Raw genomic sequence first — 56,722 nt, forward strand, 5'->3', positions numbered from 1 at the left:
CTGTGACCAGCGGGTACGTCGCCCTCGATGGGTGATCCGTGTCGAAGGAGGGTCCATGATCATTCTCGGAATTGTCTTGTTGATCGTCGGCTTCTTGACTGGCATCTCGATCCTGTGGACGATCGGCATCATTCTCGTGGTGATCGGGGTCGTTCTGTTCGCGCTCGGCGCCGCCGGACATGCTGTCGGTGGTCGGCGGCACTACTACTGACGCTGCGGCGCCGGCCCCTCGGTCACCGCGGAACTCACGTCCATTGCGCATCTGACATGTCACGGTTGTGCTCTGGGCTCCGTCATTTTTCCTGTTGGGCACCATCGTCACCTGGCAACTGATCATCACCACCGTCACCACCATCGTCACATTCCTCCTCGTGGCGTTGCTCCAAAACACCCAGAAACGCTCCGACGACGCCGTTCAGCACAAACTCAATGCCATCGCAGACGGCCTCGCCGACCTGATGAAGCAGCTCTCGAAAGAGCACCTCGAACTCGGCAAAGACCTCAAAGAAACTACGCATGGCCGGTGGACTCGAAGATCACGAAAGTGCGTCCTGAGCCATCTTGTCCACCGTATGCGTCCGCTTCGCCTGCAGAACCTATGATTCAGTGCCGGATCAGGCCGAACTCATGGGCACACGATCGAATCGGGAGCACATCACACCATCATCCGAAAGCAGTCGAGTGAGTCCTTCGAGTTACCGCGGACCGGGGCGAGCTTCCTTGTCCGTCCTGTTTCGTGCCCATCGTCCCTCAATTGGTGACTTCGCCGATTTCGCGGCGCAGGGACTCGAGAGACCGGCTGAGCAATCGTGAGACATGCATCTGGGAAAGGCCGACCTTCTCGGCGATTTCCGATTGAGTCAGTTCCCCGAAGAACCGGTACACGAGGATTGTCCGTTCGCGTTCAGGCAGAGCGAGGAGCGCAGGCCGGAGGGTTTCGTGGTTGTCGATTCCGTCGAGCGCGGCGTCGTACTCGCCGAGCGTGTCTCCGATTGACGCCCCGTCGGGCGCAGTGACGGCGTCTAGCGATGCGGAATGATAGGAATCTCCGGCCGCCGCGATGTTCACGATGTCGGCCGGTTCGACACCCAGATCTGCCGCGAGCTCGGGGATCGTGGGCTCGCGACCGAGAGTCTGGGTGAGCGTGGCTCGCGACCTTTTGAGGCTTAGGTAATTCTCCTGGAGTGAGCGTGGAACTCGGACATCCCAACCCCGGTCACGAAAGTGCCTGCGCACCTCACCCATCATCGTCGGGACGGCAAAGGACAGAAAATCTTTACCTTTCGCAAGGTCGAAGCGATTGACTGCATTGACCAGACCCAGACTGGCGACTTGGACGAGATCCTCGTGTGACTGGCCTCGTCCTCGATACCGCCGGGCAATGTGATCGGCGAGGGGCAGACAGATTTCGATGATTTCGGTGCGAAGCCGTTCGAAATCGAGATCGTCGGCGGGCAGGGCGGCAAGGCGCACGAACAGAGCGGTGACCTGCGTGTACTCGTTGTCCTCGAGGCCGGGCGGGGTCACGAACCCGCCTGCAACGCCTTGGTGAGTGTGATCGTGGCCATCCAGTTTTTCTCTGGAAGGGTGGGCGGGACCTGCTCGAGGACTACGCCGTCGGCCAGAGTGTCAAGGACGTGCCATATGAAGGAGGAGGTGCTCGTGGTGATCTGACCCGTCGTTGTCGTCGAGAGGATTACCTGCACAGTGGCGACGTTTCCGTCGAATGTGCACGTCAAGGTGCTGAAGGGGAGAGCACGGGAGATGAGAATGGTTGCAGCTTCGTCTGCCGCGAGGACCAGGTCTGACAACCTGCTCAGCGAGAGTGCATAGTGGGCGGCCACGGTCCGGATCAGTGATCGCAGTACTGGGAGTTGGTCAGGTGATGCGGAGACGGACAGTGAAGGTGTCGTTGCGGCCGGTGAAAGGATGGCCCGCTCGAAGGACGTCACGTGAGTGTGCTCCTGTACCTGAGGGGTGCAGGCTGCTCCTGGTGAGAGCCACGGTCGCACACCCGCATAGCCTGACAAACCGTTCAACTGCCCAGCCGTTTTCAACTACGCAGTGGATCGGCGGTCAAACATCGAGCTTAACGCTGTTGACGGTTCTGCAACAGCACTCGATCGAAGTGAGCGTATAGCGCCGGGGAATGGAAATCCCCAGCAACCCGTACGAGGAGCCACGATCTATAGCGGTGCGGCTTCCTGGCTATGGATACCGCCCGTTTCGAATCCTGCACATCCGCCAGTCGACCTCCCCGGACGACACTGACCACCGGAAACGAAGGGCAATTGGCACCACATCAGAAGCATCAATCTTGCATCTGATGCAACCCGTCTCCCTGGCCCAGATATGACGAAGCCGCCGGCACCGAAGGTGTCCAGTGGCTTTTCAGGATCGGTGCCCGTCTTGCGCTTATCGGCAAGCGGCCGCTCGAAGCGGCATTTCTTTCGGTGATACCCCGGCAGAACCGAACACCGACAGGTCAGGCGATCACCGCTGTCCGCGCCGGATGCGCCGCAGCAATCGACGCCGAACGCTGGCTGCTCGACAGCGGCGGCATCACCGCCAACACGTTCCACTCGGCCGGCCATACCGTAGACGCCGTCTGACTCTTACACCCAGCGAAAGGAACTTTGAGCGTGCTCTCGATTCGCGGGCGGTGATCGATCAGGCGAAGGGGGTGTTGATGGCGGTGCACGGTGTCGATGCGGATGGGGCGTTCGCGATGTTGGTCGAGACGTCCCGACGTACCAACACGAAAGTCAGGGTCGTCGCGGAGGAATTGTTAGCGAGTGTGCGCATCACCTAGAGATGACGAGACCCCGCGAACGCGGCGATGGTGAGTTCTCCCGCCTATCGACGGCACGCCGCTTCGTGCCGTCGCAGCGTTCTGACCGGTCGATCGGAAGCCCTATGTATGTTCGTCGTCGGCTGAAATGATCGTCTGACGTGCAACGTCCAGTAAATCCCGCGACTGATGACGTGCTGAAGCCTGGAGTTCGGAAAGCGCGGTCTGGGGGTCTGTATTGCGGCGGATCATCAAGATTCCGACTGCGCGTTCGATGTCGGCACGTGAGGCGATTCCTCGGCGCAGGGCGTTGGCGGCATGTTCGAGTCGATGGTCTGTTGCGATGGCGTCGAGCCCCGCTCCCAGATATTCGGCGATGACGACGACGAGATCGCGGTCCCGGTCCGTCTCTGCCACGGCTGAATGCGAGTACAGGTTCAGTGACCCGACCGGCTCGTTGTAGTTGAACAGTGGTATCGCGAGAAAACCTTCCAATCCGGCGTTGCGCGCAGCAATGCCGAGAGTGGGCCACCGTGTGCCTAACTGCTCGACCGACATTCGGACCGACCGACCCGTGCGCGATGCTGACAGGCAGGGTCCGTCACCGAGGAGATATTGCGTGCGATCGAATTCTTCTACACGTTCATCGGTAGGGGCGACGGTGAACGGTTCGCTGTCCAGGGATGCCGTGACACCGGCGTGATCAACACCGACAACCAGATCGACGGCGGCGATCGTGCATCGAATCATCAACTCCACGACTCGATCCGGGGAATCAGCCGGTATGGAGAGAGATTGTTCGAGGCGATCGATGAGTCGCGGCTCGCGACCCTGTGCTCGCGCGAAGGCGGCCGACGGTCGCGCGCGCGGATGAGAACTGTCGAAGTTCATGATTTCTTGCCCGATCCGCGCGGTGGAAGTGGTCCACCAATGAAAAGTGGCACCGACGCGGCCGACTCGGCCGCGCGCCTGAGAAGTACCTCTATTCGGTAATCTCGACTTTACGCCGGATCGGAGTGACCAGGCGCCGTGTGTGCCCCGTGAAGGCGACTGAGGAGGTGCGTCCTGTGAATGCAGATCCGAGAGGAAGTCAGGACACACCCGAATTTCCCGACGAATCCGAAAGTGAGAGAGGGCGCCGCGCATCAGTCGAGTTGCCGATGACCGCGAAACTGTGTCGACAGTGTTTGAGGCTGGCGGAAGTTCAAGGGGCGGCGATCACAGTGCTCAGCAGCTCTTCGTCGAGGGAATTGATGTACGCGACGGACTCGGTGGCACAACATCTCGACGAACTACAGTTCACCGGCGGTGACGGTCCGTGCGTTGATGCATTCACAACTGAGCGACCGATGTTCTGCAACGACACTTCCAGTGATTCCGCCAATGACATCTGGCCGGGGTTTGCCAGCGAGGCAGACAAAGCCGGTGTCGGATCGGTGTTCGCCTTTCCGCTCAGGGGCGGAGGTGATGTCTTCGGTGTGCTCGAACTGTACCGTCTCGATCCCATTGGCCTCGACGACGAGCAGATCGAATTGGCGACTGCGAGTGCCGCTGCGATTTCGATGGCGATTCTTGCCGAACTTCCTGTCACCGGTGATCTGGATGCCGGGATGCTCGTCAATGCATTTCATCGACCCGAGGTGAACCAGGCAGTCGGGATGATCGCGATCCAACTTCGTGTCTCGGTCGAAGAGTCACTTTCTCGGCTTCGAGCCGCCGCGTACTCCTCGGGGAGGCCGATCTGGGAGATCGCCACAGATGTCGTGAATAGGCGGATCCGATTCACACACGGTGGTGAGGACGGATGACACCTGATTCGGAAAGATCGCGCAACGTGTCTGCAGTACTTGACGATGGGAGCCCAGGATGAACACCCCCGCAATACAATTGAGCATTGCCGAGGTGACTCATCTTCTCACCACCGACTTCGATTCCCTGCGTGTACTCGAGACGATCGTTGAGCGATCGAGACAGAATCTGAGCGGTGTGTGGTGCGCCCTCGTCGTGCGAAACGGGGAGCAAGGTTATCTCGATGTGTTGGTGGAGTCGGCAAATGCCGAGTTCGTTCCCGACCGGACTCTTGCCATATCGGGTCCGGCTGCGCTGAGCGCTGAGAGCGGAGCGGTTGTGATGGTCGACAGCTTCAAAGACGTGGGGGAGCGGTGGCGGAAATTCGGTCGCTCAGGACTCGAACAAGGACTGGGCGGGTGCCGCTGCTTTCCGATGAGGTTGGGTCGGACATCGCTCGGATCACTCGTGGTCTTCACTCACGATTCGTGGCACAGCGCTGAGCGTAGTAATGCATACGGGCAGTCGATGGCAGATTTGGCCGCTCTGACTCTGTCCACGGACAGTCGTCAGGATCGTCATTCGCAGGTGGTGACGGCGGTCAAGAAGCTGATCGCGGTCCGCGGCGACGTGGAACAGGCAGTCGGCATGATCGCCGAACTCGACGGTATTTCGATCGAACTCGCAACTGCACGGTTGGCGGAGAACGCGCGGCGACGAGGGATCAGCGCCGGGGCGTACTCGTCGTTGGTGTTGGCGAACCCGGATGCCCGGTGAGGCAGAGCCTCCTGCGTGGTACGAGCATGAAGTGATCCTTACCGGGAGGTTTTCGTATCGTATGCACTCTCGGATCCGGTCGTGCAGTCGTTCCCGAAAGAGCTGTTAGACAACGTATTCGGATACAGAGATGCCTCGGGTCGGCAGGGCGGTCGTTGCCCGGTTGGTGTAGTGCACCAGGCGGACAGGGAATTTCAGCGTTCGTCGTCGAGCGGGGCGGGTGTCGATTGTTCGAGCAGATCTCCCTCGGGCGTCGGCCATGGGGTGTCGAGTTCAGTGGTGAGGGCTTCGAGGTCGACGGCATCCACTGCATTCGGGTCGGCTGGGATGGTTTGTTCGAGGTAGTCGGTGTCGGGTGTCGCGTCGAGGGCTGAGCGAATGCGGTTGTCTTCCATGGCGGTGGTCCTTTCTCTGTCGGGCGATCACGGACGTTTCTCTGTGTCGTGTGTGTTTTTCCGGCGTAGGTGGGCGTTGTCTGCGCGTAGCCGGGTGTTGTCGCGGCGTAGTAGGGCGGTGCTGTCTTCGAGTTCGAGGACTCGTTTGATGCCGACGAGGTTGATGCCGTCGGCGATGAGTTCTGTGATGCGGCCCAGACGGGTGAGGTCCTCGTCGTTGTAGCGGCGGGTACCGCCGCGGGTGCGGGCGGGGGTGATCAGGCCGTACTGTTCGTAGAGTCGCAGTGTGCCGGCGGTGAATCCGGAGAGCTCCGATGTCACCGAGATCGCGTACAGGCCAGGGGGTTCGGCGATAGCGGGGTTGCGCGCCATGATGGTCCTCCCATCAAAGAAATTTCGATATCTGCGGGAAAGCTCTTGATTCGATGTGTGTTTGATGATATACCAAATCTACAGCATCTACTGTAGAAGTTCGGTGGATGCGGTGGTGGTAGTCAGTGAACGGTTCCAGTGACTTTTCCTGGAGGTGACCGAAAATGTTGATGCGCACCGATCCTTTCCGTGACCTTGACCGCCTGACCCGACAGCTGTTGGGTACTGCGTCGCAGCCGGCGGTGATGCCGATGGATGCATGGCAGGAAGGTGAGCAGTTCGTCGTCGAGTTCGATCTTCCCGGCATGGACCCGGATTCACTCGACCTCGATGTGGACCGCAATGTGTTGACGGTGCACGCCGAGCGGCCGGTTCGCGCCAGCGAGGCGGAGATGATTGCGGCTGAGCGCCCGCGCGGGGTATTCAGTCGTCAACTGTTCCTGGGCGAGAACCTCGACACCGACAATATCGAGGCCGGCTACGACGCGGGCGTACTGAGGTTGACGATCCCGCTCGCGGAGCGGGCCAAGCCCCGCAAGATCGAGATCAGCAGCGCCGGGAACAGCAACGGGAGCAGCAAGGAGGTGGGCCACAAGCAGGAGAGCAAGCAGCTCGATGCGTGAACAGCACGCCGGAACAGTCCGCAGTCCACAACAGCAGGTTTCGAGAGGGTGCAGCGACAATGACTGGGGTCGATGACGTCGAGATCGACCGCATCGCCGAGGATGAGCGTGAAGTAGCCGGCAGGGGTCGGCGCGGCGACTCGGAGTGGGAGAGGCTGGGTATCCGCCTCTGGCACGAACTGGAATATGCTGCCGTGGTGGAGGATTCGGATCGGATTCTCGCCGATGCGCTCACTCCGGCGGCGTGGGTGTTGCTCACCCGGATTGCCGGCTGCACCCTCGACCCCGGCTTGGTGGCCCCGCCGATCATGATGTCCCGGTATACGTATCGGGTTCCGGTGATGCGGCCTCGGGCGACCCAACGCTCCCCTCCACAGGGTTAGGGGCGTGGGCGGGCTTCTCGTTGCCCGGCCCTCGACGGCGCAGCGGGGGACCCTCGGGTGTGAGGACTTGCGGGCAGGGTCCGCGGGTTCTTGCGCGGTGGTTGCCGAGACGCTCACACACTGTGACGTCTTTTGCGAGTACCGAGCAGCAGCGGGTACAGGCCTTGGACGGTAGAAAGTGCGAGAAGTGTGACCGGATCGGCAATCACCTTTTCCGGCGCGCAGCGTGAACGCATACCGTGCAGAGTTTCGTCCGAACACAATGTCTACGAGTTATTTTCGGTCTACCAGCTTCTTTCGACAGACGGCGAGGTTGCGTGATGGAACGGTACAGGTTCACGTTCGCGGACGGATCGACCGCCGAGGAGTTCTTCGATTCGGACAACGAGGCGATCGTGGCGGCGACGGCGGCCAACGGCGGTAGTAGTGGGGGATTGCATGTCCAGCGCTACGACCACCTCGGGGCGTTGTTGCCCACGAAACTGCCTCCCGGCGGGCACCGCGGCACATGGTGCCCGAAGATCGGCATGCCGAGCCCGGCGCTGGTGGCGGAGTCGACGGTCGATCCGACGTCGAAGCTGTGAAGGGTTTACAGGACCGTAGGCGGGGTAACAGGTGGTCAGAGGACATGAAGGAGTACTCGCATGGATGTCGATGACCTCGATGTGGTGGTGTGGCCGGAATCCGAGGAACGTGAAGCGTGGTGGCGTCAGGTCGTCACAGGGGGCAGCGCGGGTGCCGCGACGTCGACGATGACACCGAATCGGAGTATCGAGGACGCCTCTTCTCGGATTCTGCACGCTGCGTAGATTCGTCGAGAGCGCAATCCCACCCGCCATGGGCGGTGGCGTGTGTCCGCCGGTGGGGGTCGATAGTTCCCCGTCTGGAATCTATCGACGCCGTTGGCGGAGTGCAGTTGTGCGTCCTTCCCGTCGGCAAGGGCGTGCAGGGTCCGTCTGGTCGTTACTGACGAACGATCAGACGGACCTACCCGGCTCATGTCGTGTGGTCTGACGCCGTTCGGCCGAACCGCTTCTAATCTTCAATCCTCAATGTGTGAAGGACCTTTCAGATGAACGTTCAGACTTCGAGATCGAACTCGTGGCCGACTGTGCACAGCGGTTCGATGAGTACTGCCGAGATCAAGGCTCGTATCGAGTCGATGTACGCCGACCGAGGCGCTCTCGTTCCGAAAGGCACCGGAACAAAGTCCTGAGTATCGGCTGGGACCGAGTTGGGAGCGGCAGTAGGTCGATCCGTGGCCGAGCCCCGGGAGTTCGCGGGTCAGGGTGCGGTGGGGAAACCGTAGCGGCGGCGCATGTGGGCGACGTCGTCGTCGGTGCACGCGGTGGCGGCGATCCATCGGCAGGCCTGCTGAGAGTCGGCGTGCGTCCCGGGCTCGGCTCTCACCGGCGATGCCGAGGTAGGGGCAGTGTTCTGCGGGTGCTGCGTACGAGGATGTTATCCAATCGCAGCTGCTGATTATCCGCGAGGCGAATTTTGTCGTAGAGCACAGTGTGCGGAGTTCCGGTCAGCGAGGTGTGACCGGTTGCGGGCGACCTTTTCGGGGGTTTCGCTGGGTGTGGGCGATTCGCCGGCTGCTGGTGACGGCAGCCGACGAATCGGGCGTATCCCGTTGGCTCGCGTCGTGTGGGATGCGCGCGGGCCGTTACCGGTTGGTGCTTGCCGGGAAGGGCCCTGTTCGGCGACTCGTTGCCTGGGCAGCGTTCCGCCGTCAGGGCGGATTACCCGGCAAGGCGGATGGTGAAACCGGTGCAGCGTCAGGACTGATGCGCGTACACGTCAGTTCTGTCGGCGGCCGCGGATTCTCCCGGGAGTGGGGGGCGGTGTTCGTTGACGATTGCCGATGCGCCGCGTGGACGTCGTCTGTGCGGGGTATGGCCATGGACAGGGGAAAGTCGGCGGGAATAGAGAAGGAGAGAGGGCCATGAGTGGGCTGGAATCCGGTGCGGCGACGGGTACACGGGACAAGGACTACAACTTGATCTGGTTCGTCGAAGCGTCGTTGAGTAATGCGTTGCGTATGCAGACCTACATCGACGATGCCGAGCGTGACGGGGACGGCGAAGTGGCCGATCTGTTCCGTAAAGCCCAGAGCGAGAGCCCCAAGGGTGCGGAGATCGGGAAGAAGTTGCTTCTCGACAGGCTCGCCCAGACTGCCGTATGAGTCTGGTTCACCGTGCGTTGGGACTGACTGACCCCACACGGTTGCCAGAGGGGAGATCGTGATGATCAATGTTGCAGTGCTGGTGATCGTGTTGTGTATAGGGTTGGCTGTCGTTGCGCGCCTGGACTTCCGGGAGCGCTGATCGGCTGGGTGTGGCGGATCCGAACTTCCGGTATGCGGTGGTGACGGTCGGGTCTTCGGGGGATGCAGCATCGCACTCGACTCGCAGCCGAACAACCTTTCGCCGGTTGAGGGATGCCTGTCGCAGCGTTCGGGGATAGGAGGCGCGGCGGTGCGTCGCCCGTTTCGGTGCGGTTGGCGACACCAAAAAGTGTTGGAGTGCGGTTTGTTCGGGTCAGGTGTCCACCGTCGTGAGTGACAGAGTGCGGGTGAGGGCCTGTGTGCGACTCACCGAACCGTTCGCCGCGTGGGGTAGTTACCGAGGGGCCGGCGGGCTGAAACATCGGCGGTGGTGTATTCGGATGCGTGATGCGTCAGCATCCGCGGTCTAATGGTGGTTGCGTGGGTGCTGTGGTTCGTCGGGTTGTTTCTCGGGGCGGCCGAGATGCAGTTGGTGTGCGAAGAGAAGTGGGTAGCAGCACCACAATGTGATTGCCAGAAGTACGGCGCAGCCGCCGGCGATCAGGCCTGTGCTTTTGTTGACGACTACATCGAAAGTCAGGGTGAGAACGCCAGTCAGTGCGCCGCCGAGTAGGAGAAGGCCGGTGACGGCGAATCGTTGACCCTGCTCGACGAGGACGGGGAGGGCGTGACGCCTGAAGAGTAGGCGGTGCATGGCGACAGGTGATACGAGCACGATCGTCGCTGCCGTAGACATTGCCAGCGTGATCAGATACAAGTCCTTCTCGAAAGCTTGTAGATCCGAGAAGCGTTGTTGGAAGGGCAATGTCAGGAGGAAGCCGGTGAGGATCTGCATGCCGGTCTGGACTACCCGGAGCTCTTGGAGGATGTGGGACCAGTTGCGGTCGAGACGTTGGGTGGGTGTCTCGTGGCGGACGCGATAGTTCCATTCTGAATCGGCGCGTGGCGGTGCAGTGGCCTCGGGACGCGGTTCGGGGCGTGGGCGTTGCGGCCGGGCTCCGTCGCCGGTTGGTGCGTGTCCGGTGCTCATCTGGGTGAGCTACCCGCTCAGTGCGTGCGGAAAACAGGCTTCCCCGTGCCACGCGCAGGGCTGGGCACCTGCCACGTGAAGGGTAGGCAGTGATTCCTGTGGTGAGTTGTTCGTTGGGATCGTCGTGTGGTTGAGGTAGCGGGTTTTCGCAAGCTGCCCGTATGGGGGCGTTGCTCTGGTAGTCCTATGGGAGAGCCCCCAGGTGATGGGTGTGCGCAGAGCCGAAGGAAGTCATCATGACGCTGCCTTCGCAGGACCCAATTCGTATGGTCCAGACCCGCATCAGCCTTACGGGCAATCGCCTCAACAGCCCTACGGTTCAGCAGCCAATGTGCCCGACTCCCTGACTTGATTACGGGATCACCGACCTGGGGTACGCCGATACGAAACAACGAGTTCGGGAGGCGCTCAACGGATGAAGGATGTCAGAAAGGCGATGACGGAGACAGAGTTGGTCGAGGAGCTGCATCGACTCGAGAATCTCACGAAACGAAACCGATGTGAGCAGATCCGGCTAGAGATCGTGCACGACGAATTGGTCGGTCGCCAGACCGACTATCGCCGAATGGCCAACAACCATTAGTACGGAGTTCGATAATCCGAAAGTACTAGCGCACAGACTATTTCATTTGTCGGCGGCGTACAGCTTTGCCTGATTACCCGAAAGGATTCAGGCAATGCATACCGATTGTGCGGTTTATAATGGAAGGTGCGGGGCGGATAACTGGCCGCGCATCGAAAGAGGGTCATCTGAGTTGTGTGCTCAACGCAGATGGCGTTTCACTGCCCCGGCTCTGATGTGCAGAGCCGGGGTTACGGTTGCGGCACTGTCGAGCCGCCACAGCTGACCGTCCCTGCCGAGTGGTCCGTTCGGGGGCAGATCTGTTGCAGCTCGACAGAATCCCAGCCGTATCGTTCACCGATAACTTATATTATGTCATTCTATATATGAAAGTCGATGCACTGCAATGAAATACATCCACGGTGAACGTAAATCGTCAGTATCGAGTGTTGGCGCTACCAGAGTGAGAGCGGACGTCCCGCAGCCTCGGCCGCAGCGATATGCTCTTCGATGACATCGCTTCTTACGTGCTGTTCGATCCCGGTACGGATCGCGGTGGCGATGGCGCGAGTGCGACCCGCGGGTCCTCGAACGTCGGCGAGTGGGCTCGCGATGTTGCGTCGTCCTCGCTGACCCCAGGGAAGAAACGGCAGGCGACCAAAATGAAGGGCGACGGCGTATCCATGACCGAGATCGCCGAAGTGCTGAACACCGCCCGCAGTACTCTGTGCCGAAACCTGTAGCGGGAAACAACAGTCACGTTGCAATCGATCGGGCTACGACAATCGCCACCGCGATCCGCTCGGTGCCATCCCAAACCTGATACAAGCCAAACCCGGATATCGGACTTTCAAGCGCGAAGTCGCGTGAGCAATCAGTCGCTGCTCCTCTTCCGCATCCATACCCAAATCCTTCTCCGTCCAGGACAGAACCTCAATGGATCAGCGGTCACGAGCTACTGAGGCGGGGTTTGCGTAACGACGGAATTGGCTATCATTTCTTTGCTGCGGCGATTCTGAGTGGTCAGTTCAGTCGCGCACGGCCTGCCTTCCGGCTGTCGACTCGCCGGGGGTGGGCCCTTCCTCTGTACATCGAAATCGGACCCTGATCTCACCCTGAGGGCGGGGTCACCTTCGTTCGTTTGGTGGATTTCTGTCCAATTTGCGAGTTTGCCTGATGCTTGCCGAATACGTTCGATGAGTCGGATTCGATCGAGGGGTCGGAACCGACATGTAGTTGGTCATTCGTGTTGTGTGCTCAGCACGGGTGGCGTTCGATGGGAACCGGTCACAACTTGGCCAGGCCGGGTCCCCAACCTAGCGCCGGTCTGACCTGATCCCAGCCGTTGTATGGGGCACTGAGGATCCAGCCCTCGGTGGCGTACGGGTTCATCCACTTCGGGTGATGTCCGCTGGCGGTGTTGTCGCGACGATGGGGCGAAGAGTTCGCATTCTGAAGGTAAGGGATGGAGTCGGCCTGTGATTCATTCGTGCACATTGCCAATCTTGAACTCCGACCTGCGTTCTTGAATTCCGGCCTACGTTTTGTGTTCTCGATTCGGAACCGCCGACCGTCTCTTGAGGAGTCCTGATGCCCGCTGATTTCGCCGACCGCACCGATTTCGACAATGCCGGCCGTGGACTGGTTGCAACCCTCGAGCCCGCGCAGGTTCGCGCCGGCGACGGTCGGATTGTGTACGACGCAGCAGGATTCGCCCAGGCGACATCAGGAGATTGTCCTGACACAGTGAACCCCAGCTTGTGGCGTCAAGCGCAGCTGACTGCGATCCACGGATTATTCGAGGTCACCGGCGGCATTTACCAGATCCGCGGTTACGACCTGTCCAACATGACTCTCGTGGAGGGCGACACCGGCGTGATCGTGATCGATCCGCTCGTCTCCGCCGAATGCGCATCGGCCGGTCTGGCACTGTATCGAGAGCACCGTGGCGACCGCCCGGTCACCGCAGTCATCTATACCCATTCACACATAGACCACTTCGGTGGGGTGCTCGGCGTTGTCGATGCTGACACGACGGTGCCGATCATCGCTCCTGAACATTTCCTCGAACACGCGGTCTCCGAGAACGTCTATGCGGGCGGAGCGATGTTGCGGCGCGGGATGTTCCACACCGGCATCGTGCTTCCGGTAGGGGCGGACGGAACACTGGGCGCGGGCCTGGGGCCCAGTACGTCGACTGGAACCGTCGGACTCCTTGCACCGACCTTGGACATCACGCACACCGGCCAGGAAGAAACATTCGACGGCGTGCGCATGATTTTCCAAGTCACTCCCGGTACCGAGGCTCCCTCGGAAATGAACTTCTTTTTCCCCGACCACCGTGCATTGTGCCTGGCGGAGAACGCAACTCACAATTTGCATAACCTCCTGACGTTGCGTGGTGCGGAGGTGCGCGACGCCCGTAACTGGTCGCGCTACCTTGCCGAGGCAATCGAGATGTTCGGCTACGATTCAGACGTCGCCTTCGCCTCGCATCATTGGCCTACCTGGGGCACCGACAATCTGATCGGATACTTGACCGAGCAGCGTGATCTCTACGCCTACCTCCACGATCAGACGTTGCGCCAGCTCAATCAAGGTCTCGTCGGCAGCGAGATCGCCGAAGACTTCGAAATGCCGCCGGCCCTCGACGCGGCGTGGCACACCCATGGGTACTACGGATCAGTCAGCCACAATGTGAAAGCGATCTACCAGCGCTACCTCGGGTGGTACGACGGCAACCCCGCGCACCTCTGGCAGCACCCGCCGGAAGGAGCCGGTGCACGCTACGTCCGCGCGATCGGAGGCATCGAGGCGGCCGTCGCGCGGGCCCGCGAGTTCGCCGATGAAGGGGACTTACGCTTTGCCGCTGAGCTGGCAAGCCACGCGGTGTTCGCCGATCCGGGCCATGCCGGCGCGAAAGCGGTTCTGGCCGAAGCGTTGACACGTCTTGGTTACGGTTCCGAGTGCGCAACGTGGCGAAACAACTATCTCGTCGGGGCCAGCGAAGTCGATGGTCCGCCGCACCCCGCTGAAGTCAGCGCCGCCGGGATGGCGTCCGCGCTCACCATCACCCAAGTCTTCGACAGTGTTGCCATCCGGATCAACGGTCCGAAGGCGTGGGACACGACAGCGACGATCCGCTGGCACTTCACCGACGTCGACCAGTCGTATCGAATGGAGCTTTCGAATGGCGTACTGATCCATTACCCCACGGGGCGGTCCGATCCGGCTGATCTCGTAGTGACACTGACGAAGTCGCAGCTGCTCGGTCTGCTGTCCGGCTCTGGTAGCGACGGTATCGCGATGGACGGGGACGCTACGACGATCAGCAGAATTGTTGCCCTGACCGACCGACCAGATCCTGCATTCCCGATCGTCACGCCATAACGCACGAACATTACGAGCCGGATTTCTTTTGGCGAATACGCCAACCACCCCGCTTACTATCTCGCCTACCGAACTGCTTTGGGCGCGCCGCGAAGTACGGGCCCCGAATCGGCGTGGCTCGCGAGAGCTATCGCAGGAACGTGGTGCTAGCGGCGTGCATCAGCCATGCCCTCGCCACCGAAATCACAGCGACACCTGCTGGCGGCGGTCAGCGCATCCGTGGGCGTCGATTCTGCGGGTCGCTCGATGTCCACAACAGTTCCGATTGCGGGCAACGGCTTAGCCGAAGTAACTTTCGGTGACTAGACGGCTCCCGAATGGGTAGACATCAGTACGGGGATAACGCAACACCATGTCCAGCTCGGCGCTAGTGCGGCATTCGAGGCCCAAAGGAAGGCAAAATAGCCACTCCAGCCGTCGAATTAGCATTCGAAAACCCGGCGTAGATGACGCTCTGGCGCCAAATGAGCAGGGGCATAGCGACTGTCGATCACGGTCTTCATCCGCGCCGTCGCGAGGATTTCTATTTTGAGGTGAGAGTTGACGGCATGCATCAAAATCGTCCGGCGCGTTTCGACGGCGTGTTTGCGCTGTCAGCGGGAAGCCTCTCCGGTGTGGTTGTCGGCGCCATGAGTAGCAGCCTTTGGGAGGGGATCTCCACCGGTTCCGCGATTGCCGCAGCCTTTGTACTGGCACGCCTGCTCATACGGAGTTTACCCTGGCCATCGTTGACAGCGGGGGCGTAATCTTCGACCGTTCATCGGTACCGTTTGTCGGATTGGGAGGGATGCAAGCCGAAATCGGGTGGCTCACCCTCGCGCACGAAGTGACCGCCCGCGAAGCTGTCGCCCATGCTCGCCGTCGCGACCCGCCGCGCCTAGGACGCCGGACAGATCGCACCCTCACGGGTGAATCGGGTTTACGGCCGAGTCGAGCGCGCCGCCGCACTGCACGGAATCCGATTCCGATGGTGAACGCGCCGAGGGCAGAGACGATGGTGGATCCGCAGATGTTCACCGGATGCGTTCTCGCGGGATGCCCGAATATCGTGGCCGAGGACGGAGAAATCTGCTCGCAGTGCCGCCGCATCTTCGGCGACATGATCAGGCCCGTATCCGAGCGAGAGTGCACCGAGACCACCGAACCCCACGGCCCGCCGCGACCGGAGCGCAGTTGTTGACCCGACGCAATCAACGGTGCTGGTTGTGCGAGCAACGCCGCACCTGTACCCGGGTCGGTGGGCAGTGGGAGTGCTGCGACTGCACGCGGCCGGTGGAAAGGTGACGCCTGCCCGGCGGCCGGCCACCTTCGGTGTCCCCCGACATGAACTCCGCTGCGCTCCGTTCTGTGAAAAGCATTGATTTGTTTTCACTTCTGGCCTTCCGATTCTCGTCGGCGGTGACCTGCGCGCAACCCCTGGCGGCGCAAGCGCCGGCCGATGGCTCCGAGAAATTTTTGTCACTCGCACGCTCCCGCCAAAATTTTCTCGGCCCAGGGGTGGCACTCCGGCCCCCTCATGCCGACGCGATTCTCCTTTGCCAGAAGGCGAAAAAAATTGGCGGGGCACGAGGCCTGGTCACTGTCACAGCAAGGGGAACGACATGCAGAACATCCGTTTGAGGACCGCCACCGACGTTTTGGCCGCAATCCCGGCATTGCTCGGATTCGTCCCCGTCAATTCCGTCGTGATGATCGCTCTCACCGGATCACCGGCCACCGTCGCGTTCGTTGCGCGCACCGATGTCGTCGGCGCCGATGCGGCAGTTGACTACAGCACTGCACTCGAGCAAGCCGCAGCCACGTCGGTTATCTGGGTTGTCGTCGGCGCCGGTCCGGTGGCAGCCGCCGGACTCGATCAGATCGAGGCAGCTCAGCGCGAGCTCGACAGCAGGGGAATCCGCAGCGTCCGCACCCTTTTCTCGGAGTCTCTTGAGGTCGGAGCGAGGCGGTTCGACACCAACGGCGAGGTGCCTGATTAGCAATGCATGTCCTGCGTCTCATGCCATTAGTTGCCCTTTCGTGGGTTCGCTTCGGCCATGGGCCGGGCATCTTCGTTTCGTCCGTGTTGGCTGACTGGGTTAGGTGACCATTCAGAAGTCGTTTGTCCGAAATGTCGTCCCCATCGGGGACGCTTCAACCCCGAGCTTTCAGCGCCGCCCGCGCCGCATTGAACCCACCCATCCCGTGGACCCCGCCGCCCGGCGGAGTCGCGGACGAGCAGAGGTACACGCCCGGAACCCCGGTGGCATAGGGGTCGAGCCCGAACCGGGGGCGCGCGATGATCTGCCGCGCAGTGTTCGCCCCCGCGGAGATGTCGCCGCCCACATAGTTGGGGTTGTACGCCTGCATCTGCGGCACATTGCGCACGTGGACGCCCACGATCCGGTCCCGGAACCCCGGCGCAAACCGCTCGATCTGACGCGTGACTACATCGGTCGCGTCGCCCGGATAGCCATGCGGCACATGCGCATACGCCCACACGGGATGGATGTCTCCGACGGAACGGGAAGGGTCGGCCAAGAACTGCTGGCCCAACAGAATGAAGGGCTTGTCCGGCATCTGACCCCGAACGGTCTGACGTTCGACAGCAGCAGTTTGCGAAATCGTCCCGGACAGGTGCAGGGTGCCGGCCTTGCGGGCATGCGGATTCGTCCACGGCACGACGCTTCCGTCGGAGTCACCGCGCACGGCGTAGTCGACCTTGTAGGCGGCGGTGCCGTAGCGGAATTTGCGGTAGGCCCGGGCAATGCGATCAGGCTGCCGGCCGTCGAGCAGGCGCCCGGCCGCATCGGGTGCGATGTCGAGCATGACGATGTCGTAGTCGGCGATCTGGGAGTAGTTGGTGACCCAGTTCCCGGTTTCGATGGTGCCACCGAGGCTGCGCAGAATCGAGGCGAGCGCGGCTGCAATTGACCCCGAACCACCTTGTGCCACAGGCCAACCGTGAGCATGGGCTCCAGCAGTGAGCATCGAGCCGACAGCGCTGGACAGGGGAAGGGTGAGCGTCCCGAACATGTGCGCCGCGACGCCACCGAAGAGCGCCCGCGCTTGTGGCGTCTTGAACATCCGCGCGAAACCCGTCGCGGGAAGCAGAGCGCCCGTCCCGAAACGCGCGAGCATCAGCGGGTGCTTCGGAACGTGCACGATCGGCTTGAAGACGTCCTGCACCAACTCGTCGAAGTTCTCGGAGAGGTATCCGAAGACGTCGAGCCACCTCTTACCGTCGACACCCAGTCCCTCAGCGGTCCGGTTGATGTCGCGCCACAGAACCCCGGCGGTGCCGTCGTCGAGTGGATGGACCAGTTGGATCTCGGGCCACAGCCACGTCAGGCCGTGCTTGGCGAGCCCGAATTCGCGGTCGAGTTCCTTGAAGTAGGGAGACGCCAAAGCTGTGGGATGGAAGGCGGAGCAATCGTCGTGGACGAGTCCGTCGACTATGTATTCGCTACTGCGGGTGCCACCGCCGATCTTGTCCGCACCCTCGATGACATGGACGTCGATTCCTGCGCGGGCGAGTTCGATCGCCGCCGCGAGACCGTTGGGGCCACTGCCCACCACTACTGCTGTTGTCATTTGCGCTTCGCCACCCGTCTTCTCAGGTGTGAGCCTACGGAAATTACAGCGATGGCATTCTGCGAGCAAACAATTCAGGCCTAGACCTTGGTTGATCGATCAACTTTTGTTACAGTTCGAGGCGCACTGGCCGCAGCTGATTCTTATCGCTGCGGCCAGTTGTTGCATTCATCGCCCATCGCGCCTGTTTCCTGCGGATTCGGTATCCTGTGAATCGGAACTTCTCTGCACAGACGCAGCTCCGAAATCTGTCGAGGGGCCTTCTGGCTCCCTGCATCGCCGCAGTTCAGAGCAATTATAGGGCTACCTTAGTTGCGCCCGTGCCGGGGTTCTGAATTATCGTTTTCGTTACACGGTTGACTCACAAAAGTTTCAACCGACCGAAGACTCACGTCGCCGGGTGCCAGAACGCACACCATCGCGTCTGCGCAGGGCGGCTACTTCGGTGGTACCGAACACATCGTCGTGTCGGTGCTTTGAAGGACTTGCATTGCAAGTTGATGGCCATCAGCGCTGCTGGTCGTCGGTGCATCTTTATGGCATACGAAGGCTGGGTATGAAGCAACTTCCAGGCCCCCAGGGCCTCTATCACCCGTCCAATGAGCACGACTCCTGTGGAGTCGCATTTGTTGTCGACATGCATGGTCGCCGCAGCAGGGACATCGTCGAAAAGGCGATCACCGCTCTGGTCAACCTCGAGCATCGCGGCGCTGCCGGATCAGAACCCAACACGGGTGACGGTGCGGGCATTCTGCTGCAGGTTCCCGACAAGTTCTTCCGAGCTGTCGTGGACTTCGCGCTGCCCGCCGAAGGCGCGTACGCAACCGGTATCGCATTCCTCCCGCAGGGCGACGCCGATGCACACGAGGCTGCTGCTGCAGTCGAGAAGATCGTCGTCGAAGAGGGCCTGAAGGTTCTCGGTTGGCGCGAGGTCGGAACCGACGACTCCTCGCTGGGCGCACTGGCGCGCGACGCGATGCCGACGTTCCGTCAGATCTTCATCGGCTCCGAGGGTGACAAGTGCACCGGCATGGATCTCGAGCGTCGTGCATACGTGGTGCGTAAGCGCACCGAGCACGAACTCGGCTCCGAAGGCGCCGGCAAGGGTGGCCCGGGTAGCGAGACCGTGTACTTCCCCAGCCTGTCCGGCCAGACGTTCGTCTACAAGGGCATGCTCACCACCCCGCAGCTCAAGGGTTTCTACCTCGATCTGCAGGACGATCGTGTCGAGAGCGCACTCGGCCTGGTCCACTCGCGCTTCTCCACCAACAGGTTCCCGTCGTGGCCGCTGGCGCACCCGTTCCGCCGGGTCGCTCACAACGGTGAGATCAACACCGTCACCGGTAACGAGAACTGGATGCGCGCTCGCGAGTCCCTCATCGACAGCGACGTCTTCGGTGGCCGCGAGAACCTGGACAAGATCTTCCCGATTTGCACCCAGGGCGCCAGTGACACCGCTCGTTTCGACGAGGTGCTCGAGATGCTGCACCTCGCCGGCCGCAGCCTGCCGCACGCAGTTCTCATGATGATCCCGGAAGCCTGGGAGAAGCACGAGAGCATGGACCCCGCTCGTCGGGCGTTCTACGAGTACCACTCGGCTCTCATGGAGCCCTGGGACGGACCGGCGTCGGTGTGCTTCACCGACGGCACCGTCATCGGCGCCGTGCTGGACCGCAACGGTCTGCGTCCGTCGCGTCTGTGGATCACCGAAGACGGCCTCGTCGTCATGGCGTCGGAGGTCGGCGTCCTGCCGATCGATCCGTCCACCGTGGTCCGCAAGGTCCGCCTCCAGCCCGGCCGCATGTTCCTCGTGGACACCGCGCAGGGCCGGGTCATCAGCGACGAGGAACTGAAGAACGAACTGGCTGCCGAGCACCCGTACCAGCAGTGGATCGACGAAGGTCTGATCCACATGGACGACCTGCCGGACCGTCCGTACACGTACATGTCGCACGAGCGCGTCGTGCTGCGTCAGCAGCTCTTCGGTTTCACCAACGAAGAGGTCAACCTGCTGGTCAAGCCGATGGCTCTCTCCGGTGCCGAGGCACTGGGCTCGATGGGTACCGACACTCCGATCGCCGTGCTCTCGTCACGCCCCCGGATGCTGTTCGACTACTTCTCGCAGCTCTTCGCTCAGGTCACCAACCCGCCTCTCGACGCGATCCGTGAAGAGGTCGTCACCAGCCTCGGCGCGACCATCGGCCCCGAGGGTGACCTGCTGCACCCGAATGCGGACTCCTGCAAGCAGATTGCGCTCCCGCAGCCGATCCTGCACAACGACGACCTGTCGAAGCTCGTTCACGTCAACGACGACGGCGAATTCCCGGGCTTCCGCAGCGTCGTGATCCGCGGCCTGTACCCCGTCAAGGAAGGCGGCGACGGTATCCGTCGTGCGCTCGAGGGCATCAAGTACCAGGTCTCGCAGGCAATCGAGGGTGGCGCGCGCATCGTCGTGCTCTCGGACCGTGAGTCCACCGAGGACTACGCACCGATCCCGTCGCTGCTCCTCACCTCGGCTGTGCACCACCACCTGGTTCGTGAGAAGTCGCGCACCAAGGTCGGCCTCATCGTCGAGGCCGGCGACGCCCGCGAGGTGCACCACATGGCGCTCCTCATCGGCTTCGGTGCCGCAGCGGTCAACCCGTACATGGCTTTCGAGACCATCGACGAGTTCCTGCAGAACGGCGAGCTCGAGGGTCTGACCCTCGAGAAGGGCATCGCGAACTACATCAAGGCAGCCGGCAAGGGTGTCCTGAAGGTGATGTCCAAGATGGGCATCTCGACGCTCGCGTCGTACACCGGTGCTCAGCTGTTCCAGGTCATCGGCCTCTCGCAGGAGCTGACGGACGAGTACTTCACCGGTCTGCAGTCGCAGCTCGGTGGCATCGGCCTCGACCAGATCGCAGCCGACGTCCAGGCACGTCACGCCGTCGCATACCTCGATCGCCCCGAAGAGCGCGCTCACCGCGAGCTCGAGGTCGGCGGCGAGTACCAGTGGCGTCGTGAAGGCGAGTACCACCTGTTCAACCCGGACACGGTCTTCAAGCTCCAGCACGCAACTCGCACAGGTCAGTACGAGGTGTTCAAGGAGTACACGACCATGGTCAACGACCAGTCGGAGCGCCTTGCCGCTCTGCGTGGTCTGTTCGACTTCAACATCGGCAAGCGGCCGTCGATCTCGATCGACGAGGTCGAGCCCGCCAGCGAGATCGTCAAGCGTTTCTCGACGGGTGCGATGAGCTACGGCTCCATCTCCGCCGAGGCTCACGAGACTCTCGCCATCGCGATGAACCGTCTGGGCGCCCGCTCCAATTCCGGTGAGGGCGGCGAACATCCGTCGCGCTTCACGCCGGACGAGAACGGCGATCTGCGTCGCAGTGCCATCAAGCAGGTCGCGTCGGGACGCTTCGGTGTCACCTCGCACTACCTGAGCAACTGCACCGACATCCAGATCAAGATGGCGCAGGGAGCCAAGCCCGGTGAGGGCGGCCAGCTTCCGGCTCACAAGGTGTACCCGTGGGTGGCCGAAGTTCGGCACTCCACACCTGGCGTCGGCCTGATTTCGCCGCCGCCGCACCACGACATCTACTCGATCGAGGATCTCGCTCAGCTGATCCACGACCTGAAGAACGCCAACCCGCAGGCCCGCATCCACGTGAAGCTGGTCTCCGAGGTCGGCGTCGGAACCGTCGCGGCCGGTGTCTCCAAGGCACATGCCGACGTCGTTCTGATCTCCGGTCACGATGGTGGCACCGGCGCCACCCCGCTGACCTCCGTCAAGCACGCGGGCGCACCGTGGGAGCTCGGCCTCGCCGAGACCCAGCAGACGTTGCTGCTCAACGGTCTCCGTGACCGCATCGTCGTGCAGGTCGACGGCCAGCTCAAGACGGGTCGCGACGTCGTCGTCGCTGCCCTGCTCGGCGGCGAGGAGTTCGGTTTCGCCACCGCACCGCTGGTGGTCTCGGGCTGCATCATGATGCGCGTCTGCCACCTCGACACCTGCCCCGTCGGTGTCGCGACGCAGAACCCGTTGTTGCGTCAGCGTTTCAGCGGCAAGCCGGAATTCGTCGAGAACTTCTTCATGTTCATCGCCGAAGAGGTTCGCGAGCTTCTCGCGGAACTCGGTTTCCGCACGCTGCTCGAAGCCGTCGGCCAGGTCGACATGCTGGACACCACGCGCGCTCTCGATCACTGGAAGGGAAGCAAGGCAGGCAATCTCGATCTGTCGCCGATCCTCACCCAGGTCGAGTCCGCGTTCATGGACCAGGACGTCCACTGCACCGGCACGCAGGATCACGGTCTCGACAAGGCACTCGATCAGCAGTTGATCGTCTCGGCCCGCAACGCACTCGACAAGGGTGAGGCGGTCTCCTTCGAGTCCGCGATCACCAACGTCAACCGCACGGTCGGCACCATGCTCGGCCACGAGGTCACCAAGGCGTTCGGTGGAGAGGGCTTGCCCGATGGCACCATCGACATCACGTTCACCGGTTCCGCCGGTAACAGCTTCGGTGCTTTCGTGCCCAGCGGTATGACCCTGCGCCTGCACGGCGACGCCAACGACTTCGTCGGCAAGGGCCTCTCGGGTGGACGCATCGTCGTACGCCCGCCGCTCGATGCAGCGGAAGGCTTTGTCGCCGAGGACAACATCATCGGTGGCAACGTCATCCTGTTCGGCGCCACCAGCGGCGAGGCTCTGCTTCGCGGTGTCGTCGGCGAACGCTTCGCAGTCCGTAACTCCGGCGCCACTGCCGTCGTCGAGGGTGTGGGCGATCATGGTTGCGAGTACATGACGGGTGGAAAGGTGGTCATCCTCGGAGCCACCGGACGTAACTTCGGCGCCGGCATGTCCGGTGGCGTCGCGTACATCTACAACCCCGACAAGGCATTCGAGAAGAACCTCAACACCGAACTGGTGGATCTCGAGGATCTTTCGGGCGACGACTTCACCTGGTTGAAGGGCGCCATCGAACGTCATCGCGACGAAACCGGCTCCGAGGTTGCCACGCGCATCCTCGCTGACTGGTCGCAGCAGGTGGGTCACTTCGCAAAGGTGATGCCCCGCGACTACAAGAAGGTTCTTTTGGCCATCGCGGCCGCAGAGAAGGATGGCAAGAACGTGGACGAGGCAGTTATGGAGGCAGCTCGTGGGTGATCCAAGCGGCTTCCTGAAGCACACGTCGCGCGAACTTCCGGTTCGCCGGCCGGTGCCGTTGCGCCTGCTCGACTGGAAAGAGGTCTACGAGGAGTTCCCGAAGGAAACCCTCAAGACCCAGGCCAGCCGTTGCATGGACTGCGGAATTCCTTTCTGCCACAACGGTTGCCCTCTCGGAAACTTGATTCCCGAGTGGAACGACCTGGTCTACAAGGACCACTGGCACGACGCCATCGAGCGTCTGCACGCGACCAACAACTTCCCGGAGTTCACCGGTCGTCTGTGCCCCGCACCCTGTGAGGCGTCCTGTGTCCTGGGCATCAACCAGGATCCGGTCACCATCAAGCAGGTCGAGGTCGAGATCATCGACAAGGCCTTCGACGAAGGGTGGGTCAAGCCGGTTCGCGCCGCGCACGCCACCAACAAGAAGGTTGCGGTTGTCGGCAGTGGTCCGGCCGGTCTGGCTGCAGCGCAGCAGCTGACCCGCGCCGGTCACGCAGTGACGGTCTTCGAGCGGGCAGACCGCATCGGCGGCCTGCTGCGCTACGGCATCCCCGAGTTCAAGATGGAGAAGCGGCACATCGACCGCCGTCTCGAGCAGATGGAAGCCGAAGGCACCGTCTTCAAGACCAACGTCAATGTCGGCGTGGACATCACCGCGGACGAGCTGCGTGAGCAGTTCGACGCAGTGGTTCTGGCCGGCGGCGCCACGGCAGCTCGCGATCTTCCGATCCCGGGCCGCGAACTGGACGGCATCCACCAGGCGATGGAGTTCTTGCCGATCGCCAACCGCGTGCAGTTGGGTGACCTCGACGCTCCCACCATCACCGCTGAGGGCAAGAAGGTTGTCATCATCGGCGGCGGCGACACCGGAGCGGACTGCCTCGGCACCTCGCACCGTCAGGGTGCGGCCAGCGTCCACCAGTTCGAGATCATGCCGCGTCCGCCGGAGACTCGCGCCGAGCAGACTCCGTGGCCGACGTACCCGCTCATGTTCCGCGTGGCTTCGGCTCACGAGGAGGGCGGCGAGCGTCTGTTCTCCGTCAACACCGAGAACTTCGTCGGTGAAAACGGCAAGGTCACCGGTCTCAAGGCTCACGAGGTCGAGATGAAGTCGGGTCGCTTCGAGAAGGTCGAGGGCTCGGACTTCGAGCTCGAAGCCGATCTCGTGCTCCTGGCCATGGGCTTCGTCGGTCCCGAGAAGCCGGGTCTGCTCACCGATCTCGGTGTCGACTTGAACGAGCGTGGCAACGTCGCCCGCACGTCGAAGTGGAACACCAACGTCGACGGCGTGTTCGTGGCCGGCGACATGGGCCGCGGTCAGTCCCTGATCGTCTGGGCCATCGCCGAGGGACGTTCCGCAGCAGCCGCTGTGGACACCTACCTCGAGGGTGTCACGGCCCTTCCGTCACCGATCCACCCGACAGCGGCTCCGCAGCGCTAGAGGCTCTTACTAAGCCGCACCCCACCGCATTCGGTGGGGTGCGGCTTTGTTTGTGCAAGTAATTCGCGCGATCTGTAACAAACCTTCATCGATCGTGCATCGGACAGACACAACGCCCAGACAGTATGATTCCGGAGCACCGATAGTGGTGTATGGGTTGCTGAAGGTAAAACAGGGGAGTTTCATGCGTGCGAGGCGTCTCGTTGCGGTGTTGTCGGCACTTGCTGCGGCAGTAGTGGTACCGGTTGTCAGTGCTCCCGTGGCGTCGGCTGATCCCTGCCCCAGCCTGTACGTCGTGGCCATCCCGGGAACGTGGGAGCCCTCGGGCACCAGGCCCGGCGCCGGCATGCTCGCCCCGGTGACCAACGGGCTTCCGGGCTCCGTACGCACCGATTACGTCACCTATTCGGCGACGGCCTTCCCCTGGGAATCCAACGTCTACGCCAAGTCGAAGCAGCAGGCTGTCGACAATGCCCGCGGCATGATCGGCGCCATGGCCGCCTCGTGCGGTGACACTCGCTTCGCCATCGTCGGGTACAGCCAGGGCGCCGACGCGGCAGGCGATCTCGCCGCCGAGATCGGAACCGGCATCGGCGTGGTCCCCCCGACTCGCGTCGAGGGCGTCGGCTTGCTGTCCGATCCCCGTCGTTCCGAGTCCGACGTCCTGATCGGCCCCGCTGTCGGCGGTAACGGTGCCAGCGGCCCTCGCATCGGTGGATTCGGTTGGCTGTCAGGCAAAACGGTGACGCTCTGCGCGGTCGGTGACCTGTACTGCTCGACGCCGAAGGACGATTTCGTGATGCGTCTGGCCGGATTCATGGCTCAGGCGTCCGATCCCACTCCGGCCAGTGCGCTCGCGCTGCGCGACGAGGCCGCCGTGATCGTCAATGATCTGATCACCGCAGGCGGTCTCCCCGCTTTGATGGCCCAGCTCGATCCGGGCGCGAACTCGCGGCGCATCGATCAGTTGGTCGACTTCTACGGCTCCCAGGTCCACACCGACTACACGCGTTACGTCGTTGACGGCGCAGGCAATTCGGCTACATCCTGGCTGCACGGCTGGTTGGCCGGCAAGGCCTGATCAGCAGTACGTCTGCTCCGCCGTGTCGACGTAGATCTCGGCAACGCGCTGCGAGGACATCGGCGTGATCTGTGAGTACACCTCGCCGACGGAGTTGAACTCCGCCAGCACTTCGGACCGAGGCATACCGTCAGCGAGCGCCTTGCAGGTGCCGTCGGCGTAGAGGATCTCGGCGGAATCCATTCCGGCGGGCGGGATCCCGGCCAGACGCAGAGCGGCGATGTACCGCTGCCCCTTCTCGCCGGCGTTCGCGACGATCTCTTCCGGTGACCGGGCGTCGATCGGCGCATTGGCCGCTGGCGCTACCGGTAGCGACACCGGCGGGGGCGTCGATTCGACGACGCTCGGCGCGGCTTCCGGAGTTGTTGCGGCGAGCGGGCTGGTCGGCAGCTCGGAAAGCGTACTGGGGGCAGTCGAACTCGACGTCGCCGCAACCGACGTGCTGGTGGCCGCAGAAGTGGATTCCGATGCGTCGCTGTCGGACTGGCTGCTGCAGCCGCTGAGGAGTAGGCCCGCTGCCGCGACGCAGAGGACCAGTCTGTTCGTGTTCATCACCCGTGAGTGTTACACACCGTACCGCTTATTTTGTCCGTTTTAAGGAAACTCCCTTTTGCCCTGTTTTTAAGTCGAAGTCCTGTGATATACATCTGTTCAGTTGTTACTTGTGAGTAGGAGCACACCGCGAAGACCTTGTCGGCGGCGGTCGAAACACAAGCAATGACTGCGAGTTTCGTCCCCCATCACATAAACGGCAGGGAGAAATCAGTGCAGAAATCTCACAAGAACGGCAACAGACGTCTCAGCACGCGCGTGGCCGTCATTGCAGGTACCGCAGGTGCGGTCCTCGCGTTCGCGGCGCCGATGGCCTCGGCTCAGGATCCGGTCGACAATTCGATACCCGGTGCCGCAGTGTGTCCGGCTACTGCCGAATCCTGTGTGTCGGTTGTGGTTCAGAGCGGAACCTTCGACAACAACGGCTTCAACCTCCCGATCGGAAAAGGCGACATGATCATCGCCGCCGAGGCCGGCTCCGGTGAAGGTGAGTCCACCGTTCTTCTCCCGCGCGACGACGGACACCACGGTGTCTACTCCAAGCCGTTGACCGTTCCGGGTGGAGTCCTCGGAATCGACCTGCCGTTCGGCAATCTGTTCGGCCTCGCCGCAGTCACCGCCGAGGTGGAGGCGACAGCTGCCCCGACCCTCAACGGCATCATCACCGACATGGATCTGAGCATCCCGGTGCGGATGAAGATCAACAACGCGTTCCTCGGCGACAACTGCTACCTGGGCTCCGCGGCTGCGCCGGTGAATCTTCGTCTCGCGCCTGACCCGTCGGTGGTACCGACCTACACGGTGCTCCCGGACAATGCACTGAAGGTGAGCCCGGTCGGGAACCAGGCCACCGGCTTCGCGCTGCCCGCCGCCAGTGGTTGCGGACCGTTCGGAGTGCTGAACCCGATCGTCAACTGGCGAGCAAAGGTACCGGCCACGTCCGGAACCTCGCTCAGCACGATCTCCGACGCCTACCTGTACCCGGGCGGCCTCACCGGTAGCGATCCTCTCGACGATCTCGGTGGCGGAACAGGATCCAGCGGTTCCAGTGGCTCGAGCGGTTCGTCCGGAAGCTCCGGTTCCTGAAAAATCGGAAGCCTAGACGCAGCGGTGGTGACGGAATGTCACCACCGCTGCGGCGTCCGACCTGTAATAACCTGTGCCTCAGGGTGGGCGAAGGCGGCACTCCATCAGGAGCACCTGCGCGGCCACGAAATCACAGGGGAGTCCTCAAACATGTTTCGAGACAGCGTTCTTGCCGGTCCGGTCCTGCGCCGGGGTGTGACGGCACTGGCAGTTGCGGCCGCAGCCACCATGTTTGTCGGTACTGCAGCGACGGCGGAGCCGGCGGCAGTCGTCGGTGAGGTGTCCGCGGACTCCATCGCGGCAGCCCGTGCGCAGGCCATCGGAACGACGGTCACCGTCGTGGGAACCGCGACTACGCCGTCGGGAGTCTTCGAATCCAGCTTCTACGACAAGGGCTTTGGTCTCCAGAGCGGCAATTCGGGCATCTACATCAGCGATCCGAACAACTCCGGGATTGCTCTCGGCGATCAGGTTCAGGTCACCGGAGTCCTCGCGGATCAGGAAGGCCTGCTCGTCGTCCGCCCGACTGCCGTCGAGGTAATCGGCACGACTACCCAGATCAGCCCGGCGCGACTGCCCCTCAATGCAATCGGTGAGGGCAGCGAAGGTCGTCTCGTGACGGTGTCCGGAATCGTGAGCGGACCCGTCGTCGACGATCTGCCGTACGGCCACAAGATCCTGGTCTCGGGCGCCGAGGGAAACACCGTCATCTTCGTCAACACACAGACCGGAATCGACCTCGATGCCGTCGCCGTCGGACGCCCGATCACCGTCACCGGTTTCAGTGGCCAGTACGCCAGCACCTACGAGGTTCTTCCCCGCTCGGAAGCCGATGTGCAGCAGGGTTTCACGGGCAGCCTGAGTTTCGGAAGCTGACCTAGATCTCGAACCGAGCTCCGACGCGCATCGACCCGGGAGACAACCGGCTGATGGTGCGTCCGAGCTTGGCTTCGACGGTCACGGGTACGACGGCCTTGTTCGTGCGAACTGCTTTCACGATGGCACTGGCCACTCGATCAGGAGTGAAGTTCCGCTTGCGGTAGAAGTTGTCGACCTTGGTTTGATTTTCGAGTTGTTCCTCGGCGGTGGTCCCGGCAAATTCGGTGGTTTTGAGGATGTTCGTGTGAACGAGGCCAGGGCAGATGGTGCTGACGCCGATGCCGTGTGGAAGCAGTTCTGCCCGTAGGCAATCCGAGAGCATGAATACCGCTGCTTTGCTTGTCGAATACGCGGTGAGCGCCTTCTGTGGCGTGTACGCGGCGGCCGAGGACAGGTTGACGACGTGCCCACCTGTTCCCCGGTCGATCATCATCGGGGTAAAGGCCCGGCAGCCGTAGACAACTCCCCAGAAGTTGATGTCCATGACGCGCTCGAACTGGCGCTGCTCGGTGTCGGCGAACGTTCCCGAGAACCCGATTCCGGCGTTGTTGACGACGATGTCCGGTACGCCGTGATGTGCCGCGACCGTCTCCGCGAACCGAATCACGGCCTGTTCGTCGGACACGTCCACCTGATAGGCGTGGGCACCGCCACCGAACACTGCTTCGGCGCCGCCCGCTTGCGAAGGGATGTTTACAAGTGCCGCAGTGTCCTGCGCGCTTTCGAGATTGATGTCGGAGACCACGACGATAGCTCCCTGGGCGGCGAAGGCGAGGGCCGTTTCACGCCCGATGCCGCTGCCCGCACCGGTGATCACCACCAGCGTGCCGGTGAGATCGCGCAGTCGACGCTGCAACTTCGTTCCGCGTCGCCAGCCGGTGACGTCCTTGAGTAGCCCCATTGGTTGCCCTTTTCGTGTGTACGTTTGTGGCGTGTGTCTCTAGCTGACTTCCCCTCTGCGAAAGGTATCCGATGAGCGAGCTTCGTGTAGTTGCAACCATCCCGGCCAAGTCCGGTTCCGAGGACGACGTCCGATCGGCTCTGACAACTCTCGCGGAGGCGAGTCGGTCCGAGGACGGCTGTGTGTCGTACGAGTTGTTCGAGTCAGCGGCTGCGCCCGGCACGTTCGTCACGATCGAAACTTGGCGCGGGCAGGAGGAGTTGGACGCTCACATGCAGTCCCCGCATCTGCAGGCCGCGCTGGCCGCCGCCGGACCACTTCTCGACGGCGCTCCGGCGATTCATCCGTTGAAAGGCGCCTGAATCAGAATGAATTCCTGACCTTCGCTAAGGGTCTGACCTGCGAATGTCGCTCGAAAACTGACCAATCGTCGCGCTCCATTCCACTGAGCGGGACCTGCGACTAATACCTGTGCCTTAAGTCACAAACTGTCTCGACAATGCTTCACATCACAGTTTCTGACCTGGAGGTTTTGAATGAGTCGCAGTTCTCGGCGCGGTCACCGCAAGGTTGCCGCCGTCGCGCTGGCAGTCTCCGCCGGCCTGTTCGTCTCGTCGTGCGCTGACAGCGGGAACGGGGGTGGGAGCGGCGACGCACCGGACTCCGGTTCGGGATTGTCCATCGGCCCGGTCAACGAGCAGTCCGGCGAGGGCGATCCGGTCAAGGGCGGCACCCTCACGTTCAGCGGGTACTCCGCCGTCACCAATCTCGATCCGGCGAAGACTCAGATCGCCGGTTCGGTCGCCGGTTCGGAGTTGGGCGCGATCTACGACACGCTCCTGCGGTACGACCCGGCGTCCAAGGAATTCGTTCCGAAGCTCGCAGAGTCGATGGAGCCGAGTTCCGACTTCAAGACGTGGACCCTCGAACTGCGTGACGGTGTGAAGTTCAGCGACGGGACGCCGGTGGATTCGGCGGCCGTCTCGGCGAGCCTCAATCGCTACGTCACCAACAAGGGACCGCAGTCGAGTCTGTACGCGTCGAAGGTCGCGTCGGTAGACACTCCGGATCCGTCGACGGTCGTCTTCAATCTCGTCGACCCGTGGACCGGTATCGAGTCACTGCTCTCCACCGGCCCCGGCATGATCGTCGCGCCGAGCGCCCAGCAAGCTGATCAGTTCACCCCGATCGGCGCGGGTGCCTTCACCCTCGAGAAGTTCGCTCCCAACGAGGAATTGATCCTCGACGCTCGGGAGGACTACTTCGACGGTGCCCCGAACGTGGACAAGCTGCGGTTGATCAGCATCGTCGGTTCGCAGTCCACCACCGAATCGCTCAAGAGCGGCGGCACGGACGTCGCGTACATGCGGTCGCTACCGAACGTGCTGGATCTGATCGACTCCGGCTACCCGGGCTTCGTCGACATTCCGTCGCTGTCGTACCTGTCGCTGGTGAACACGGCACCCGGTCGTCCCGGTGCCGACGTGCGCATCCGTCAGGCATTGGCGCTCGCAACCGATCCCGTCGCACTCGACAACCGACTCAACGAGGGCAAGGGTCTGCCCGGGCAGGTCATCTTCCAGGACACCTCTCGCTGGCACAACGACGTCGCTCCGATCGGCGTCGACACCGCCAAGGCGAAGCAGCTTCTCGACGAGGCCAAGGCTGACGGTTACGACGGCAAGATCACATACCTGACGCTGCAGGAGAATTCGGCGCAGGCGATGGCTCTCGCACTGCAGTCGATGGCCAACGCCGTCGGATTCGATTTCCAGATCGAGTACGTCAACTCGGTTGCCGACGTCGTCAAGCGTTTGTACGCCGACCGCGACTTCGACATGGCAACAGGTTCCGCCAGCCTCGCGGAAGCCGATCCTTTCGAGCGTCTGTACTCCAATCTCAAGTCGGGTGGACGGAACAACGCCACGAGCTTCTCCGACCCCGAGATGGATACGCTGCTCGATCAATTGGGTGTCGCGACGTCGACCGACTCGAAGATCGAGGTGCTCGCCAAGATCCAGGAGCGCGCCAACGAGGTTGTGCCGTGGCAGGTTTACGGCAACACCCCGTGGCTCGGTGTGTGGGGACAGAACGTCCACGGCATTCAGCAGAGCCTGGACGGAATCATGTTCTTCGACAAGGCCTGGAAGAACTAGACACCTGAATGACTGACTGGACCCGAGAAGCGTCCCTGCGGGGACGCTTCTCGGCATCAGAGAGTGTGATCGATCAAGAAGTGAGATCGAGGGCAGCGCGGACGATGCTGTCGGAGTCGAGGCCGTGGTACCGGTAGACGTCCTCGAGCGAACCGACCTGACCGAACCGGCTCACTCCGAGCGCAGCACCCGGAACGTTGTTGATTCCCGTCAGGAACGCGAGGGTGTGCGGGTGCCCGTCGAGAACGGTCACCATCGGCGCGGACCGGCTGCTCGGAAAGACCTGATTCAGGATCCACGACGGACCGTCCGCGAGACCGCGCCGAGACTGGAGTGCTTCGAAGAGCAAGCCGGGGCTGGTCACGCAGACGACGTCGGCGGAAATGCCCTGCTCGCTTAGTCTTTCGGCTGCGACCAGTGTTTCGGTGACGGTGGCACCCATGCCGACCAGGGTGACGGCCGGATCAGGGTTGTGCCGCAGTGTGTATGCCCCGGCCACCACCTGACGTCGACGGCGTTCTCGCGCAGCCGGATCGGTCGGTACCGCGGCCAGGGCCTGATCGACCGGACGGGTCGACAGGCGCAGATACGACGAGCTGCCGTCCGGGCGACCGAGGCGTCCGATGCTGTCGAGGAGCGTCCACTCCACGTCGACGGCGAATGCCGGTTCGAAACTGGTGCAACCCGGCTGTTCCAGTCCGATGGACGGGGTCTTGATCGACTGGTGCGCACCACCTTCGGCGGCCAAGGTGACGCCCGACGGAGTGCCGACCATGATCGACTGCCCTCCGGCGTAGATGCCGTACGACCACGGTTCGAGAGCCCGTTCGATGAAGGGGTCGTACATCACCCCGATGGGGAAGAGTGGCTGGCCCCAACGACTCCAGGTCGCACCGAGTTCGCCCATCAGTCCGACCAGGTTGGTCTCGGCGATACCGAGTTCCATGTGCTGACCGGTGGGCTTCTCACGCCAGTGCATGATCGTTTCGGCGTCGTCGGCAAACCAGTTGTGCCGCTCGTCGGGGGACCACACGCCGACCTTGTTCAGCCAGCCTGCGAGGTTGGTGGTGGAACTGACGTCCGGGCTCAGTGTGACAACACGTTTCGCGGCGTCCGGCGCTTCGCGGCTGAGGTCGAGTAGTACCCGGCCGAGAGCTGCCTGAGTGGTGGACGTGCCGGAGGGCGTACGGCCGATGTCTTTCGGAACTGCCGGGGGCACCAGATGCTCCACCTTCGGGCGAGCCAGGCGCCCAGCGGTTTCGGCGCAGATGCGGCCGGACGGGCTGTCGGTCTCGAACCGTTCCCAGGGCTTCGACGGGTCCATGCCGAGTTCCGACGCCAGGTGCTCGTACTGCTCGGCGGTGAGCAGCGACGAGTGGTTCTGCGGATGACCCTGCGTCGGCAGGCCCCGACCCTTGATGGTGTACGCGATGATCACGGTGGGACGGGTGTCGTCGATCTGTGCGTACGCCTCTCGCAGAGCGTCGAGGTCGTGGCCACCGAGATTGCGGATGGCCTCGAGCACCGTGGCGTCGTCGAGGTCGTCGATCAGCGCCGTGATCGCGTCGGCGTCCGCCGCGTCGCCGGGCAGTCTCAGACGTACCTCGTCGGCCGTGCATCGCAGCAGGCGCTGGTACTCCGGATTCGGCATGTCCAGGATTCGTTCGCGCAACGCGGTGCCGCCCGGCCGGGTGAACAGTGATTCCAGCAGCGCACCGAACTTCACGGTGATGACCTGCCAGCCGGCACCCGAGAACATGCGCTCCAGGCGGGTTGCCGCGATGTTCGGCACCACCCGGTCGAGTGATTGGCGGTTGAGGTCGACTATCCACACGATCTCACCCAGTTCGGCAACCGAATGATCGAGAACTGCTTCCCACACCGCGCCCTCGTCGAGTTCGGCGTCACCGACCAGGGAGTACTGACGCCCGGTTCCGGCGCCGCCGAGGGAGGCGTCTACGTATCGGCGAGCGATGGCGCCCCAGATGGGAGCCGTCGCGCCGATACCCACCGAACCGGTCGAATAATCCACCGGATCAGGATCTTTCGATCGACTCGGGTAGCTCTGCAGGCCCCCGAATTCGCGCAGAGTCGTCAGGTAGGACTCGTCGAGTTCGCCGAGCAGATAGTTGATGCCGTGGAGCACCGGCGCCGCATGCGGCTTGACGGAAACCCGGTCGCCGGAACGAAGTTGGCCGAACCACAGCGACGTCATGATCGAGACCATCGACGCGCACGAGGCCTGATGGCCGCCGACCTTGAGCCCACTGGGATTCGGACGGACACGGTTGGCGTGATGGATCATCGCGGTCGACAACCACAGAACGCGCTTCTCGATCTCCGCCAGTGACTCGGGAGCGTTCTGGTCGATGTTGGGGCTGTTCACGGCCGGTCCTGCCTTCAGTAGTGGACATCGATCACCGCACCGCCTGTACCCCAGATCGTGGGGCCGACGATGTGGTTGTGATGTTTGGCAGGACTTCCTGAGGCCGAACCGTTCGGTGCGGCAAAGTCCAGCCGCACCTGTCGATCTGTTGTGCAGATTCTGCGTCAAAGTCCATCATCGGCATACAGATTGAGCAATAGCTACCCGGTGGATTGAGCAATGTGCGCAACACCGAGGGCTGTGCGCCGTGACAGGTGGGCACTATGCGCAGTGCACCGCCAGTCGCGCGCGGTCAGTCCATCAGGTCGTGGACGTAGCACCAGCGCCAGGATTCGCCGGGCTCGTGTGAGCGCATGACCGGGTGCCCGGTTTCGCGGTAGTGGTTGGTGGCGTGCTGATGAGGGCTGGAATCGCAGCATCCGACGTGGCCGCAGGACAGGCACATGCGCAGGTGAGACCAGTTATCCTCACCCAACTCGGCGCACTCCTGGCAGACGCCGGGCGTCAGCGCCGCCGGGTCTGTTTCGGGCGCATTGGTTAGTTCCTCGCAACCGGTGGGAGCGGGTGCGGGCTGCTGTGTGCGAGCTGCTGCTCGCTTCAGGATTTTCTTCATCGCCTTCCATACTGCATGCTGCCAGGGTGAACGGCATATTACTGGGGGTTGTAGTAGCGGCGTTGCTGGTGGCGGCGGTCGCGCGAAGGTTCGGGCTGTCTTCGCCGCTGATCCTCGTCCTGGTCGGTTTGATCGCCTGTCAGATACCGGGTGTTCCGGAATTGGAACTCGATCCAGACCTCGTCCTGTTCGTCGTGTTGCCTCCACTTCTGTACTCGGCAGCACTGGACAGTTCATACCTGGCTTTGCGCTCGAATCTGCGTCCGATCGGATTTCTCGCGGTGGGGCTTCCCCTGGCGACGACGGCTGCGGTGGGCTTTGTCGCCTACCTGATCGTGCCGGAGTTCTCGATAGCGGCTGCTCTGGTTCTCGGCGCCATCGTGGCGCCGCCGGACGCGGTGTCCGCGAGCGCAATCGGACGCAAGCTCGGCCTGCCGCGCCGAATCATGACCCTGCTGGGCGGGGAGAGCCTGCTCAACGACGCCACCGCTCTGACGGCGTACAAGGTCGCTCTCGCGGCTGCCGTCGGTACGGGTGCGACGCTGATCGGCGGCTTCGAGACTTTCCTCGTCGCGGCGGTCGGTGGAACGGTGATCGGCCTCGCGGTGGGGTTCGTCATCTCGAAGGTTCGCGGCAAGCTCCAGGATCCGGTGATGGAGAGCGGAATCGGATTGGTGGTGCCGTTCTTCACCTACCTCGCTGCGGAAGAGGTCCACGCGTCGGGCGTCATCGCGGTCGTCGTAGCCGGATTGTTCCTCGGCCAGCGCTCCACCCGCGCGAGTTATGCGACGCGTTTGCAGGACACGGCAGTGTGGAGGGCCGTCGACCTGATCCTGGAGTCGTTCGTCTTCCTGTTGATCGGTCTCCAATTGCCCAGTGTCGTCAACGGATTGCAGGGGTACAGCACTTCGATCGTCGTCTGGGCGTCGGTTGCCGTTCTCGTGACCGTCGTGGTGGTCCGAATCGCCTGGGTGTTCCCGTTCACGTACGTACCGCGCTGGCTGTCGCCGCGTATTCGAGCGAGGGAGCCGGAGATTTCGGCGCGGGCGGTGTTCGTCGTGTCGTGGGCCGGTATGCGAGGGGTCGTGTCGCTGGCAGCTGCCTTCGCCATTCCGCTGACGGTCAACAGTGGGGAGGACTTCCCGGGGCGGTCGCTGATCCTCTTCCTGACGTTTGTCGTCGTGGTCGGCACGCTGTTGCTGCACGGCCTGACGTTGCCGTGGGTGATCCGTGTCCTCGGCGTGCAGGGGGATGAAGAGCAGTCCGACGCCCGCGCCGAGGCGGCAGCCCAGGACAAGGCTGCACGGGCCGCTGCGGCGCGGCTGGACGAATTGGTCGGAGCCGACGCCGACGACGTCCCTCAGGTCCGCAATCGTGCTGCGGACATCTTGCGAAGCTGGAACACCCACCGCGCGAACTCGGCGTGGGAGCGACTGGGACGCAGCGACGAGGATCTGGGGGAGAGCCCGTCGAACGCCTTCCGCTCGCTGCGCCTCGAGATGATCGATGCCGAGCGAGGCGTCTTCATCGCCGAACGCGATGCCGGCCGGATCGACGACGAGGTCCTCCGGAAGGTGCTTCGCGAGCTCGATCTCGAGGAAGCGACGCTCGACCGGGACTAGACCGGCTGGTCTGCTGTCCACGAAGGTAACCGCTGGCCAGGGTCGGTTTACCTGACTGTTGAGGCCTGCAACTTAACCGATTCCACTGAGCGAGACTCGATCCAATTTTCTGTGCCTCCCATCACAGACTGTTTCGTGTTCAACATCACGTCACGGTCTTACCCCGCCTTGGAGGCATTCGAATGAGTCGTAGTTCCCGCCGCGGAAGTCGCAGATTGGCTGCGGCTGCGCTGGCGATCACCGCAAGTATGTTCCTGGCGTCGTGCGCCGACAACGGCTCGAGCAATGGCGGCGGCGAATCCGCTGATTCCGGTTCCTCACTGAAGATCGGCATGGTCAACGAGCAGGCTGATCCCGGCACTCCCACCAAGGGCGGCACGCTGACGTTCAGCGGTTACTCGGCGGTCACGACTCTCGATCCCGCGAAGGCTCAGGTTGCCGGCGCCACCGGTGGCAGCGAGCTCAGCGCCATCTACGACGTGCTCATGCGTTACGACCCCATCGGGCAGAGGTTCGAGCCCAAGCTCGCTCAGTCGCTCGAAGCGAGTTCGGACAGCAAGACCTGGACGCTGAAGCTCCGCGACGGTGTGAAGTTCAGCGATGGCACAGCTCTCGACTCGAAGGCCGTCGCCGACAGCATCAACCGCTACGTCACCAACAAGGGACCTCAGTCGAGCCTGTGGGCTTCCAAGGTTGCCTCGATCGACACCCCCGACGCGACGACCGTAGTCTTCAACCTCGTTGATCCGTGGACAGGCATCCAGTCGATGCTCGCCACCGGACCCGGCATGATCGTCGCCCCGAGCGCCCAGCAGGGTGACCAGTTCACCCCGATCGGCGCCGGCGCCTTCACCCTCGAGAAGTTCGCTCCCAACGAGGAACTGCTGTTGGCTGCTCGCCCCGACTACTACGACGGCGCACCGAACATCGACAAGCTCAAGCTGATCAGCATCGTCGGCGCTCAGCCCACCGCCGAAGCACTCAAGACGGGCGGCATCGACGCCGCGTACATGCGTACGCTCACCCCGATCCTGGATCTGATCGAGTCGGGTTACCCCGGCTTCGTCGACATCCCGTCGCTCGGTTACATCGCCAACGTGAACATGGCCCCGGGCCGCCCGGGCTCGGATGTCCGTGTCCGCCAGGCGATGGCGCTGGCCGTCGATCCGGAGACGCTCAACACCCGCGTCAACAACGGCAAGGGACTGCCCGGCCAGGAGATCTTCCAGGACACCTCGCGCTGGCACAACGACGTCGCACCGATCGGCGTCGATCCCGCCAAGGCGAAGGAACTGCTCGATCAGGCCAAGGCCGACGGCTACGACGGAAAGATCACCTTCCTCTCCATCCAGGAACCGTCCGCACAGGCAACGGCTCTGGCCATCCAGGCGATGCTCAACGCAGTCGGCTTCGACGCTCAGATCGAATACGTCACCGGTGCAGGTGATCTGGTCAAGCGGATGTACGCCGATCACGACTACGACATGAGCACCGCAGCACTGAGCCTCGCCGAGGCCGATCCCTACGAGCGTCTGTACACGGGCATCAAGTCCGGTGGCCGTAACAACGCGACCGGCTACTCCGACGCCGAAATGGATGCTCTCTTGGACAAGTTGGGCGTCGCAACCACCGACGAGGACAAGAAGGCAGTCCTGGCACAGATCCAGGAACGCGCCAACGAGACCGTCCCGTGGCAGGTGTGGGGCAACGTCGCCGCACTCGACGTGTGGAACCAGAACGTTCACGGACTCGAGCAGAGCCTCGACGGAATCGTGCTCTTCGACGGAGCTTGGAAGTCCTAGAGAGCCTGAAGTTCACAGCCGGCCCCGCGCCCGTATTGCAGCGGATCGGGGCCGGCTGCGAACGAAGAAATGAAATCAGAGGAACTGCTGTGTATTGCGAGCTCGCTGTCCGAAGGAGACGAAATCGATGAACATCGGCGCAATAGGTAAGAAATTGGGCCAGCTCGTCATTGTGATCCTGATCGTCAGCTTCGGAACCTTCGTGCTGGCATCACTGATCCCCGGCGATCCCGCTGTCTCCGTTCTCGGTGAAGGCCGAACGCCTGCCGAGTACGAGGAAGTTCGGCAGCAGCTCGGACTCAACGATCCACTCCTGGTTCGCTATTGGGACTGGCTGACCAGCGCTCTCCAGGGCGACCTCGGCAACTCGCTTGTTCCCCCGCAGCAGGACGTCCTCACCGCGATCAGTTCCGCTCTCCCCGTCAGCGTTCAGTTGGCAGTGATGGGTCTGGTCATCGCACTCGTCGTCGCAGTTCCGCTCGCACTCTGGTCGGCGCACCACGAAGGCGGCGTCATCGACCGCGTCATCAGCGCCGCGACATTCGGTGTTCTTTCCGTCCCGAGCTTCCTCGCCGGTCTGTTGCTGATCATGGTCACCGTCAACTGGCTCGGCTGGTTCCCGCGATCACAGTGGGTGCGCATCGGCGACAGCCTCTCCGGAAACCTCTCACACGCAATACTTCCCGCGATCACCATCAGCCTCCTCGAGATGGCGATGTTCACTCGCGTTCTCCGATCCGACCTGGTGACGACGCTCCGTGAGGATTACATCCTCGCGTCGAAGGCCAAGGGAATGCCCACGCTGCGAGTGCTTTTCAGTGACGCGCTCCGCCCGTCGTCGTTCTCGCTCATCACGATGATGGGTCTGGCTCTCGGCGGCATGATCGGCAGCACCGTGATCGTCGAGACGCTGTTCTCGCTGCCCGGAATGGGCACGCTCATCGTCCGCGCAGCGCAGCAGGGTGATTCGCCGATGCTGCTCGGCGCGGTGGTCGTGATCGCGGTCATCTACGTCCTCGTCAACAGTGCGATCGATGTTCTGTACACCTATCTTGACCCGAGGAGTCGTCGTGTCCATGTCTGAAGTGACGCCAGACGGAGCGGCCCCGTCGCCGGCCCCGTCCGAGGTGATGACATACCGGCAGCAGACAGTCCTGCTGGCTCCCGGTCCCGTCGAGACGCTGGAACAGCCCAAGAATCTGGTCCTGATCGGATCGATTCTCACAGTGGTCGGCGTTGCGCTGCTCGGCACCGCACTCTTCGGTTCAGCGATCATGATGACCGTCCGCATCGTGCTCGCGCTCGTTGCCCTGGTTTTCCTCTTCAAGGGGCTCGGCAAACTCGGTACGTCCAAGTGGGGCAGTCAGTTCGATCTCTCGTACTGGTTGGCGTGCATCTGGCTGGTCGCGCTGATCCTGGCCGCGATCTTCGCGCCGCTGCTGCCGCTCGGTGAGTACAAGGACACGGTCAAGACCTTGGCCGAGCCGGGCTTCGCATCGCCGAGCCTGCTCTCCGATCATCCGTTGGGTACCAACAACTTCGGTCTCGACCTGCTCGCCCGCGCCCTGTTCGGTGCGCGCGCTTCCTTGACTGTCGCCATCTGCGCCGTGCTGATCGGCATGATCATCGGTGGCACCATCGGCGTCATGGCTGGCTATTTCCGTGGCAAGGTCGACGCCGTGGTCGGAATCCTGACCAACTCGCTGCTGGCCATTCCTTCTCTGGTGCTGCTCATCGCACTGGCCGCGGTGCTCACGTCGAACCTGCGCAACATCACCCTCGCACTGTCGATTCTCTGCATTCCCAGCATGGTTCGAATCGCCAGGGCAAACACCATCGTCGTCGCCCAACGGGAGTTCGTGCTTGCCGCGAGAGCCATGGGCGCCACCAAATGGCGCGTCATCTGGCGCGAGTTGGTTCCCAACGTCCTCGTTCCCGTCGCCGCGCTCGGCCTGGTGGCCGTTTCCGGCCTGATCGTCGCGGAAGCATCACTGAGCTTCCTCGGACTCGGTATCGCACAACCTGATCCGACCTGGGGCAACATGATTGCGGAAGGTCAGGGCGGGATCGTGGAGAAGCATCCGTTCATCGTCCTGGTACCAGGCGTCTTCCTCTTCCTGACGGTGTTCTCCTTCAACCTCATCGGCGAGAAGTATCGGAGTAAGCTGTGACCACTTCAGCTCAGAACGGCGTTCCGCTGCTGCAGGCGGACAACATCAGAACCGTATTCGCGACTCCCCGTGGCCAGTTGCGAGCAGTCGACGGTGTCTCGATCCACGTCTCCGCCGGCGAGACTCTCGGCATCGTGGGTGAATCCGGTTCCGGCAAGTCGGTTCTCGGGCGCACCATCATGGGACTGCTCCAGAAGGGTCCGGCTCTCGACATCAGCGGGACGGTGACGTTTGCCGGCCGCGACATGTCGACGATGAAGAAGTCGGAGATGAAGCACTTCTGGGGACCCGAGATCGCCATGGTCTTCCAGGATCCGATGACCTCGCTCAATCCGTTCAAGCGCATCGGTACCCACATCACCGAATCCTTGAAGTTCCACCTGGGTCTGAAGAAGGACGCGGCCCGCGATCGCGCTGCGGAACTCCTGTCGATGGTGGGTATCCCCGAGCCCAAGCGTCGGCTCGATCAGTACCCCCACGAACTTTCGGGAGGTATGCGTCAGCGTGTGGTCATCGCGATGGCGCTGGCCTGCGAGCCGAAACTGCTGATCGCCGACGAGCCGACCACCGCTCTCGACGTGACGGTGCAGAAGCAGATTCTCGATCTGCTCGCCTCACTGAATGACAAGCTCAACATGGCCGTCATTCTGATCAGCCACGACCTCGGTGTGGTCTCGGGCCGATCCGATCGTGTCGCCGTCATGTACGCCGGTTCCGTCGTGGAAACGTCGGCGACCGAAGAGTTGTTCACTCGTCCGCGTCACCCGTACACCGAAGCGCTGATGGCTGCGATTCCGCGACTCGAATCACCGACGCACACAGTGCTGCAAACAATTCCGGGTGGGCTCCCGGACATGACGAAGCCGATCACCGGTTGCCGCTTCGCCGCCCGCTGCCGTTACGCCCAGGACGACTGCCTGACCGGCGACCCGGCCCTGGCTCCCGGCGGACCGGGGGACAACACAACCGAAAGCCACACGTTCGCGTGCCACTACCCGGTCGACACCCCTGAAGGCACAACGGCATTGGTCGCCAACGAGAAGGCCGGCACTACCGCAGCGGGCCTGACGCTCGCGGTGAAGGAGATGGTCTGATGACTGCATCGGTGGATACCAGAAAGCCTGAGACGGTGGACGCGGCCCTGACGGTCGAGGACTTGGTCGTCGAATTCAACGTCGGCAAGGGGCAGACGGTTCACGCCGTGTCCGGAATCAGCTTCACCGTCGCGCCGGGCGAAACCTTGGGCGTGGTCGGTGAATCCGGCTGTGGCAAGTCCACGGCGGGCCGGGCGATCATGCAGTTGCCCTCACCGACGTCGGGCTCGATCCGCCTCGGAGAGACGGAAATGACGGCACTGGGCGCGGAAGAATTGCGTCGCAGCCGCACTCAGCTGCAGATGATCTTCCAGGACCCGATCTCCTCGCTGAACCCACGACGCAAGGTCAAAGCTCTCATCACCGAGGGTCCGTCGATCTGGGGCGGAAAAGACAAGGCCGCCATCGAAGCTCGGGCGCGCGAGGTTCTTGCCGAGGTCGGGCTGGACCCGGACATGGTGTGGGACCGAACCCCACGCGAACTCTCGGGTGGTCAGTGCCAGCGCGTGTGCATCGCCCGCGCATTGATGCTCGACCCCAAGGTCCTGATCTGTGACGAGCCGGTCTCGAGTCTCGACGTCTCCGTGCAGGCGCAGATTCTGAACCTGCTCGAGGACGCGAAGAAGCGTCACGGGCTGTCGCTGCTGTTCATTGCGCACAACATGGCCGTCGTGAAGAACATCAGTGACCGCGTGATGATCATGTACTTGGGCCGCGTCTGCGAAATCGTTCCCGCAGAAGACATGCAGAACCGCGCGCTGCACCCGTACACGCAGCTACTGCTGGCGTCGATTCCCGATCCCGACGCCACCGTCACCGCGGCGCAGAACGTCGAGCAGAAGGTCATCGAACTGCCCTCGCCGCTCAATCCGCCCAGTGGCTGCCGCTTCCGCACGCGGTGCCCGCTGGCTACTGATCTCTGCGCCGAGGAAGTTCCCGAGCTGCGTCTCGTCGAGGGCGGCCATCAGGTGGCGTGCCACAACGTGTGACTACACGCGAAGCATGTTGCGTACGTGACCGGTTTCGTTGATCGACCCGACCCTGCGGCTTCCGTTTCGCGACACGAGAATGCGCGTGACGGACACGTACTCGATCGGGAAGGTCAACGGGCGCTCCAGTCCGAGCAGTTCCTGCAGAACGATGTTGACGACGCCGCCGTGGCAGAAGATCGCCACGGTGGCGTCGTTGTCCGTTGCCGCGACTATCTCGTCGATCGCACCGAGGACTCGCGCACGAAAGGCGTCGCCGTCCACCGACTCGGGGAGCCAGCCGGCTTTGATGCGCGCATAGGTTTCCGGCGCCCGCTCCAGGACCTCGTGCATCGGGATGTAGTGCGGCTGCTCGTAGTCGTATTCCGCCAGACCCTCGCGCTGGGTGACCGGAAGGCCCAATATCTGCGCTACCGGGGCTGCGGTCTCCAGTGCGCGCTTCTGCGGGCTGCTGAAGAGCCCGGTGATCCGGTACGGCGCCAGTGCTGCGGGCAGCCGTAGTGCCTGGGCACGACCTTCGTCGGTCAGCGAGGGATCTGCGCGGCCTTCGGTGACCTCGGCCAGTTCGGGGAGAGCGTGTCGGATCAGGAGTAGTTGCACCTACGTCACCTTGCCATGTACAGATCGAACGCCACCACGAGGTTTCGGCCGTCGCGTTTTGCCTGGTACATCGCGTTGTCGGCGATATCGAGCAGAGTCTCCATGCCCGGCATCGCGCGATCGGCCCAGGCGACGCCGATACTGACCGTTCCCGCGAAACCGCGAATGGATCGCGCGTGGGCCTCTTGCGCCTCTCTGATGCGCTCCGCGAGCTGGATGGCTTCCTCGAAGGTGCAGTCGGCGGCGGCGACGGCAAATTCTTCACCACCCAGTCGGCCGGAGAGTCCCAGCCCTTCGGTAGCGGCGAGGAGGGTGTTTCCGAACTGTTCGAGGACCGAATCGCCGGTGAGGTGGCCGAGGTTGTCGTTGATCGATTTGAAGTGGTCGAGATCGAGCATCATGACGGCGATCGGTCGTTGTGCCGCGTGCTGGGCGTCGAGGAGTTCCTGCGATTGGGTCCAGAACGCGTGGCGACTCAGCGTTCCGGTGAGGGCGTCGCATTCGGCGATGCGTTGGAGTTCTCGCTCAGCGCGCCGCTGTGCGCCAGTGGCGACGGCTACGGCGATGGGGGAGAGTGCCATCAAGATGACGGAGATCCGGGTGGTCACCCCCTCACTGAGTAGGTGCACCGGATCTGCCAGTGCCAGACGTCTCTTACCCGCCATGACCAGTGCCCACGCGCTCCATCCGGCTGCCAGGAGCGAAGTGCTGAACAGTGAGACACGCATTGCGCACCACAGGAGCGCCGGCATCGGCAGCAGCAGCGCAAGGGCTCCCTGGACCTCCAGGGCGAGTGGCAGACAGGCCAGGAGAGCGGCCAGAGGTGCCAGGATCTGTGCGAGCCGCCTCAAGCGCAGACTCTGCCGCACGGACGGCCCGCAGGTTCTTCGAATGTGTTCGAGCGTCGGTGCCGACAGAACGATCGGCAGCACGATCAGATACGTACACAGGTCGGCGAAGAACCACCCCACCAATTCCGTTGCCGCACCGCTTCCTTCGTGGAGTTGAGTGCGTAGTGCGCTGGCGGACCCGGCCGTGAACGACGCCAGAACCGAGATGAGGAAGATTCTGGCCGTGTACTTCGTCTCGGAGATTCGCCGCGGAAAGCAGCCGAGCAAGTTCGCGGCGATCAATCCTGTCGTGACGCCGACCAGATTGATCGCATTCAGTTCGAAGGCCCTCTGCACGGGGCTTCCGGTCGCAAGATCCGCCGTCAGCAGCGCTGCGCCGCCGACAGCGAGTCCGATCGGCGCAAACGAGCGCGGGTTACGGAGGAGAATGCCCAGAAGGATCGCGTTGGCGGGCCAGAAGGTCGACAGAAAACCGGGCGGACGGGCGGCGATGCCCGCCAGGGCGACAACGAGGATCGCCACGAAAATCAGGCACGAGCGCACCCGACGTGTCGAACGGTCCATGGTCAGCCTGTCGTAGAAAGCAGAAGCTGTCCGAGACTAGCAATGATCCGGCTACTGTCCGAGTTGTAACTTTAAGTGTCATCCCCGACGGTTCGGCTGCGTGAGGCGCCGAATCAAGTTCGCCAACTCCTCGGGTTGGTCGATCATCGCGTGGTGATGCGCCGGGCGCAGGACGTGAAAACTCCCACCGAGGTAGGTGGCGAGTTTCTGCTGCTTTGCCATCCAGGCGATGGACCAGGGAGTGGTGTGGCCAGTGTGTGCGGCTACGACGCTGAGGTCGATGTCGGGCAGTGGATGCTTGCTCGAGCGTCGTAAAGCGGTGAGCTCCAGCGCCATATCGGTGTACGCGACGTATTCGATCATCGCCGCTTCCAGATAATGAGGCTCGCGGTAGATCTTCCGGACCCATTCGAGAGTGGCTTCGGACGACCCACTCGGCGGCACGGACTGGTTGAGGATCTTGCGCGTCGTCGTACCGAGGAGTCGTTGGAGCCCGGTGGTGCTGAACGAAGCCGCGGCGGCTCGGGAGGCGATCAGCAGCAGGTCGCGGGGGAAAAGACGTTTCGGCTCCTTCTCGGCACTGGAATCGAGGAGGAGCATCCCCGCCGCCCGATCGGGGAACAGGCGCGCGAAGCCTTCGACGTAGAAGCCGGCGATGGAGTGGCCGACCACCACGGCCGGACCACTCAGTCCCAGAGTGTCGAGCACGTCGCGGATCCGCTGAGCTTCGCCGCGGACGGTCGGAACTTCGCAAGTAGGCTCGCTGAGCCCGAAGCCCGGGCGATCGAAGCGGACGACGGTGTGGTCCGACTGAAGATGACGCGCGCAGTCATCCCAGTCGAACCAATTGCCCGCCAGCCCACCGCACAGGACGACGACGGGGCCGTCGCCCTCGGCAAGAACATGCAGTCGGCTCTCGCCGACCTGCAAGATCTCGCCCGGTGGTTTCACGTGGAACAATTCCGGCACGCGAGAATCCGGACTACTGACGCGGTTTCGCGAGGGGGAAGGCCAGCGTCTCGCGGATGCTGCCACCCGTGATCAGCATGACGATTCGGTCGACGCCCATCCCGAGACCACCCGTCGGCGGCATCGCGTGTTCGAGGGCTTGGAGGAAGTCTTCGTCCAATTCCATCGCTTCCGGGTCGCCGCCGGCCGCGAGCATCGACTGCTCGGTGAGCCGGTTGCGCTGATCCACAGGGTCGGTCAGCTCGCTGTATGCGGTTCCGAGTTCGACGCCCCACGCCACCAGGTCCCACTTCTCGGCGACGCCGGGGATGCTGCGGTGCGGCCGGGTGAGCGGCGACATCGAGGTGGGGAAGTTGGTGTAGAACGTCGGAAACTCCGTGTAGTCCTCGACCAGATGCTCGTACATTTCCTGCGCGATGGCGCCGGTATCCCAGCTGGACTGGTACGGGATCTCATTGGCGTCGCACAACTTCTGCAGGTCTTCGAGACTTGTCTCGGGGGAGACGTCGACACCAAGTTTTTCGGCGACGGCGCCGTGCATCGTCTTCACCGGCCACTCACCGGAGATGTCGACCTCGACCAGTTCGCCGTCCGGGCCGGGACGCATGATGATCTCGCGACCGAATGCTGCGACGGCCGCCGCCTGGATCAGCTCGCGGCACATCCGCATCATGCCCTCGTAGTCGCTGTGGGCTTCGTAGGCCTCGAGGATCGTGAACTCGGGATTGTGTTTGAAGTCGACGCCCTCGTTGCGGAACACGCGGCCGATCTCGAACACCTTCTCCATACCGGCGACGCACAACCGCTTCAGGTACAGCTCGGGTGCGATGCGGAGATAGAGGTCGAGGTTGTACGCGTTGATGTGTGTCAGGAACGGAGCGGCATTCGCGCCGCCATGCACCTGCTGCAGAATCGGGGTCTCGACTTCGAGGTATCCGCGACCACCGAGTGAATCGCGCAGCGACTTCACGACGGCGCTTCGAGCCTCGAGCAGTTCGCGGGCCTTCGGGTTGAGGGCGATGTCGAGGTACCGCTGGCGGACGCGGGTCTCGGGATCCGAGAGGCCCTTCCACTTGTCCGGCAGCGGGTGCAGGCACTTGCCGTTCATGCGCCACTCGACGGCGATGAGCGACAGCTCGCCCTTGCGGCTGCGCCCGATGGTTCCGCTGACTTCGATCAGGTCACCGAGATCGAACTCGGCAGCGAACTCCGCCAACTTCTCGCGGCCGACGTTGTCCTGGTCGACCAGAACCTGGATGTCGCCGGACCAGTCGCGCACGTCCGTGAACACCACTCCGCCGTAGTCGCGGACCCGCAGGAGGCGTCCCGCGATTCGCACGCGGGTGCCCTCCGGTGACTTCGCTGCGGCGGCAATCGTGTGGGTCGGCGGATAGGCGACGGGGTACGCGGCGATCCCTTCGTCGGCCAGTTGCGCGAGCTTGTTCATGCGCACGCGGACCTGCTCGGGTCGACGCGGACCGTTGGTCGTGACCGTCGGCGCCGAGTCCGGCGGGCTGCCGTCGGCATGCAGTCCTTCGGACGTCACCAGAGCTGCCGGCACCGCCGCATGCGTACCGGTGTGCTTGACGACCTGGCTGGACTTGCGCCCGAAACTGGGCAGCACCACAAAGCCTTCGGCGATGGCCGACGCGAATCCGACGCGCGGCAGTTCGCGGTTGTCCTCGAAGCAGAGGAAGCGCGGCGCCCAATCCGGCTGGTATTTCACGTTCGAGCGGTACAGCGCTTCGAGCTGCCACCAGCGGGAGAAGAAGACGAGCACCGAGCGCCAGATGCGGAGGATCGGGCCCGCGCCGATGCGCGAACCTTCCTCGAACACCGAGCGGAACACGGCGAAGTTGAGCGAAACTCGCACGACGCCGATCTCGTCCGAACGTGTGGCCAACTCCGAGACCATCAATTCGACGACACCGTTGGGCGCCGTCGGCTTACGGCGCATCAGGTCGAGCGAAACACCGTTCGGTCCCCACGGCACGAGCGAGAGCATGCCGACGACGCTTTCGTCCTCGGTGCCTTCACCCATGACGGCTTCGACGAGGAGGCAATCGCCGTCGAGGTGATCGCCCAGTCGGCCGAGCGCCATGGAGAAGCCGCGCTCGGTGTCGGTGTCGCGCCAGTCGTCGGCGCGGATGATGACGGCTGCCATGTCCTCGGGCGGGATGTCGCGATGGCGTCGCATCCGCACGGTGACGCCGTGACGCCTCACGCGGGTGACCGCCTGGCGCACCGGGCGCATGTCGCGTCCGTTGAGATTGAACTCGCGGGTGCGCAGGATCGCTTCGTCGCCGAGCTGCAGGACGCTCAGGCCCGCCTTCTTGTATGCCGTCGCCCCGGTTTCGCTGGCGCCCATGACGGCCGTCGCCCAGCCGTACTGCGACGCGAGCCCCTGCCACGCTTCGATGGCGTGCGGCCACGCTTCAGGATCACCGATGGGATCACCACTGGCGAGGCAGACGCCGATCTCGACGCGGTACGTGATCGCGGCCTTGCCGCTCGGCGCGAAGATGACCGCCTTGTCGCGGCGGGTGGCGAAGTAAGCGAGAGAGTCGTCGGCACCGAAGTTCTGGATCAACCCGCGGATCGCGGACTCGTCATTTCCGGTGAGGGCGTTGTTGGAGCGTTGCGCGCGGAAGAGCGTCATGACGGCGGCGAGTAGCGCGATGGCACCGAGGAGACCGAGGACCGTGTTGACGAAGACACGCGGGTGGCCGTCGAACACCTCGTTGTCGACCGAAGCCGCCGCGGTGACGCGGTTCAAGGCCCAGAGGAATCGCTGGTTCTGCGGTAGGTCGCCCGGGAAGAGTTCGACAAGGCCCCAACCGATCACGGTCGCGACAGCCATGCCGCCGATCAGCACGCCGAGTGCTTTCCAGCCGGCGCCGCGCCGTACGCGTGTGTAGAACTCGGGCCTCGCCGCGATGAGAATTCCGATCACGACAAGCAAAACGACAACGGCCACGGCGTTGTTCGGGTTCTTGTCGACGATCGCGGAGGCGATGTTGGTGAGGGTGATCAGTGACAGGTAGATCGTCAGCAGCCACCAGGCGATGCGCTTGCGGCTCGCGAGGGCGGCGGCGAGCAGGGCGACGACGAGCGCCCACGACAGGCTCGTATCCGGTGCGTCGAAGTAGTAGCTGTCGATGTATTCGCGTGGGACGCGGAGGATGTGCCGCAGTACCGGCGAGAGGCTCCACAGGAACACCAGTACGGAGAAGACTCCGAGGATCAGTCCCGAGATATGGGGAACCTGGCTGAACCGCCCTTTGCGGAATCGACGCGCCTGGCGCGGATTTTCGGGTGGCGATTCCACCAACTCTGCAGTGGTGTCCGATACCTCGGTCAATGGTGCCATCGAGCTTCCTCTCCTACCGGTCGATCAGATCCTCACGCTAAGTGTGGTCTGTCGTGTCCAGTTTTGTGGGAGGAGGAAGATGATTGACATGACCGACAACATTCCAGCAGTACCCATCCGCGACGAAATGATTCGGCTCGGTCAGTTTCTCAAGCTCGCGAACCTCATCGAATCGGGCGCGGAGGCGAAGGAAGTGATCGCCGACGGCATGGTTTCGGTCAACGGTGAGGTCGAAGATCGTCGGGGCCGTCAGCTTCGTGACGGCGATGTCGTCGAGATCGGCGGGATGGCCGCCAAAGTGGAAGCCCCCGCCTGATCCCGCGACTTCTGACTAGCTTTCGCGAACGACGACGCCGTCCTGGTCGCTGTAGACGATCTCGCCGGGGTTGAAGGTGACTCCGCCGATTTCGATCGGCACGTTCTTCTCGCCCGAACCGGTTTGCGTGCTCTTGCGCGGGTTGGTGCCCAAAGCCTTGACGCCGATGTCGAGGGTGCGCAGGATCGCGGAGTCGCGGACGGCTCCGTTGACGATGACGCCTGCCCAGCCGTTGTCGACGCCGCGGCCGGCAATGATGTCGCCGACCAGCGCGGTGTGGATGCTCGCGTCACCGTCGACGACGAGGACTCCGCCGTTGCCGGGTTCGCTGAGGGTCTGCTTAACGAGCAGGTTGTCCTGGAAGCACTTGATGGTGGTGATGGGGCCTGCAAAGACTTCACGTCCACCGAACTGGGTGAACTGCGTGTCGCAGCTACGAATGTCGGGTCCGATCTCGTCGGCAAGGTCAGCGGTCGCTACAGGCTCGGTCATGCCCCACAGGATAGTCGGCGAGGTTGGCGCCTAGTTGTCGTCGGGGAGTATGCCGTTCAGCACTATGTCGGCAAGAGAATCGGCAAACGGTCCCGGGTCCGAGACGTCACGAACCGACAGCGCGAAGATGGCCGCGCCCGCCATGATGTCGAGAAGAGCGTCGGCGTCGACGCCGCTTCGGATGTCGCCGCGCTCTCTCGCCGCCTCGAGTCGACGGTTCAGCTCGACGCGGACTCCGGCCAGTTGCCGCACCACGAGAACGTCGCGTAATTCCGCGTTTGTTCGCACTTCGCCCATCAATCCGGGAGCAGCGGCTCGCGTGGCGGGAGCTGCGAACAGAGCAACCGCGCCGTGCACCAGCGCGCGAATCTGATCCGCGATCGTGCCCTCGGCGCCGAGTTCGGTGTCGATGTCCGCGCCCTGTTCGACGTCGAGCACGGGGTAGATCGCGTCGTTGACGATGTGTGCCTTCGACGGCCACCGACGGTAGATGGCTGGACGCCCGACTCCCGCGCGCGTCGCGATGGCGTCGATGGATGTGCCGGCGTACCCCTTTTCCTCCAACAGTTGCCTGGTCGCGTCCAGTACTGCGTCGTCGATTGCAGGGTTTCGCTGCGGGCCCAGGCGGTGCTGAGTTTCGGAATCTTTGGACATTTTGGGCAAATCCCTTGCGGTATCGCTGTGATGGCCGTTACATTCTGTCACGGCTTTAGTCGATACAGATTGTATCGACAATCGGCACGTGCGCATCGGCGCCACCGAACCACGAGGAGTGGTGATGAACCTTCGAACCGAAACAGAAAACTCCGGCGAAGATCCCGACTACGCCGAATTTGCCAGGCCCGGCGAATCCCGCAACGACCCGGCGGAGATGCGGCGCAGCCTCGAAGGCTGGCTCGCGACCGTGCTGTGGCGAGGCTCGAAACCTTCCGTGACTTCGGTCGAGGTGCCGGCCGCGAACGGCATGTCCAACGAGACTGTGCTTTTCGATGCGACGTGGATCGAGGACGGGATTCGAGCCGAGCATCGCTTGGTCGCCCGTATCGCCCCGCGGGACAGTGCGGTACCGATCTTTCCGTCTTACAACCTGGACCAGCAGTTTCGGGTCATGAGCGCCGTCGCCGCTCACACGTCGGTGCCGATCCCGCGGGTGTACTGGTCCGAGAGCAACCCGGACGCGCTCGGCGGCGAGTTCTTCGTGATGGAACGGCGTGAGGGCGAAATCCCGCCCGATGTCATGCCGTACACGTTCGGATCCTGGCTCTCGGAAGCTTCGGCCGACGACTGTTCTCGACTCCAGCAGTCATCGGTCCGGGTGCTCGCCGAGCTACACGCTATGGCCGATCCGCACCTCGCACTCCCCGAGTTGTGCCGCGATGGTGCCGAACCGACTGGGGCAGAAGCACTTCGCGCGCACCTCGAGGACCAGCGGCGCTATTACGAGTGGGCAACAGCCGACGGACCAGGATCTCCTTTGATCGAGCGCGGTTTCGACTGGATCGAAGCGAACTTTCCCGTCGATGCCGGTTGCGCAGTGCTCTGCTGGGGTGACTCGCGGATCGGAAATGTCATCTACCGCGACTTCGAGCCGGCGGCGGTCCTCGATTGGGAGATGGCCACACTGGGGCCGCGTGAGCTGGACCTCGGCTGGATGATCTTCCAGCACAGGTTCTTCGAGGATCTCGCTGCCATGGCCGGACTCCCCGGAATGCCGGACTTCCTTCGTCGCGAGGACGTGGCAGAGGCCTACGGCTCGCTTTCCGGCCACCAGGTTGCGGATCTAGATTTCTACATCCTTTACGCCGCGCTGCGGCACGCGGTGATCATGTTCCGAGTCCAAAGCCGCGCAGTGGCTTTCGGTCAGGCCGAATTCCCCGACAACCCGGACGAGATGATCCTGCACCACAAAACACTCGAAGCCATGCTCGACGGCACCTATTGGGAGTCGCTCGCAACATCCCCGCTCACAACAGGAGATGCACGATGACACTGTCCCCGCTCGACGACTACCCGGTACATCAGATCGCCGAGACCATCCGCCACGTGGGCACCTCGGATCGAAACTTCTACGACCGCTACTACTTCAACTGCCATGCCGGCGTCGACGGCGACACCGAGCCGCTGTTTCTCATCATCGGTCTCGGTCAGTACCCCAATCTTGGTGTATGCGACGGCTTTGCGGTTCTTCGGCGCGGCGAAGACCATATTGTCTTCCGGGCATCCCGAGCCTTGGGTGACGATCGTATGGACCTGTCAGTAGGCCCGCTGCGAATCGAAATCATCGAGGGTCTGCACCGCCTACGTGTGGTGTTGGACCCGAGTCCCGAAGCGCCGGACCTGAGCTTCGACCTCACCTTCGAGTCCGACGGCCCCGCCAATCTCGAGGCCAGACATTTCCATCGCCAGCTCGAACGAGTCACCTTCGACACGCAACGATTCGTGCAGACCGGAACATGGTCCGGATCCCTGACCGTCGACGGCGACGTCATCCCGGTCACCCCGGAGACGTGGCGGGGTAATCGCGATCGGTCCTGGGGTGTGCGACCGGTCGGCGAAGCGGAACCGCCTGGACGCAAGGCAGATCCGGCGATAGCCGGCAGTCAGAACTTCTTCTGGATTTACTCGATCATGCAATTCGGCGACTTCACCATCGTCACGATCGTTCAAGAAGATCAGCAGGGACGCCGAATCCTCGAAGATGCGACTCGCGTCTGGGCGGACCGCTCGCGCGAGCTGGAGTGGTTGGGTCGACCGGACCACCAGCTCACGTTCATTTCCGGTACTCGCGAGGTGAAGAGCGGAACTCTGTACTTCCGGCGCCCCGGTGCACCAGGCGAATCCGACCACATCCTGGAGATCACCTGCGAACCGATACTGCCCAACTACATCGGTGTCGGCACGGGCTACGGACTCGAGCAGGATTGGCGCCACGGGATGTGGCAGGGCGAACTGGTGGTTCAAGGCCTGCGGGAAAAGGTTTCGGACATCGAATCGTGGAAGAAGATGCTGTGCCCGGTCGACAACCTGGCTCGGTTCACCCTCGTCGAGGGCGGTGTAACCCGCACCGGGACAGGCCTGTTCGAGGTAGCAGTCATCGGACCTCACCAGCGATACGGATTTACCGGCATCGGTGATGTCGCTCCGTAACTCCAGATCACCACACCACAAATCCCAAACTGCAGAGAGAGGCACTGCCACATGTCCACACGCACACGAATGTTGTTCGCTCGCACTGCAAAGGCCGCCGCATTAGTTGTTACAGGTGGTCTGATGTTTGCTGCTCCCGCCACGGCAATCCCGCTCGACCTGGGCTCTCTCAACACAGGCTCGCTTGGAGCGGTCGATCTCGGCTCGCTCGATCCTGTCCTCGCGCCGACACCGAATTTGGCCTCCGTGGCCAACTTTCGCGACGTTGCCGGCAACGACGGTAGGGGATACGCCACCGTCGACGGCTCACACCTCAAGCGCGGCGTCATCTACCGGTCCAATGCGCTGACCGCTACCACCGACGCAGACAAGACGACACTCACCGGCCTCGGGCTTGCCGACGCCTATGACCTGCGCGGCGCAACCGAGATCTCCAACCCGTTCATCGGTGGCGCGGACAAACTCCCGGACGGTGTGACGTACACGAACATCCCCATCGAGTTCAAGGATCTCACCCAGCTCGCGACGACGATCAAGTCGCCGGAGGAGGCCAAGCAGTTCTTGGTCGACACCAACCGCAGTTTTGTCACCGATCCCGTTCGCCGTGCCGGCTTCAAGCAGGTCCTCTCGGACATCGCTGCGAGTGACGGGGTGCAGTTGTTCCATTGCACCTCAGGCAAGGACCGCACGGGTTGGACCGCGATGTTGCTGCAGTCCATCGCCGGTGTCCCCGCCCAGACGATCATGGACGACTATCTGTTGAGCAACACCTACCTTCAGGCGACCAACGAGAAGATCCTTGCGCAGATCTCTCAGGCCCTGAGCCCGCAGGTGGCGACCAATCTCGAGCCGGCCCTCGGTGTCGATGCGTCATACCTGGAAGCTGGACTCGCGCAGATAGCCAGCGATTACGGAACCGTCGACGGTTATCTCACCGAAGGTCTCGGACTCACTGCGGACACGATCGCACTTCTGAAGGCCAAGCTCGTCGACTAGTTGCGCGCCGCTAAAACGCTTGAACGAACGAGTACCAGTCGCCGTCGAACTCCTGGTATCCGATCTCGCCGTCGCGGCGGGGCTTGCCGAGATATGGTGCGCCGTCGGGTAAGTACGCCAGTCCGATCGAATCGATCAGACCGCCCTCGATGTGGAAGCGGCACCCGTTGCCGACGGGCCAGACCTGCAGGACCCGGTAGACGCCAATTGTTCGGTTTTCCAACGACTTCTGGCAATCCGCGGCCACTGCTTCGAGCGAATCTTTCGACAATGCAAACGCAACATGCGAAGGGACGGACAAGGTCACGAGCGCACCGGTGACGAGCACGATCACCGGCGCGATCGTGCTCAAACGCAGAGTTTTGTACTTCATCCAGCCAATCAGGCTGAGTATCAACCACACTCCGCCCAAACCGAGCAGTACTGAGGCTGCGAGCGCAAAGAACGGAAAGTACACAACCGGCGGCATGAAGGACCACACGATGACGCCGCATGTGAGAGTGACAAGCACTGCGGTGACAATCGCTGTCACCTTCCACCAGGATGCCGGACCTCCACGCCCAGTTGTCGGATCACCGTCAGTCATCGGACAACCCTTGCACAACGCGGTAACTGCGGAGCGGCAACGAATGGAATTGTTCCACTGATTTACGTCGGGGTCGTCCTGCGTGGATCCGAAAATTGAACACTTTCGGCCCGGTCAGTGCGCTGACGCCTGAGGGTATGGTCGGATCGTGAACCAGGATCTGATCATTCGCCGCTACCAGCCCTCGGATGAGGATGTGGTCGTCGACCTGTGGTCGCGCGCTGCCCGTGAAGCCCACCCGTTCCTTGCGGGTGAGGGGACGGGCGAACGCGAGCAGAAGATGCGAGAGGTCTATCTGATTCAAGCCGACAATTGGGTCGCTGAGCACAACTCCGCTGTCGTTGGACTGTTGGGAATGATCGGCTCCGAAATCGGGGGACTGTTCGTCGCGCCGGCGTCACAAGGGTTGGGCGTCGGGCGGGCGTTGGTCGAACACGCCACAACCATGCACGGCGAGGTGACACTCGAGGTCTACACCCTCAACGATCGCGCCCGCAGGTTCTATGCACTGATGGAGTTCGAAGAAGAGGGGCGTCGACACGACGCCGAGACGAACCATGAATTGATCACCCTTCGTCGTACTGGTCGCGACTCCTCCCTCATCTAGGCATGAGAAACGCGAATCAGCCCGGGTGCCAGGAGTTCCACCACTCCACGATGGGGGCCTGCTTACGCTTGGGCCTGCTGGTCTGCCTGCAGGTGCTTGACCGGGCATCCCGTGGGGAAGGTGCCGAGGTCTTCGACCTTGTAACCGTTCGGGTAGCTGCGGATGTTGGGCAGCTCGCGGGCGAATTTCCGCTTCGTACGCACGGGGAAGAACCGCAGCAGGCGCGCGCGGACCTTCAGCGCACCGCGTGAGACGACGCGCATCGCAGTGCTCGGGTGCCTGTAGTGGAAGGCGTCGAGTAGGTGATCGTCCATGAGAGCGAAGGCGAATCCCTTGACCAGAGCCTTCGGTGCCAGGTTGTTGGGCGGGAAGGTGCACATCAGGTCGAGGGTGGAATCAGCGACGGCTCGGGCGCCGGGATCGAATGAAAAGTGTTCGCGCTCATAGTCGTCGAGAAGTTTGACGAAGCCCTCGTAGGTGTCCGGCGTGTCTTTGATGTTCATGTACCGACCCAGGTGGCGGTAATAATTCGTCGACCCGACGATCTCGTTGTCGGTCATCTTCCGCCAGCCGTACTCGTCGAGCCATCTGACCGGCGTGACGACGAAGGTGGCCAGGACATAGAGCATGTCGTCGTTGGAGATGTCGTACGAGCCGTGCATCTGATTCATTCGACGCACGCTCTGGCGGCCTTCGGTGCTGCTGAGGCCGTGCTCGAGGATGGCGTCGAGGATCAGGCTGGTGTCGTCGTAGCGCTTCTGAACCTTGTCGGTGAACTCGCCCGTGGAGAAGAGGAGCTTGCCGATCGAGGGGACAGCGTATGTACGAAACAGTGCGAAGCTGAGCGCCTGATTGATGTCCCAGGGAAACTCTTGCGCCGCGAGAATGCGCGACATCTCTTCGTAATCGGTTTCGGGATCGAGTTGATCCGTGCGACTGCGGAGGTCGTAGCGCTTCATCTGAACACTCCCTGGGACTGGTCTGCGCGCGGCAGAGATAGGTGTGAGCTGCACCACCGACTGTAGTTCTGACAACACGCGTTGTCTAGGGGGTGTGAATAGTCGTCTTTCCTTCGTTTCGGGCGTTGTACCAGGGGTATCCGGAAAGTGTTGTCGACCCGAGGAGCAGCTATGAGCGTCACACGCACGGCCGGGGTTTTCGCGGCCATCGGACTACCGATTGCCGCGAGCGTCATGTTCGCCGGAGTCGCCTCGGCTGATCCGCCCCACCCTTTCGGCGGCGCCGCCGTCACTATCGGGTGTCCGAATCAGGGGTCGCTGGCCTCGTTGACCGGACTCACCGGCCAGTCCGGGCCAGAATCCAATCCGCCCATCGCCAAGGGTGACATTCGCTTCGATTCGTTCCCGGCCGCTGCACCCATCCCGGCGGCGGGTCAGGTGACCGTTGCGTGGGTCAACACCGACACGGGCAAGTCCGGAATCGTCGACCTGGTCGGTACCTATCCGTACCTGTCCGCGACGGTGAACACCGGCGTCGGCAATGTCGTTGCGACGGCGTTCGGTTCGATCAACTGGGGCAGTAGTCCCATCTGCCAGTCGAATCCGACGATCGGCAGGTTCATAGCCTGATCTTGAGCCTCGTCGTCGCGGCCTGGACGGGCACAGGGTTGGCGGTATCGCGTGATTATCTGTCATCTCGGAGATACCGCCGGGTCCGTCCCATCCCATATTCTGAAACATGTTAGGTGAAAGCATATTTCAGGGATGGAAAAGGTGGCGACGTGAACGGGTCGAGCGCGCGTCAGTTGATGAGCCAGATGCTCGTCGAAAAACGAAACAGTCTTGCGCCCGAAAAGGTCGGCATGCGCTGCGAGGGTGCTCGCCGAATGCACGGCCTCAGTCGGCGCGATGTCGCGCAGATTGCCGACATCAGTTTCAATCACTATCAGCGGCTGGAACAGGGTACGTCCGTTGGTGTTTCGGCTCCGGTCATCGTGAGGATCTGCGACGCCTTGTTGATGGAAGACGACGAGAAGGCGCGCATGCTGGCATTGCACCAGGTATGGGCGCGCCCTCGTCGACCGCTGGCTGGATCCCGAGTTGCCGGATCTCAGGCTGCCGGTGAAATCTCCGGCAGGCAGCGGGCCAGTTCGTCCGGCGTGTAGAAGAAACTCCCGGCGCTCACCGGAGCGCACGGGGCAGCAAAGGCCGTCTCGCGCTCGTTGTAGAGCATTCGGACCAGACGCTTACCCTCCGGTCCGGCGTAGACGTCCCACTGCACGTTGGCAGCCATCGGGCTGACCTGTGATCCGCGCCAGGGGTTGTTCGCATAGGTGTAGAGGTCGCCCTCCGCCTGCGA

The 56,722-nt window shown here is 62.7% G+C and carries 55 protein-coding genes and 2 pseudogenes (1 of these 57 cut by a window edge); 37 read left to right on the forward strand and 20 right to left on the reverse strand.

The annotated features are described in order from the left end of the window. The first annotated feature begins 55 nt into the window (after positions 1-55). Both GN300_RS11145 and GN300_RS11150 read left to right on the forward strand, forming a co-directional pair. Positions 56-211, forward strand: coding sequence for a DUF6131 family protein (locus GN300_RS11145; protein WP_087503864.1), 156 nt, complete (start codon positions 56-58; stop codon positions 209-211). A gap of 58 nt (positions 212-269) precedes the next feature. Beyond that, positions 270-555, forward strand: a pseudogene (locus GN300_RS11150) (low affinity iron permease family protein); the annotation flags it as partial. A gap of 195 nt (positions 556-750) precedes the next feature. Here GN300_RS11150 and GN300_RS11155 read toward each other — a convergent pair. Continuing rightward, on the reverse strand, positions 751-1,527 hold the full coding sequence (locus GN300_RS11155; protein ID WP_063315324.1) for a SigB/SigF/SigG family RNA polymerase sigma factor: 777 nt from the start codon (positions 1,525-1,527) through the stop codon (positions 751-753). Continuing rightward, positions 1,524-1,952, reverse strand: coding sequence for an ATP-binding protein (locus GN300_RS11160; RefSeq protein WP_139799826.1), 429 nt, complete (start codon positions 1,950-1,952; stop codon positions 1,524-1,526). The genes GN300_RS11155 and GN300_RS11160 overlap by 4 nt, the downstream gene beginning before the upstream one ends. 534 nt (positions 1,953-2,486) lie before the next feature. On the opposite strand from GN300_RS11160, the pseudogene GN300_RS11165 reads away from it, so the two are divergent. Next, positions 2,487-2,612: pseudogene (locus tag GN300_RS11165) on the forward strand (thioredoxin-disulfide reductase); the annotation flags it as partial. After that, positions 2,609-2,812 carry an ANTAR domain-containing protein gene (locus GN300_RS29720; RefSeq protein ID WP_267933130.1) on the forward strand — a complete coding sequence of 68 codons (204 nt, stop codon included), beginning with the start codon at positions 2,609-2,611 and terminating at the stop codon, positions 2,810-2,812. The pseudogene GN300_RS11165 and the gene GN300_RS29720, both read left to right, overlap by 4 nt. Positions 2,813-2,914: 102 nt before the next feature. On the opposite strand, the gene GN300_RS11175 is transcribed toward GN300_RS29720, so the two are convergent. Continuing rightward, positions 2,915-3,682, reverse strand: coding sequence for a GAF and ANTAR domain-containing protein (locus GN300_RS11175; RefSeq protein WP_063315323.1), 768 nt, complete (start codon positions 3,680-3,682; stop codon positions 2,915-2,917). A gap of 269 nt (positions 3,683-3,951) precedes the next feature. Between GN300_RS11175 and GN300_RS11180 the strand changes: the two genes are divergently transcribed. Together GN300_RS11180 and GN300_RS11185 are read left to right on the forward strand one after the other, a co-directional pair. Then, the gene (locus GN300_RS11180; RefSeq protein WP_082845704.1) at positions 3,952-4,599 is read left to right on the forward strand and encodes a GAF and ANTAR domain-containing protein; all 648 of its coding nucleotides are present in this window, start codon (positions 3,952-3,954) and stop codon (positions 4,597-4,599) included. Between the two features lie 58 nt (positions 4,600-4,657). Further along, entirely contained in the window at positions 4,658-5,356 is a 699-nt protein-coding gene (locus tag GN300_RS11185; RefSeq protein ID WP_063315321.1) for a hypothetical protein, read from the forward strand. A gap of 194 nt (positions 5,357-5,550) precedes the next feature. Here GN300_RS11185 and GN300_RS11190 read toward each other — a convergent pair whose 3' ends face one another. Together GN300_RS11190 and GN300_RS11195 are read right to left on the reverse strand one after the other, a co-directional pair. Next, positions 5,551-5,751, reverse strand: coding sequence for a hypothetical protein (locus GN300_RS11190; RefSeq protein WP_054781736.1), 201 nt, complete (start codon positions 5,749-5,751; stop codon positions 5,551-5,553). A gap of 27 nt (positions 5,752-5,778) precedes the next feature. Then, entirely contained in the window at positions 5,779-6,123 is a 345-nt protein-coding gene (locus GN300_RS11195; protein WP_054781737.1) for a MerR family transcriptional regulator, read from the reverse strand. Between the two features lie 164 nt (positions 6,124-6,287). Between GN300_RS11195 and GN300_RS11200 the strand changes: the two genes are divergently transcribed. From GN300_RS11200 to GN300_RS11225, 6 genes are all read left to right on the forward strand, one after another. Further along, positions 6,288-6,746, forward strand: a complete 459-nt coding sequence (locus tag GN300_RS11200) for an Hsp20/alpha crystallin family protein (RefSeq protein ID WP_058036959.1) — start codon at positions 6,288-6,290, stop codon at positions 6,744-6,746. Further along, positions 6,743-7,129: a hypothetical protein gene (locus GN300_RS11205; RefSeq protein WP_058036960.1), complete on the forward strand. Its 387-nt coding sequence runs from the start codon at positions 6,743-6,745 to the stop codon at positions 7,127-7,129. Before GN300_RS11200 ends, GN300_RS11205 begins: the two co-directional genes overlap by 4 nt. A 320-nt stretch (positions 7,130-7,449) precedes the next feature. Further along, positions 7,450-7,713: a hypothetical protein gene (locus tag GN300_RS11210; RefSeq protein ID WP_054781739.1), complete on the forward strand. Its 264-nt coding sequence runs from the start codon at positions 7,450-7,452 to the stop codon at positions 7,711-7,713. Positions 7,714-7,773: 60 nt separating this feature from the next. Further along, complete coding sequence (locus GN300_RS11215) at positions 7,774-7,938, forward strand: hypothetical protein (RefSeq protein WP_156423042.1); 165 nt, start codon at positions 7,774-7,776, stop codon at positions 7,936-7,938. 263 nt (positions 7,939-8,201) lie between these two features. After that, positions 8,202-8,345, forward strand: a complete 144-nt coding sequence (locus GN300_RS11220) for a hypothetical protein (RefSeq protein ID WP_197487705.1) — start codon at positions 8,202-8,204, stop codon at positions 8,343-8,345. Between the two features lie 732 nt (positions 8,346-9,077). Next, complete coding sequence (locus GN300_RS11225; RefSeq protein ID WP_042445260.1) at positions 9,078-9,317, forward strand: hypothetical protein; 240 nt, start codon at positions 9,078-9,080, stop codon at positions 9,315-9,317. Positions 9,318-9,825: 508 nt separating this feature from the next. Here the strand turns inward: GN300_RS11225 and GN300_RS11230 are convergent. Then, on the reverse strand, positions 9,826-10,449 hold the full coding sequence (locus GN300_RS11230; RefSeq protein WP_223304630.1) for a DUF6328 family protein: 624 nt from the start codon (positions 10,447-10,449) through the stop codon (positions 9,826-9,828). A gap of 415 nt (positions 10,450-10,864) precedes the next feature. Here GN300_RS11230 and GN300_RS11235 point away from each other — a divergent pair, with 415 nt between their 5' ends. The 5 genes from GN300_RS11235 (at position 10,865) to GN300_RS11255 (ending at position 16,380) form a co-directional block, all read left to right on the forward strand. Next, positions 10,865-11,032, forward strand: coding sequence for a hypothetical protein (locus GN300_RS11235; RefSeq protein WP_156888899.1), 168 nt, complete (start codon positions 10,865-10,867; stop codon positions 11,030-11,032). 479 nt (positions 11,033-11,511) lie between these two features. Continuing rightward, on the forward strand, positions 11,512-11,754 hold the full coding sequence (locus tag GN300_RS11240) for a hypothetical protein (protein WP_054781540.1): 243 nt from the start codon (positions 11,512-11,514) through the stop codon (positions 11,752-11,754). Between the two features lie 847 nt (positions 11,755-12,601). Then, positions 12,602-14,401 carry an alkyl/aryl-sulfatase gene (locus GN300_RS11245; RefSeq protein WP_063315320.1) on the forward strand — a complete coding sequence of 600 codons (1,800 nt, stop codon included), beginning with the start codon at positions 12,602-12,604 and terminating at the stop codon, positions 14,399-14,401. Between the two features lie 787 nt (positions 14,402-15,188). Next, positions 15,189-15,581, forward strand: a complete 393-nt coding sequence (locus GN300_RS11250; protein WP_054781538.1) for a hypothetical protein — start codon at positions 15,189-15,191, stop codon at positions 15,579-15,581. A 421-nt stretch (positions 15,582-16,002) separates the two neighbouring features. Further along, complete coding sequence (locus GN300_RS11255) at positions 16,003-16,380, forward strand: DUF4192 family protein (protein ID WP_063315319.1); 378 nt, start codon at positions 16,003-16,005, stop codon at positions 16,378-16,380. Between the two features lie 154 nt (positions 16,381-16,534). On the opposite strand, the gene GN300_RS11260 is transcribed toward GN300_RS11255, so the two are convergent. Beyond that, positions 16,535-17,974, reverse strand: coding sequence for an NAD(P)/FAD-dependent oxidoreductase (locus GN300_RS11260; RefSeq protein ID WP_063315318.1), 1,440 nt, complete (start codon positions 17,972-17,974; stop codon positions 16,535-16,537). 556 nt (positions 17,975-18,530) lie between these two features. Between GN300_RS11260 and gltB the strand changes: the two genes are divergently transcribed. From gltB to GN300_RS11275, 3 genes are all read left to right on the forward strand, one after another. Next, the gene (gltB, locus tag GN300_RS11265) at positions 18,531-23,129 is read left to right on the forward strand and encodes a glutamate synthase large subunit (RefSeq protein ID WP_063315317.1); all 4,599 of its coding nucleotides are present in this window, start codon (positions 18,531-18,533) and stop codon (positions 23,127-23,129) included. Then, positions 23,122-24,573, forward strand: coding sequence for a glutamate synthase subunit beta (locus tag GN300_RS11270; RefSeq protein WP_003943594.1), 1,452 nt, complete (start codon positions 23,122-23,124; stop codon positions 24,571-24,573). The genes gltB and GN300_RS11270 overlap by 8 nt, the downstream gene beginning before the upstream one ends. A gap of 184 nt (positions 24,574-24,757) precedes the next feature. Beyond that, positions 24,758-25,654: a cutinase family protein gene (locus GN300_RS11275; RefSeq protein WP_007735797.1), complete on the forward strand. Its 897-nt coding sequence runs from the start codon at positions 24,758-24,760 to the stop codon at positions 25,652-25,654. On the opposite strand, the gene GN300_RS11280 is transcribed toward GN300_RS11275, so the two are convergent. Next, entirely contained in the window at positions 25,655-26,206 is a 552-nt protein-coding gene (locus tag GN300_RS11280; protein ID WP_063315316.1) for a DUF732 domain-containing protein, read from the reverse strand. Positions 26,207-26,419: 213 nt separating this feature from the next. Between GN300_RS11280 and GN300_RS11285 the strand changes: the two genes are divergently transcribed. Both GN300_RS11285 and GN300_RS11290 read left to right on the forward strand, forming a co-directional pair. Beyond that, the gene (locus GN300_RS11285) at positions 26,420-27,292 is read left to right on the forward strand and encodes a hypothetical protein (RefSeq protein ID WP_063315315.1); all 873 of its coding nucleotides are present in this window, start codon (positions 26,420-26,422) and stop codon (positions 27,290-27,292) included. 150 nt (positions 27,293-27,442) lie between these two features. Next, positions 27,443-28,168, forward strand: coding sequence for a hypothetical protein (locus tag GN300_RS11290; protein WP_058036993.1), 726 nt, complete (start codon positions 27,443-27,445; stop codon positions 28,166-28,168). A 1-nt stretch (position 28,169) separates the two neighbouring features. On the opposite strand, the gene GN300_RS11295 is transcribed toward GN300_RS11290, so the two are convergent. Continuing rightward, positions 28,170-29,072: an SDR family NAD(P)-dependent oxidoreductase gene (locus GN300_RS11295; RefSeq protein ID WP_003943614.1), complete on the reverse strand. Its 903-nt coding sequence runs from the start codon at positions 29,070-29,072 to the stop codon at positions 28,170-28,172. A gap of 71 nt (positions 29,073-29,143) precedes the next feature. Between GN300_RS11295 and GN300_RS11300 the strand changes: the two genes are divergently transcribed. Together GN300_RS11300 and GN300_RS11305 are read left to right on the forward strand one after the other, a co-directional pair. Then, positions 29,144-29,434: a putative quinol monooxygenase gene (locus GN300_RS11300; protein ID WP_003943546.1), complete on the forward strand. Its 291-nt coding sequence runs from the start codon at positions 29,144-29,146 to the stop codon at positions 29,432-29,434. A 174-nt stretch (positions 29,435-29,608) separates the two neighbouring features. Further along, positions 29,609-31,228 carry an ABC transporter substrate-binding protein gene (locus GN300_RS11305; RefSeq protein WP_063315314.1) on the forward strand — a complete coding sequence of 540 codons (1,620 nt, stop codon included), beginning with the start codon at positions 29,609-29,611 and terminating at the stop codon, positions 31,226-31,228. 73 nt (positions 31,229-31,301) lie between these two features. On the opposite strand, the gene GN300_RS11310 is transcribed toward GN300_RS11305, so the two are convergent. Next, on the reverse strand, positions 31,302-33,614 hold the full coding sequence (locus tag GN300_RS11310; protein WP_063315313.1) for a transketolase C-terminal domain-containing protein: 2,313 nt from the start codon (positions 33,612-33,614) through the stop codon (positions 31,302-31,304). 292 nt (positions 33,615-33,906) lie between these two features. Next, positions 33,907-34,227 carry a UBP-type zinc finger domain-containing protein gene (locus GN300_RS11315; RefSeq protein ID WP_003943615.1) on the reverse strand — a complete coding sequence of 107 codons (321 nt, stop codon included), beginning with the start codon at positions 34,225-34,227 and terminating at the stop codon, positions 33,907-33,909. 26 nt (positions 34,228-34,253) lie between these two features. On the opposite strand from GN300_RS11315, the gene GN300_RS11320 reads away from it, so the two are divergent. From GN300_RS11320 to GN300_RS11345, 6 genes are all read left to right on the forward strand, one after another. After that, a complete protein-coding gene (locus tag GN300_RS11320; RefSeq protein ID WP_030536674.1) occupies positions 34,254-35,849 on the forward strand; it encodes a Na+/H+ antiporter in 1,596 nt (531 codons plus the stop codon). Positions 35,850-36,031: 182 nt separating this feature from the next. After that, positions 36,032-37,651: an ABC transporter substrate-binding protein gene (locus GN300_RS11325; protein WP_063315312.1), complete on the forward strand. Its 1,620-nt coding sequence runs from the start codon at positions 36,032-36,034 to the stop codon at positions 37,649-37,651. Between the two features lie 127 nt (positions 37,652-37,778). Then, entirely contained in the window at positions 37,779-38,735 is a 957-nt protein-coding gene (locus GN300_RS11330) for an ABC transporter permease (protein ID WP_003943571.1), read from the forward strand. Beyond that, on the forward strand, positions 38,728-39,822 hold the full coding sequence (locus GN300_RS11335; RefSeq protein ID WP_007735813.1) for an ABC transporter permease: 1,095 nt from the start codon (positions 38,728-38,730) through the stop codon (positions 39,820-39,822). Before GN300_RS11330 ends, GN300_RS11335 begins: the two co-directional genes overlap by 8 nt. Further along, positions 39,819-40,916: an ABC transporter ATP-binding protein gene (locus GN300_RS11340; RefSeq protein ID WP_003943600.1), complete on the forward strand. Its 1,098-nt coding sequence runs from the start codon at positions 39,819-39,821 to the stop codon at positions 40,914-40,916. The genes GN300_RS11335 and GN300_RS11340 overlap by 4 nt, the downstream gene beginning before the upstream one ends. Next, positions 40,916-41,905, forward strand: a complete 990-nt coding sequence (locus GN300_RS11345; protein ID WP_063315311.1) for an ABC transporter ATP-binding protein — start codon at positions 40,916-40,918, stop codon at positions 41,903-41,905. The genes GN300_RS11340 and GN300_RS11345 overlap by 1 nt, the downstream gene beginning before the upstream one ends. Here the strand turns inward: GN300_RS11345 and GN300_RS11350 are convergent, their stop codons facing one another. The 4 genes from GN300_RS11350 to lysX all read right to left on the reverse strand — a co-directional run bounded on the left by GN300_RS11350 (position 41,906) and on the right by lysX (position 48,259). Continuing rightward, positions 41,906-42,505 carry a histidine phosphatase family protein gene (locus GN300_RS11350; protein ID WP_003943544.1) on the reverse strand — a complete coding sequence of 200 codons (600 nt, stop codon included), beginning with the start codon at positions 42,503-42,505 and terminating at the stop codon, positions 41,906-41,908. It lies immediately after the preceding gene. A gap of 5 nt (positions 42,506-42,510) precedes the next feature. Beyond that, on the reverse strand, positions 42,511-43,920 hold the full coding sequence (locus tag GN300_RS11355; RefSeq protein WP_063315310.1) for a diguanylate cyclase: 1,410 nt from the start codon (positions 43,918-43,920) through the stop codon (positions 42,511-42,513). 78 nt (positions 43,921-43,998) lie between these two features. Further along, positions 43,999-44,889: an alpha/beta fold hydrolase gene (locus GN300_RS11360; RefSeq protein WP_082845703.1), complete on the reverse strand. Its 891-nt coding sequence runs from the start codon at positions 44,887-44,889 to the stop codon at positions 43,999-44,001. A gap of 13 nt (positions 44,890-44,902) precedes the next feature. Next, entirely contained in the window at positions 44,903-48,259 is a 3,357-nt protein-coding gene (gene lysX / locus GN300_RS11365; protein WP_063315309.1) for a bifunctional lysylphosphatidylglycerol synthetase/lysine--tRNA ligase LysX, read from the reverse strand. A gap of 88 nt (positions 48,260-48,347) precedes the next feature. Here lysX and GN300_RS11370 point away from each other — a divergent pair, with 88 nt between their 5' ends. Next, the gene (locus GN300_RS11370; protein ID WP_003943569.1) at positions 48,348-48,575 is read left to right on the forward strand and encodes an RNA-binding S4 domain-containing protein; all 228 of its coding nucleotides are present in this window, start codon (positions 48,348-48,350) and stop codon (positions 48,573-48,575) included. A gap of 15 nt (positions 48,576-48,590) precedes the next feature. Here GN300_RS11370 and rraA read toward each other — a convergent pair whose 3' ends face one another. Beyond that, positions 48,591-49,067: a ribonuclease E activity regulator RraA gene (gene rraA / locus GN300_RS11375; RefSeq protein WP_003943552.1), complete on the reverse strand. Its 477-nt coding sequence runs from the start codon at positions 49,065-49,067 to the stop codon at positions 48,591-48,593. Positions 49,068-49,097: 30 nt separating this feature from the next. Further along, complete coding sequence (locus tag GN300_RS11380; RefSeq protein WP_063315308.1) at positions 49,098-49,721, reverse strand: TetR/AcrR family transcriptional regulator; 624 nt, start codon at positions 49,719-49,721, stop codon at positions 49,098-49,100. Between the two features lie 124 nt (positions 49,722-49,845). Here GN300_RS11380 and GN300_RS11385 point away from each other — a divergent pair, with 124 nt between their 5' ends. Genes GN300_RS11385 through GN300_RS11395 form a run of 3 tightly spaced genes read left to right on the forward strand, consistent with a single transcriptional unit; the run spans position 49,846 to position 53,210 of the window. Then, positions 49,846-51,054, forward strand: a complete 1,209-nt coding sequence (locus tag GN300_RS11385) for a phosphotransferase family protein (protein ID WP_063315977.1) — start codon at positions 49,846-49,848, stop codon at positions 51,052-51,054. Further along, the gene (locus GN300_RS11390) at positions 51,051-52,214 is read left to right on the forward strand and encodes a hypothetical protein (RefSeq protein WP_063315307.1); all 1,164 of its coding nucleotides are present in this window, start codon (positions 51,051-51,053) and stop codon (positions 52,212-52,214) included. The genes GN300_RS11385 and GN300_RS11390 overlap by 4 nt, the downstream gene beginning before the upstream one ends. A gap of 51 nt (positions 52,215-52,265) precedes the next feature. Further along, positions 52,266-53,210: a tyrosine-protein phosphatase gene (locus GN300_RS11395; RefSeq protein WP_050656381.1), complete on the forward strand. Its 945-nt coding sequence runs from the start codon at positions 52,266-52,268 to the stop codon at positions 53,208-53,210. A gap of 10 nt (positions 53,211-53,220) precedes the next feature. Here GN300_RS11395 and GN300_RS11400 read toward each other — a convergent pair whose 3' ends face one another. Next, positions 53,221-53,796 (reverse strand): hypothetical protein, encoded by a 576-nt coding sequence (locus tag GN300_RS11400; RefSeq protein ID WP_233405622.1) that lies wholly within the window; start codon positions 53,794-53,796, stop codon positions 53,221-53,223. Positions 53,797-53,944: 148 nt separating this feature from the next. Between GN300_RS11400 and GN300_RS11405 the strand changes: the two genes are divergently transcribed. Continuing rightward, positions 53,945-54,403 carry a GNAT family N-acetyltransferase gene (locus GN300_RS11405; protein WP_063315305.1) on the forward strand — a complete coding sequence of 153 codons (459 nt, stop codon included), beginning with the start codon at positions 53,945-53,947 and terminating at the stop codon, positions 54,401-54,403. A 62-nt stretch (positions 54,404-54,465) separates the two neighbouring features. Here GN300_RS11405 and GN300_RS11410 read toward each other — a convergent pair whose 3' ends face one another. Continuing rightward, positions 54,466-55,362 carry an oxygenase MpaB family protein gene (locus GN300_RS11410; RefSeq protein WP_063315304.1) on the reverse strand — a complete coding sequence of 299 codons (897 nt, stop codon included), beginning with the start codon at positions 55,360-55,362 and terminating at the stop codon, positions 54,466-54,468. A gap of 171 nt (positions 55,363-55,533) precedes the next feature. Here GN300_RS11410 and GN300_RS11415 point away from each other — a divergent pair, with 171 nt between their 5' ends. Further along, positions 55,534-55,992, forward strand: coding sequence for a hypothetical protein (locus GN300_RS11415; protein ID WP_003943607.1), 459 nt, complete (start codon positions 55,534-55,536; stop codon positions 55,990-55,992). Positions 55,993-56,144: 152 nt separating this feature from the next. Further along, positions 56,145-56,528 (forward strand): helix-turn-helix domain-containing protein, encoded by a 384-nt coding sequence (locus tag GN300_RS11420; protein WP_058227381.1) that lies wholly within the window; start codon positions 56,145-56,147, stop codon positions 56,526-56,528. On the opposite strand, the gene GN300_RS11425 is transcribed toward GN300_RS11420, so the two are convergent. Beyond that, a protein-coding gene (locus GN300_RS11425; RefSeq protein WP_047272693.1) for a histidine-type phosphatase crosses the window boundary here: on the reverse strand, positions 56,474-56,722 show its final stretch. It continues 1,200 nt past the right edge of the window; only the last 249 of its 1,449 coding nucleotides appear in the window; its start codon lies off the right edge, out of view; the stop codon is at positions 56,474-56,476. The two genes, GN300_RS11420 and GN300_RS11425, sit on opposite strands and share 55 nt — an antisense overlap.

This window comes from Rhodococcus sp. Ni2 (genome assembly GCF_021352185.1).
GTDB lineage: Bacteria > Actinomycetota > Actinomycetes > Mycobacteriales > Mycobacteriaceae > Rhodococcus_F > Rhodococcus_F qingshengii.

Bases quoted from the DNA above. Each gene is read 5' to 3' on its own strand.
- GN300_RS11255 (WP_063315319.1), top strand. From the start codon at position 16,003: ATGCAGAACATCCGTTTGAGGACCGCCACCGACGTTTTGGCCGCAATC.
- GN300_RS11220 (WP_197487705.1), top strand. From the start codon at position 8,202: ATGAACGTTCAGACTTCGAGATCGAACTCGTGGCCGACTGTGCACAGC.
- GN300_RS11180 (WP_082845704.1), top strand. From the start codon at position 3,952: ATGACCGCGAAACTGTGTCGACAGTGTTTGAGGCTGGCGGAAGTTCAA.
- rraA (WP_003943552.1), bottom strand. From the start codon at position 49,067: ATGACCGAGCCTGTAGCGACCGCTGACCTTGCCGACGAGATCGGACCC.
- GN300_RS11240 (WP_054781540.1), top strand. From the start codon at position 11,512: ATGCTCTTCGATGACATCGCTTCTTACGTGCTGTTCGATCCCGGTACG.
- GN300_RS11190 (WP_054781736.1), bottom strand. From the start codon at position 5,751: ATGGAAGACAACCGCATTCGCTCAGCCCTCGACGCGACACCCGACACC.
- GN300_RS11305 (WP_063315314.1), top strand. From the start codon at position 29,609: ATGAGTCGCAGTTCTCGGCGCGGTCACCGCAAGGTTGCCGCCGTCGCG.
- GN300_RS11410 (WP_063315304.1), bottom strand. From the start codon at position 55,362: ATGAAGCGCTACGACCTCCGCAGTCGCACGGATCAACTCGATCCCGAA.
- GN300_RS11235 (WP_156888899.1), top strand. From the start codon at position 10,865: ATGAAGGATGTCAGAAAGGCGATGACGGAGACAGAGTTGGTCGAGGAG.
- GN300_RS11330 (WP_003943571.1), top strand. From the start codon at position 37,779: ATGAACATCGGCGCAATAGGTAAGAAATTGGGCCAGCTCGTCATTGTG.
- GN300_RS11185 (WP_063315321.1), top strand. From the start codon at position 4,658: ATGAACACCCCCGCAATACAATTGAGCATTGCCGAGGTGACTCATCTT.
- GN300_RS11290 (WP_058036993.1), top strand. From the start codon at position 27,443: ATGTTTCGAGACAGCGTTCTTGCCGGTCCGGTCCTGCGCCGGGGTGTG.
- lysX (WP_063315309.1), bottom strand. From the start codon at position 48,259: ATGGCACCATTGACCGAGGTATCGGACACCACTGCAGAGTTGGTGGAA.
- GN300_RS11315 (WP_003943615.1), bottom strand. From the start codon at position 34,227: ATGAAGAAAATCCTGAAGCGAGCAGCAGCTCGCACACAGCAGCCCGCA.
- gltB (WP_063315317.1), top strand. From the start codon at position 18,531: ATGAAGCAACTTCCAGGCCCCCAGGGCCTCTATCACCCGTCCAATGAG.
- GN300_RS11295 (WP_003943614.1), bottom strand. From the start codon at position 29,072: ATGGGGCTACTCAAGGACGTCACCGGCTGGCGACGCGGAACGAAGTTG.
- GN300_RS11390 (WP_063315307.1), top strand. From the start codon at position 51,051: ATGACACTGTCCCCGCTCGACGACTACCCGGTACATCAGATCGCCGAG.
- GN300_RS11415 (WP_003943607.1), top strand. From the start codon at position 55,534: ATGAGCGTCACACGCACGGCCGGGGTTTTCGCGGCCATCGGACTACCG.
- GN300_RS11335 (WP_007735813.1), top strand. From the start codon at position 38,728: ATGTCTGAAGTGACGCCAGACGGAGCGGCCCCGTCGCCGGCCCCGTCC.
- GN300_RS11250 (WP_054781538.1), top strand. From the start codon at position 15,189: ATGCAAGCCGAAATCGGGTGGCTCACCCTCGCGCACGAAGTGACCGCC.
- GN300_RS11385 (WP_063315977.1), top strand. From the start codon at position 49,846: ATGAACCTTCGAACCGAAACAGAAAACTCCGGCGAAGATCCCGACTAC.
- GN300_RS11230 (WP_223304630.1), bottom strand. From the start codon at position 10,449: ATGAGCACCGGACACGCACCAACCGGCGACGGAGCCCGGCCGCAACGC.
- GN300_RS11400 (WP_233405622.1), bottom strand. From the start codon at position 53,796: ATGACTGACGGTGATCCGACAACTGGGCGTGGAGGTCCGGCATCCTGG.
- GN300_RS11145 (WP_087503864.1), top strand. From the start codon at position 56: ATGATCATTCTCGGAATTGTCTTGTTGATCGTCGGCTTCTTGACTGGC.
- GN300_RS11325 (WP_063315312.1), top strand. From the start codon at position 36,032: ATGAGTCGTAGTTCCCGCCGCGGAAGTCGCAGATTGGCTGCGGCTGCG.
- GN300_RS11280 (WP_063315316.1), bottom strand. From the start codon at position 26,206: ATGAACACGAACAGACTGGTCCTCTGCGTCGCGGCAGCGGGCCTACTC.
- GN300_RS11195 (WP_054781737.1), bottom strand. From the start codon at position 6,123: ATGGCGCGCAACCCCGCTATCGCCGAACCCCCTGGCCTGTACGCGATC.
- GN300_RS11260 (WP_063315318.1), bottom strand. From the start codon at position 17,974: ATGACAACAGCAGTAGTGGTGGGCAGTGGCCCCAACGGTCTCGCGGCG.
- GN300_RS11175 (WP_063315323.1), bottom strand. From the start codon at position 3,682: ATGAACTTCGACAGTTCTCATCCGCGCGCGCGACCGTCGGCCGCCTTC.
- GN300_RS11210 (WP_054781739.1), top strand. From the start codon at position 7,450: ATGGAACGGTACAGGTTCACGTTCGCGGACGGATCGACCGCCGAGGAG.
- GN300_RS11345 (WP_063315311.1), top strand. From the start codon at position 40,916: ATGACTGCATCGGTGGATACCAGAAAGCCTGAGACGGTGGACGCGGCC.
- GN300_RS11380 (WP_063315308.1), bottom strand. From the start codon at position 49,721: ATGTCCAAAGATTCCGAAACTCAGCACCGCCTGGGCCCGCAGCGAAAC.
- GN300_RS11215 (WP_156423042.1), top strand. From the start codon at position 7,774: ATGGATGTCGATGACCTCGATGTGGTGGTGTGGCCGGAATCCGAGGAA.
- GN300_RS11200 (WP_058036959.1), top strand. From the start codon at position 6,288: ATGTTGATGCGCACCGATCCTTTCCGTGACCTTGACCGCCTGACCCGA.
- GN300_RS11370 (WP_003943569.1), top strand. From the start codon at position 48,348: ATGACCGACAACATTCCAGCAGTACCCATCCGCGACGAAATGATTCGG.
- GN300_RS11395 (WP_050656381.1), top strand. From the start codon at position 52,266: ATGTCCACACGCACACGAATGTTGTTCGCTCGCACTGCAAAGGCCGCC.
- GN300_RS11245 (WP_063315320.1), top strand. From the start codon at position 12,602: ATGCCCGCTGATTTCGCCGACCGCACCGATTTCGACAATGCCGGCCGT.
- GN300_RS11225 (WP_042445260.1), top strand. From the start codon at position 9,078: ATGAGTGGGCTGGAATCCGGTGCGGCGACGGGTACACGGGACAAGGAC.
- GN300_RS11275 (WP_007735797.1), top strand. From the start codon at position 24,758: ATGCGTGCGAGGCGTCTCGTTGCGGTGTTGTCGGCACTTGCTGCGGCA.
- GN300_RS11300 (WP_003943546.1), top strand. From the start codon at position 29,144: ATGAGCGAGCTTCGTGTAGTTGCAACCATCCCGGCCAAGTCCGGTTCC.
- GN300_RS11355 (WP_063315310.1), bottom strand. From the start codon at position 43,920: ATGGACCGTTCGACACGTCGGGTGCGCTCGTGCCTGATTTTCGTGGCG.